The sequence below is a fragment of the Winogradskya humida genome (assembly GCF_016862215.1).
In the GTDB taxonomy this organism is placed as follows: Bacteria; Actinomycetota; Actinomycetes; order Mycobacteriales; family Micromonosporaceae; genus Actinoplanes; species Actinoplanes humidus.
In genome coordinates this window covers 1-47,893 of sequence record NZ_BOMN01000149.1, presented here as the reverse complement: position 1 = coordinate 47,893, position 47,893 = coordinate 1, and the positions used below count along the sequence as shown (strand labels likewise).

General features: G+C 67.5%; 64 protein-coding genes and 1 tRNA gene. 18 read left to right on the top strand and 47 right to left on the bottom strand.

Annotated elements, in window-relative coordinates; translation table 11 throughout:
• Positions 1-143 precede the first annotated feature (143 nt).
• On the bottom strand, positions 144-404 hold the full coding sequence (locus Ahu01nite_RS48850; protein WP_203843628.1) for a hypothetical protein: 261 nt from the start codon (positions 402-404) through the stop codon (positions 144-146).
• Between the two features lie 145 nt (positions 405-549).
• On the opposite strand from Ahu01nite_RS48850, the gene Ahu01nite_RS48845 reads away from it, so the two are divergent.
• The 7 genes from Ahu01nite_RS48845 to Ahu01nite_RS48815 all read left to right on the top strand — a co-directional run bounded on the left by Ahu01nite_RS48845 (position 550) and on the right by Ahu01nite_RS48815 (position 3,994).
• A complete protein-coding gene (locus tag Ahu01nite_RS48845) occupies positions 550-1,722 on the top strand; it encodes a hypothetical protein (protein ID WP_203843627.1) in 1,173 nt (390 codons plus the stop codon).
• A gap of 18 nt (positions 1,723-1,740) precedes the next feature.
• The gene (locus Ahu01nite_RS48840; protein WP_203843626.1) at positions 1,741-1,926 is read left to right on the top strand and encodes a hypothetical protein; all 186 of its coding nucleotides are present in this window, start codon (positions 1,741-1,743) and stop codon (positions 1,924-1,926) included.
• Positions 1,923-2,153, top strand: a complete 231-nt coding sequence (locus Ahu01nite_RS48835) for a hypothetical protein (protein WP_203843625.1) — start codon at positions 1,923-1,925, stop codon at positions 2,151-2,153. The genes Ahu01nite_RS48840 and Ahu01nite_RS48835 overlap by 4 nt, the downstream gene beginning before the upstream one ends.
• A gap of 83 nt (positions 2,154-2,236) precedes the next feature.
• Complete coding sequence (locus Ahu01nite_RS48830; protein ID WP_203843624.1) at positions 2,237-2,503, top strand: hypothetical protein; 267 nt, start codon at positions 2,237-2,239, stop codon at positions 2,501-2,503.
• 11 nt (positions 2,504-2,514) lie between these two features.
• Positions 2,515-3,024, top strand: coding sequence for a hypothetical protein (locus Ahu01nite_RS48825; protein ID WP_203843623.1), 510 nt, complete (start codon positions 2,515-2,517; stop codon positions 3,022-3,024).
• The gene (locus tag Ahu01nite_RS48820) at positions 3,024-3,752 is read left to right on the top strand and encodes a hypothetical protein (protein ID WP_203843622.1); all 729 of its coding nucleotides are present in this window, start codon (positions 3,024-3,026) and stop codon (positions 3,750-3,752) included. The genes Ahu01nite_RS48825 and Ahu01nite_RS48820 overlap by 1 nt, the downstream gene beginning before the upstream one ends.
• Positions 3,749-3,994, top strand: a complete 246-nt coding sequence (locus tag Ahu01nite_RS48815) for a hypothetical protein (protein WP_203843621.1) — start codon at positions 3,749-3,751, stop codon at positions 3,992-3,994. Before Ahu01nite_RS48820 ends, Ahu01nite_RS48815 begins: the two co-directional genes overlap by 4 nt.
• Before the next feature lie 149 nt (positions 3,995-4,143).
• Here Ahu01nite_RS48815 and Ahu01nite_RS51210 read toward each other — a convergent pair whose 3' ends face one another.
• Complete coding sequence (locus Ahu01nite_RS51210; RefSeq protein WP_239159773.1) at positions 4,144-4,452, bottom strand: hypothetical protein; 309 nt, start codon at positions 4,450-4,452, stop codon at positions 4,144-4,146.
• Between Ahu01nite_RS51210 and Ahu01nite_RS51205 the strand changes: the two genes are divergently transcribed.
• The 3 genes from Ahu01nite_RS51205 to Ahu01nite_RS48800 all read left to right on the top strand — a co-directional run bounded on the left by Ahu01nite_RS51205 (position 4,339) and on the right by Ahu01nite_RS48800 (position 6,723).
• Positions 4,339-5,259 carry an NsdA family TPR-like regulatory protein gene (locus Ahu01nite_RS51205; protein ID WP_498370818.1) on the top strand — a complete coding sequence of 307 codons (921 nt, stop codon included), beginning with the start codon at positions 4,339-4,341 and terminating at the stop codon, positions 5,257-5,259. The two genes, Ahu01nite_RS51210 and Ahu01nite_RS51205, sit on opposite strands and share 114 nt — an antisense overlap.
• Before the next feature lie 490 nt (positions 5,260-5,749).
• Positions 5,750-5,965 carry a hypothetical protein gene (locus Ahu01nite_RS48805; RefSeq protein WP_203843619.1) on the top strand — a complete coding sequence of 72 codons (216 nt, stop codon included), beginning with the start codon at positions 5,750-5,752 and terminating at the stop codon, positions 5,963-5,965.
• Between the two features lie 158 nt (positions 5,966-6,123).
• Entirely contained in the window at positions 6,124-6,723 is a 600-nt protein-coding gene (locus Ahu01nite_RS48800) for a hypothetical protein (protein WP_203843618.1), read from the top strand.
• Here the strand turns inward: Ahu01nite_RS48800 and Ahu01nite_RS48795 are convergent.
• Positions 6,716-7,180, bottom strand: coding sequence for a hypothetical protein (locus Ahu01nite_RS48795; protein WP_203843617.1), 465 nt, complete (start codon positions 7,178-7,180; stop codon positions 6,716-6,718). The two genes, Ahu01nite_RS48800 and Ahu01nite_RS48795, sit on opposite strands and share 8 nt — an antisense overlap.
• A gap of 94 nt (positions 7,181-7,274) precedes the next feature.
• Here Ahu01nite_RS48795 and Ahu01nite_RS48790 point away from each other — a divergent pair, with 94 nt between their 5' ends.
• Positions 7,275-7,823, top strand: a complete 549-nt coding sequence (locus tag Ahu01nite_RS48790) for an HD domain-containing protein (protein ID WP_203843616.1) — start codon at positions 7,275-7,277, stop codon at positions 7,821-7,823.
• A gap of 616 nt (positions 7,824-8,439) precedes the next feature.
• Positions 8,440-8,808 carry a hypothetical protein gene (locus Ahu01nite_RS48785; RefSeq protein WP_203843615.1) on the top strand — a complete coding sequence of 123 codons (369 nt, stop codon included), beginning with the start codon at positions 8,440-8,442 and terminating at the stop codon, positions 8,806-8,808.
• Between the two features lie 239 nt (positions 8,809-9,047).
• Here Ahu01nite_RS48785 and Ahu01nite_RS48780 read toward each other — a convergent pair whose 3' ends face one another.
• Together Ahu01nite_RS48780 and Ahu01nite_RS48775 are read right to left on the bottom strand one after the other, a co-directional pair.
• Positions 9,048-9,527, bottom strand: a complete 480-nt coding sequence (locus Ahu01nite_RS48780; protein ID WP_203843614.1) for a hypothetical protein — start codon at positions 9,525-9,527, stop codon at positions 9,048-9,050.
• Between the two features lie 81 nt (positions 9,528-9,608).
• Positions 9,609-9,815, bottom strand: a complete 207-nt coding sequence (locus tag Ahu01nite_RS48775) for a hypothetical protein (protein WP_203843613.1) — start codon at positions 9,813-9,815, stop codon at positions 9,609-9,611.
• Between the two features lie 474 nt (positions 9,816-10,289).
• Here Ahu01nite_RS48775 and Ahu01nite_RS48770 point away from each other — a divergent pair, with 474 nt between their 5' ends.
• Both Ahu01nite_RS48770 and Ahu01nite_RS48765 read left to right on the top strand, forming a co-directional pair.
• Complete coding sequence (locus Ahu01nite_RS48770) at positions 10,290-10,493, top strand: hypothetical protein (protein ID WP_203843612.1); 204 nt, start codon at positions 10,290-10,292, stop codon at positions 10,491-10,493.
• A 523-nt stretch (positions 10,494-11,016) separates the two neighbouring features.
• Positions 11,017-11,217: a hypothetical protein gene (locus Ahu01nite_RS48765; protein ID WP_203843611.1), complete on the top strand. Its 201-nt coding sequence runs from the start codon at positions 11,017-11,019 to the stop codon at positions 11,215-11,217.
• A 264-nt stretch (positions 11,218-11,481) separates the two neighbouring features.
• On the opposite strand, the gene Ahu01nite_RS48760 is transcribed toward Ahu01nite_RS48765, so the two are convergent.
• A complete protein-coding gene (locus tag Ahu01nite_RS48760) occupies positions 11,482-11,703 on the bottom strand; it encodes a holin (RefSeq protein WP_203843610.1) in 222 nt (73 codons plus the stop codon).
• Positions 11,704-11,742: 39 nt separating this feature from the next.
• On the opposite strand from Ahu01nite_RS48760, the gene Ahu01nite_RS48755 reads away from it, so the two are divergent.
• Positions 11,743-12,069, top strand: coding sequence for a hypothetical protein (locus Ahu01nite_RS48755; RefSeq protein ID WP_203843609.1), 327 nt, complete (start codon positions 11,743-11,745; stop codon positions 12,067-12,069).
• Between the two features lie 164 nt (positions 12,070-12,233).
• Positions 12,234-12,854, top strand: a complete 621-nt coding sequence (locus Ahu01nite_RS48750; protein ID WP_203843608.1) for a hypothetical protein — start codon at positions 12,234-12,236, stop codon at positions 12,852-12,854.
• Positions 12,855-12,894: 40 nt separating this feature from the next.
• On the opposite strand, the gene Ahu01nite_RS48745 is transcribed toward Ahu01nite_RS48750, so the two are convergent.
• Positions 12,895-13,617, bottom strand: a complete 723-nt coding sequence (locus tag Ahu01nite_RS48745) for a DNA-methyltransferase (RefSeq protein WP_203843607.1) — start codon at positions 13,615-13,617, stop codon at positions 12,895-12,897.
• A 202-nt stretch (positions 13,618-13,819) separates the two neighbouring features.
• Here Ahu01nite_RS48745 and Ahu01nite_RS48740 point away from each other — a divergent pair, with 202 nt between their 5' ends.
• Positions 13,820-14,029: a hypothetical protein gene (locus tag Ahu01nite_RS48740; RefSeq protein ID WP_203843606.1), complete on the top strand. Its 210-nt coding sequence runs from the start codon at positions 13,820-13,822 to the stop codon at positions 14,027-14,029.
• Between the two features lie 561 nt (positions 14,030-14,590).
• Here Ahu01nite_RS48740 and Ahu01nite_RS48735 read toward each other — a convergent pair.
• From Ahu01nite_RS48735 to Ahu01nite_RS48540, 39 genes are all read right to left on the bottom strand, one after another.
• A complete protein-coding gene (locus Ahu01nite_RS48735; protein WP_203843605.1) occupies positions 14,591-14,854 on the bottom strand; it encodes a hypothetical protein in 264 nt (87 codons plus the stop codon).
• Positions 14,851-15,126, bottom strand: a complete 276-nt coding sequence (locus tag Ahu01nite_RS48730) for a hypothetical protein (RefSeq protein ID WP_203843604.1) — start codon at positions 15,124-15,126, stop codon at positions 14,851-14,853. The genes Ahu01nite_RS48735 and Ahu01nite_RS48730 overlap by 4 nt, the downstream gene beginning before the upstream one ends.
• Positions 15,127-15,151: 25 nt before the next feature.
• Positions 15,152-16,117, bottom strand: coding sequence for a hypothetical protein (locus Ahu01nite_RS48725; RefSeq protein ID WP_203843603.1), 966 nt, complete (start codon positions 16,115-16,117; stop codon positions 15,152-15,154).
• A complete protein-coding gene (locus Ahu01nite_RS48720; protein WP_203843602.1) occupies positions 16,117-16,281 on the bottom strand; it encodes a hypothetical protein in 165 nt (54 codons plus the stop codon). The genes Ahu01nite_RS48725 and Ahu01nite_RS48720 overlap by 1 nt, the downstream gene beginning before the upstream one ends.
• A gap of 16 nt (positions 16,282-16,297) precedes the next feature.
• Positions 16,298-19,453, bottom strand: coding sequence for a hypothetical protein (locus Ahu01nite_RS48715; protein ID WP_203843601.1), 3,156 nt, complete (start codon positions 19,451-19,453; stop codon positions 16,298-16,300).
• Positions 19,453-20,178 carry a hypothetical protein gene (locus tag Ahu01nite_RS48710; protein WP_203843600.1) on the bottom strand — a complete coding sequence of 242 codons (726 nt, stop codon included), beginning with the start codon at positions 20,176-20,178 and terminating at the stop codon, positions 19,453-19,455. The genes Ahu01nite_RS48715 and Ahu01nite_RS48710 overlap by 1 nt, the downstream gene beginning before the upstream one ends.
• Entirely contained in the window at positions 20,160-21,257 is a 1,098-nt protein-coding gene (locus tag Ahu01nite_RS48705; protein ID WP_203843599.1) for a hypothetical protein, read from the bottom strand. Before Ahu01nite_RS48705 ends, Ahu01nite_RS48710 begins: the two co-directional genes overlap by 19 nt.
• A gap of 32 nt (positions 21,258-21,289) precedes the next feature.
• Complete coding sequence (locus Ahu01nite_RS48700; RefSeq protein WP_203843598.1) at positions 21,290-21,667, bottom strand: hypothetical protein; 378 nt, start codon at positions 21,665-21,667, stop codon at positions 21,290-21,292.
• Positions 21,664-24,948, bottom strand: coding sequence for a phage tail tape measure protein (locus tag Ahu01nite_RS48695; protein WP_203843597.1), 3,285 nt, complete (start codon positions 24,946-24,948; stop codon positions 21,664-21,666). The genes Ahu01nite_RS48700 and Ahu01nite_RS48695 overlap by 4 nt, the downstream gene beginning before the upstream one ends.
• Positions 24,945-25,286: an HK97 gp10 family phage protein gene (locus tag Ahu01nite_RS48690; protein ID WP_203843596.1), complete on the bottom strand. Its 342-nt coding sequence runs from the start codon at positions 25,284-25,286 to the stop codon at positions 24,945-24,947. Before Ahu01nite_RS48690 ends, Ahu01nite_RS48695 begins: the two co-directional genes overlap by 4 nt.
• 241 nt (positions 25,287-25,527) lie before the next feature.
• Entirely contained in the window at positions 25,528-26,031 is a 504-nt protein-coding gene (locus Ahu01nite_RS48685; protein ID WP_203843595.1) for a hypothetical protein, read from the bottom strand.
• A 111-nt stretch (positions 26,032-26,142) separates the two neighbouring features.
• On the bottom strand, positions 26,143-26,748 hold the full coding sequence (locus Ahu01nite_RS48680) for a hypothetical protein (protein ID WP_203843594.1): 606 nt from the start codon (positions 26,746-26,748) through the stop codon (positions 26,143-26,145).
• Complete coding sequence (locus Ahu01nite_RS48675) at positions 26,749-26,931, bottom strand: hypothetical protein (protein ID WP_203843593.1); 183 nt, start codon at positions 26,929-26,931, stop codon at positions 26,749-26,751.
• Entirely contained in the window at positions 26,928-27,311 is a 384-nt protein-coding gene (locus Ahu01nite_RS48670) for a hypothetical protein (protein WP_203843592.1), read from the bottom strand. Before Ahu01nite_RS48670 ends, Ahu01nite_RS48675 begins: the two co-directional genes overlap by 4 nt.
• 20 nt (positions 27,312-27,331) lie before the next feature.
• Positions 27,332-27,658: a phage head completion protein gene (locus tag Ahu01nite_RS48665; RefSeq protein WP_203843591.1), complete on the bottom strand. Its 327-nt coding sequence runs from the start codon at positions 27,656-27,658 to the stop codon at positions 27,332-27,334.
• Between the two features lie 13 nt (positions 27,659-27,671).
• Positions 27,672-28,067: a hypothetical protein gene (locus tag Ahu01nite_RS48660; RefSeq protein WP_203843590.1), complete on the bottom strand. Its 396-nt coding sequence runs from the start codon at positions 28,065-28,067 to the stop codon at positions 27,672-27,674.
• Positions 28,068-28,424 carry a hypothetical protein gene (locus Ahu01nite_RS48655; RefSeq protein WP_203843589.1) on the bottom strand — a complete coding sequence of 119 codons (357 nt, stop codon included), beginning with the start codon at positions 28,422-28,424 and terminating at the stop codon, positions 28,068-28,070.
• Complete coding sequence (locus Ahu01nite_RS48650; protein WP_203843588.1) at positions 28,417-29,319, bottom strand: major capsid protein; 903 nt, start codon at positions 29,317-29,319, stop codon at positions 28,417-28,419. The genes Ahu01nite_RS48655 and Ahu01nite_RS48650 overlap by 8 nt, the downstream gene beginning before the upstream one ends.
• A 12-nt stretch (positions 29,320-29,331) precedes the next feature.
• Entirely contained in the window at positions 29,332-29,709 is a 378-nt protein-coding gene (locus tag Ahu01nite_RS48645; RefSeq protein WP_203843587.1) for a capsid cement protein, read from the bottom strand.
• A gap of 3 nt (positions 29,710-29,712) precedes the next feature.
• Entirely contained in the window at positions 29,713-31,065 is a 1,353-nt protein-coding gene (locus tag Ahu01nite_RS48640; protein ID WP_203843586.1) for a head maturation protease, ClpP-related, read from the bottom strand.
• Positions 31,062-32,309, bottom strand: coding sequence for a phage portal protein family protein (locus Ahu01nite_RS48635; RefSeq protein WP_203843585.1), 1,248 nt, complete (start codon positions 32,307-32,309; stop codon positions 31,062-31,064). The genes Ahu01nite_RS48640 and Ahu01nite_RS48635 overlap by 4 nt, the downstream gene beginning before the upstream one ends.
• A gap of 13 nt (positions 32,310-32,322) precedes the next feature.
• On the bottom strand, positions 32,323-33,849 hold the full coding sequence (locus Ahu01nite_RS48630) for a hypothetical protein (RefSeq protein ID WP_203843584.1): 1,527 nt from the start codon (positions 33,847-33,849) through the stop codon (positions 32,323-32,325).
• Positions 33,827-34,240 carry a hypothetical protein gene (locus Ahu01nite_RS48625; RefSeq protein WP_203843583.1) on the bottom strand — a complete coding sequence of 138 codons (414 nt, stop codon included), beginning with the start codon at positions 34,238-34,240 and terminating at the stop codon, positions 33,827-33,829. The genes Ahu01nite_RS48630 and Ahu01nite_RS48625 overlap by 23 nt, the downstream gene beginning before the upstream one ends.
• Positions 34,241-34,338: 98 nt before the next feature.
• Positions 34,339-34,629 carry a hypothetical protein gene (locus tag Ahu01nite_RS48620; protein ID WP_203843582.1) on the bottom strand — a complete coding sequence of 97 codons (291 nt, stop codon included), beginning with the start codon at positions 34,627-34,629 and terminating at the stop codon, positions 34,339-34,341.
• A gap of 64 nt (positions 34,630-34,693) precedes the next feature.
• Positions 34,694-34,948 carry a hypothetical protein gene (locus tag Ahu01nite_RS48615; RefSeq protein WP_203843581.1) on the bottom strand — a complete coding sequence of 85 codons (255 nt, stop codon included), beginning with the start codon at positions 34,946-34,948 and terminating at the stop codon, positions 34,694-34,696.
• A 636-nt stretch (positions 34,949-35,584) separates the two neighbouring features.
• Positions 35,585-35,658, bottom strand: a tRNA-Met gene (locus tag Ahu01nite_RS48610).
• 114 nt (positions 35,659-35,772) lie between these two features.
• Positions 35,773-36,579, bottom strand: coding sequence for a hypothetical protein (locus Ahu01nite_RS48605; protein WP_203843580.1), 807 nt, complete (start codon positions 36,577-36,579; stop codon positions 35,773-35,775).
• 66 nt (positions 36,580-36,645) lie between these two features.
• On the bottom strand, positions 36,646-37,008 hold the full coding sequence (locus tag Ahu01nite_RS48600; RefSeq protein ID WP_203843579.1) for a hypothetical protein: 363 nt from the start codon (positions 37,006-37,008) through the stop codon (positions 36,646-36,648).
• On the bottom strand, positions 37,005-37,325 hold the full coding sequence (locus tag Ahu01nite_RS48595) for a hypothetical protein (RefSeq protein ID WP_203843578.1): 321 nt from the start codon (positions 37,323-37,325) through the stop codon (positions 37,005-37,007). The genes Ahu01nite_RS48600 and Ahu01nite_RS48595 overlap by 4 nt, the downstream gene beginning before the upstream one ends.
• The gene (locus tag Ahu01nite_RS48590) at positions 37,322-37,645 is read right to left on the bottom strand and encodes a hypothetical protein (RefSeq protein WP_203843577.1); all 324 of its coding nucleotides are present in this window, start codon (positions 37,643-37,645) and stop codon (positions 37,322-37,324) included. Before Ahu01nite_RS48590 ends, Ahu01nite_RS48595 begins: the two co-directional genes overlap by 4 nt.
• A 373-nt stretch (positions 37,646-38,018) precedes the next feature.
• Positions 38,019-40,736, bottom strand: a complete 2,718-nt coding sequence (locus tag Ahu01nite_RS51200; protein ID WP_239159771.1) for a bifunctional DNA primase/polymerase — start codon at positions 40,734-40,736, stop codon at positions 38,019-38,021.
• A gap of 109 nt (positions 40,737-40,845) precedes the next feature.
• Complete coding sequence (locus Ahu01nite_RS48575; protein ID WP_203843576.1) at positions 40,846-41,583, bottom strand: hypothetical protein; 738 nt, start codon at positions 41,581-41,583, stop codon at positions 40,846-40,848.
• A gap of 14 nt (positions 41,584-41,597) precedes the next feature.
• The gene (locus Ahu01nite_RS48570; protein WP_203843575.1) at positions 41,598-42,482 is read right to left on the bottom strand and encodes a hypothetical protein; all 885 of its coding nucleotides are present in this window, start codon (positions 42,480-42,482) and stop codon (positions 41,598-41,600) included.
• A complete protein-coding gene (locus Ahu01nite_RS48565) occupies positions 42,479-42,841 on the bottom strand; it encodes a hypothetical protein (RefSeq protein ID WP_203843574.1) in 363 nt (120 codons plus the stop codon). Before Ahu01nite_RS48565 ends, Ahu01nite_RS48570 begins: the two co-directional genes overlap by 4 nt.
• Positions 42,842-43,013: 172 nt before the next feature.
• Complete coding sequence (locus tag Ahu01nite_RS48560; protein ID WP_203843573.1) at positions 43,014-43,574, bottom strand: hypothetical protein; 561 nt, start codon at positions 43,572-43,574, stop codon at positions 43,014-43,016.
• On the bottom strand, positions 43,571-43,909 hold the full coding sequence (locus Ahu01nite_RS48555; RefSeq protein ID WP_203843572.1) for a hypothetical protein: 339 nt from the start codon (positions 43,907-43,909) through the stop codon (positions 43,571-43,573). The genes Ahu01nite_RS48560 and Ahu01nite_RS48555 overlap by 4 nt, the downstream gene beginning before the upstream one ends.
• The gene (locus Ahu01nite_RS48550; RefSeq protein WP_203843571.1) at positions 43,906-44,079 is read right to left on the bottom strand and encodes a hypothetical protein; all 174 of its coding nucleotides are present in this window, start codon (positions 44,077-44,079) and stop codon (positions 43,906-43,908) included. Before Ahu01nite_RS48550 ends, Ahu01nite_RS48555 begins: the two co-directional genes overlap by 4 nt.
• Positions 44,079-44,768 (bottom strand): hypothetical protein, encoded by a 690-nt coding sequence (locus tag Ahu01nite_RS48545; protein ID WP_203843570.1) that lies wholly within the window; start codon positions 44,766-44,768, stop codon positions 44,079-44,081. The genes Ahu01nite_RS48550 and Ahu01nite_RS48545 overlap by 1 nt, the downstream gene beginning before the upstream one ends.
• A gap of 70 nt (positions 44,769-44,838) precedes the next feature.
• Positions 44,839-45,327 (bottom strand): helix-turn-helix transcriptional regulator, encoded by a 489-nt coding sequence (locus tag Ahu01nite_RS48540; protein WP_203843569.1) that lies wholly within the window; start codon positions 45,325-45,327, stop codon positions 44,839-44,841.
• Positions 45,328-45,498: 171 nt separating this feature from the next.
• Here Ahu01nite_RS48540 and Ahu01nite_RS51620 point away from each other — a divergent pair, with 171 nt between their 5' ends.
• Positions 45,499-45,891: a helix-turn-helix transcriptional regulator gene (locus Ahu01nite_RS51620; protein ID WP_203843568.1), complete on the top strand. Its 393-nt coding sequence runs from the start codon at positions 45,499-45,501 to the stop codon at positions 45,889-45,891.
• A gap of 380 nt (positions 45,892-46,271) precedes the next feature.
• On the opposite strand, the gene Ahu01nite_RS48530 is transcribed toward Ahu01nite_RS51620, so the two are convergent.
• Positions 46,272-47,756 (bottom strand): tyrosine-type recombinase/integrase, encoded by a 1,485-nt coding sequence (locus tag Ahu01nite_RS48530; protein WP_203843567.1) that lies wholly within the window; start codon positions 47,754-47,756, stop codon positions 46,272-46,274.
• Positions 47,757-47,893 lie beyond the last annotated feature (137 nt).

Sequence of the window (47,893 nt, the reverse complement as noted above, 5' to 3'; positions counted from 1 at the left end):
GCAGGTCAGGGGCACATTATACCTAGGCTCTTGACAAGTAGCACTCTGTAGTTGGGGACAGATTGGGGACACTTTCCCGCCATCCCCACCACAGACACAGAAAGCCCCCGTCCTCGAGGACGGGGGCTCGCGTGTGTCCGGGGTCAGGCAAGCGCCCCACCTTCGGCATTGGGTGCCTCATTCAGATCTCCTGAGTTGTCGCGACTACGCCTCGCGAAGAGCGCATCCACGGATGCTGCCTTCATGCGCCGGTGCCCCCGCCGCCCTCCGGCTCGCTCAGACCGGTAGGACTCGATCTCGCCGTCATCGATGAGGCGCCTGATCGTGCTTTCGCTGTCGGGAAAGCCGGCCGCCCGGAATCGGGCGATCACCTCACCGAGGCTGAGCCAGGTCTCGTCAGGCACGCGGGGTCCTCCTGCCAGGTCTGCCAATCCTGTCAAGTCTCGCAGATGCCGCCTGCGCCGATGAGGGCGCGCGCCCGGGGCCAATCTCATCTTTCAATTCTGTCAGAACTTGCAAAACTGTCAAAGCTGCGCCAGCATGGTCGGCATGACATCGATCGACCCGGCCACCCCCGGCCACCCCGATCCGGCCACCGAGCACGCGGATGCGTGGGCCGGGATTCGAGGACGGTCGCAGGCCTTGACACAGCACGTTGACCGCGCGATCGAGCTGGCCGCCGAAGAGTGGGGCGGCAAGCGGCCAGGCCGCCTCACACGGTGGCGTGGCCAGCGCGCCGCATCCCGCGCCGATGCACGGGTGGCCGCCCGGCTCGCACAGCAGCGGCGCAACGAGCGGAAGGCGCCCCCGGCCGACCATCCGGCCGCCCCGGCCGCCAGCCGCCTGCGATTCATTCCACCGGCCGCAGCACTCGGCACCGCGTTCGTTCTCCAGGTCGTCGTGATGACCGACGTGGTCGGCGGGAAGGTGACAGCCTCGCTGGCAACTTCCCCCGTTCCGTACCTGGCCGAGCGCCCGTGGTTCGGCTACCTAGCCGGCGTGCTGCTCGGCCTGGCCGTCGCCTCGTGCGCGGAGGGCGGCGCGGCGTACCTCATGGATCTCTACGACAAGCACCTGCGCGCCAAGGACTCGACCGGCATGCTGCGGCTCGCCATGGTCGCCTACGTGGCCGCCTCCGCCGCCGTCATCCACTGGTGGACCGCAGCGCACGACTTTCCGAGCCTGATCGCCTGGGTGCTCGCCGCCATGACCGGCTCGGCGCTCTTCCTCTACTCCCGCGGCTCCCGCTGGCGCCACCGAGCGGCCATGCGCGAATCCGGCCACCTCGACCCGGCCATGCCGCGCTTGCCGCTCGCCGCAAAGCTGCTGCACCCGTACCGCTGGGCAGTAACGCTCTACCTCACCTCTTGGGAGCCGGCCAGCTCACCGGACGAGGCGCGGGCCCGATTCAAACAGTGGTCAGACTCCCGGACTGCGAAGCGGCTTGCTGACACGACCGCCAAGAAAAGGCGGCCGGCCGCCCCTCGACGGCCAGGCCGCCGGGCTCCCCGCATTCGCTACATCCGGCCGACCAGTTCGGCACCAGCCGGCCGATCCGGCCATGGGCCGACCGCCCTGGCCGATGCCGCGTTCCTCCGCAAGACCTACGGCGACACGCCCCCTGGCCGCAACCAGCTGTACCGCGAGCTCGGCGGCAACAAGGAGCGATGGACACAGGCACTGCGGGCCCACCGAGTTCGCGCTGACCAGCCGGCCGCCTGACGGCACGAGAGGAAACCGATGAAATCCGACCACCTCACCCCCGAGCAGCGGACGCTGCTGTCCGATCTGGAGTCCGCGGCTGAAGGCCGCGATGCCCGCGACGTCCTGCGCGATGAGTTCGATGCCCCGGCCGCTGACAAGGCCGCCGTCTCCGAGGTCCTCGGCGGGCCCGGCGCCGGCGCCGAGTTCTTGGAGGCGAAGTGAGCTACCTCAGCGAGACGACCCACCAGGTCGGGGGTCACGAAGTTGTGGTGCGCGAGCTCGCCGGCCCCGCGCAGGAGTTCCACGTAGAGCTGGACGGCGACAAATACGAAGTCTGGTTCATCGAAAGCAAAGGCTGGTTCACGGAGATCGGCGGCACCGAGGAGGGCCCTTGGCCAACCTCGGGCGACTTGATTAAGACCGTCTTTCTCACTCCGGACGGCTTTTAGATTCGCGCGGTGCCCGGTCAGGGGCTGGACACCAAGGACCGGGCACCGCCACTCCCGACAGGAGCTGCACCACCATGGCACAAATGAACGGCTGGGGCGGCTTGCAGCCCTGGCGACCTGTTCAATTCCGAATCTTCGACGGCACCCACGAGGTTCTGCGCCGCAAGGACCTGATGCGCGTCGTCAATATCGAGTCGCCCGCCTTGGATGGAATCCTCGCCGGCGTCCTGGCCGAGGCCGTCGAGATGGCGAGCGTCCTCGAGAACGAGCGCATGGACCACCCGCGCCTGGAGATGTGGTGCGCGCAGTCCGGCCGCAAACTGCGCGACTACTTTGGCGGCCTTGTCTGATGGAACACGAGATGACCCCCACAGGGGTTGCCGTGCTGCTGATGGTTGCGTACGCCGTGGACTACATCAGCATCGGCCCGAATTGGTTGCGCGACCGCGTCGCGTTCCTCATGGCCATCGCCTCCTGGCGGGAGGGCTTCAACGGCAGTCCGCTGGACCGATGGACGGTCCACCAGGTCACCAACGTCATAGACACGGGCCTGAATCAGGCCAAGGGCGCATACATCGCCGCGGCGAGCGCCAATGCCATCCTGGGCGTCCTGGTCGGAGCGCTGTTCGTATACGCGGTCGGCGCCCTGCTGCCTACCAAGCTCAGCGGACGGCTCGGCCGGGTCGCCACGATCAACTTCCCGCAGTCCGGCATTTGGCAGGTCAACTGGAGGCTCCAGCTGGTAGCCGCCCTGCTCGGCATGATGGCCGACCTGCCGGCCGGGAACGTCGGCAGCCTCACGATCGGCTGCGTCAACTTCCTCTGCGGCTTCTTCGCCCCCTTCCCCGCCTGGCTCCTCGGAGGTGCCTGATGAACCCCGCCATGTACGCGCTTGCCGAACGAGCGCCGGAGCCCTCTCCCGGATGGGGCAACTTCGTCGGCCTGGCCGTCGCCCTGGCCGTCGTCTACCTCGCCGTGACCACGCACCAGCGTTACCGGGCGCCGCACGATGACAGTCAGGACCGCCCCTCCCCTCCCCCGCTGGGCCGCCGCCCCGATCGCCGCCGGAAAGGAGTGTCAGAGCGGCACGCGTCCGTTGACACCTACCGTGACCAGCCACGACGACGAGCAGCCACCAGAGGCGACAGTCACCCCTTTCGCGATGACACCCGAGTTCGAGAGGGGCGACTGTCACCCGCTGAGCGTCCGGTGGTGCCGCTCGGGACCAGAATTCGCAACGTCATGCGCTACGGCGACCCGTACGCCCAGGGTGTAACCGAGACCAACTCGGCAGAGGCCGAGGAGTCCGCGTACGAGCCGGAGCCCCCTCCCACCCCGTCGGCCAGCCCGACCGCGCCTGTCCAGCCATACGTGGCGCCGACAGAGGAGATTGACTTCGCCCTAGACGACGGGGACCCGGCCGTCGAAAGCGAACCGGAGACGCTGCTCGAGTACGTCGACCGGCGCAACAGGGCGGATCACAGGCGGGCCGAGATCATTGCCGACGCGATCGCGCTCTACCGCGTCAGCGACAGCACCGTGGCCCGGGCGATCCGGAAAGCCCGCGCCGCACGCGGTGTGAGTGAGGAGCAGGAGTGAGCGAGGATCCGATGGAAGGTGAGCCCATTCGGCCGCGGCGGGCCGTCCAGCTGCGCCGGCCACTGCTGCGTTCGCCCTGGCGCCTGCTCGCTTCCGTCATCGCCGGGCTGCTCGGCCTGGTGGTCGTGCTGCAGCTGTGCCGGTGGGTATTTGCCCACCCGGTGGCGCTGCTCGCGGTTGCGGTGCTGACGTACGTCTTCCGTGGTGAGCTCCGCGCCGTAGTGCTGCGCTGGCGGCGCTAACCTTGGACCAGCGGGGCGACCAGTTGTAGCGGCTGGTCGCCCCCGCCCTGACCGCTACCAGGGAGCGCGTGATGACCACAGATTCGGAGACGTTCGGACAAGCCCTAACCCGGCTTCGAGGAGCGATATCACTGCGTGAGCTTTCTCGCCTAGCTCGAATTGACGCTGGTCATCTTTCCCGCGTTGCCCGTGGGCAACGCCCACCCAATGCCGATCTGGCCCGTGCTCTGGACCAGGCGCTCAAGACGGACGGACACCTGGCCGCTCTCGTTGCCACGCCACAACCGGAACGATTTGAAGTCGACGACTTCCGGCCGTGGGAGACTGCCGAGCTCCTCGGTCGGATTCGCGCCAGCGCCGTCGACTCCGGCACGATCGAATCCCTTGAGGCCACGGTGTTCGAGCTGTGCTGCGAGTACCCGATCCGAGACGCCGCCAGCCTGCGACGGGAAGCGCACGGCTGGCTTGGTGAGGTCGAACGGAAGCTACGCCAGCCCGTCGGGCTCGTGGCCCACGAGGGGCTCCTTCACGCCGCTGGCTGGCTGGCTCTGCTCACCGGGTGCCTCGAGTACGACATGGGTCAGCGCTCGGCGGCCGAGGCGACCCGCGTAGCCGCGCGACAGATCGGCAAAGAGGCCGGCAGCGCGGAGATCGTCGGCTGGACGTTCGAGATGTCGGCCTGGTTCGCTCTGACCCAGTCGCGGTACGCCGCCGTGATCGACGCCGCGAAGGCCGGCCTAGAGGCCGCACCAGGAGGGTCCGCGGCCGTGCAACTCATGGGTCAGGAAGCCAAGGCGTACGCCCGGGTGCGGGACAAAGATGCGGTACGGGATGCCCTGGAGCGTGGCCGGGCCCTGCTCGCCTCCATGCCTGCCCCGTCCCGCCCGGACCACCATTTCGTGGTCGATCCGGCGAAATGGGACTTTTACGCCATGGATGCCTACCGCCTCGCGGGAGACGACGAGCTGGCAGCCGAGCACGCGAGAACCGTGCTGAAGCTGGGCAGCAGTCCGGACGGCGATCTTTCCCCGATGCGGATGACGGAGGCTCGGTTGACCCTTGCCGCGGTCGCAGCCCGGGGAGGTGACCTCGAACACGCAGTCGCGACAGCGATCGACGCTCTCGGCGGCCAGCGCAAGTCGCTTCCCACCCTGCTGATGGTCGGCGGCGAGCTCGACACCGAGCTGCACACGCGCTATCCAGGTGAGTCCGCATCTGCCGACTTCCGCGAGGCGCTGCGATCGGTTGCCGCAACAAGAAGGTGAACGTTTGTGTTGCCAGCGTTGCCAATTCAGTAACTCCCTAGATGGCAACGGGCCACCTCTCCACATTGCGTGATTGCACCGTAACGATCGAGACAGAGGCGGCGGGGAGGCTTTCTCCTACGGCATCGACCCTGTCGCCTCCCCCGATCTGATGACGACGGTGGAGGCACTCAACCATGCGAGCGTGGACCTGGACCTGGAAGGCAAGGCGGGCAAAGCCCCGACCAGAGCGCGACAGGGACTACAGAGCGATCCTTGCCTCGGCGCGCGAGGGGGCAGATGAGCGCGGGGCACGTGATGCTGCATTCAGGCGAATCAGTTCACTCGCGGCAGTAACGCCCGATCCGGTCTCGGCTCACCGCGGGAACACCGCCTCATGGAACGCGCCGACTGCCCTGGTCCCCGCTCGCGATGTGCTGGCACCACCAGCGCCCTCAGTGCCCCTGTTAATTCGAGGAGCGCGGAAGCGTTCAGCCACGTCAAGGCCGTCATGACGGCGCTCCAGGTCGGCGAGCGGGTGACCGTCAGAGTCGCGGACACCGACCCGATCGAGGTGGTGCAGCACAAGCACGTGCTGGTCGCTGAGGCCAAGCCAAACGGCATGTACCTGGTGACGCACGCGCCGATCCCAGGTTCCCGCGAAGCTCCGCGAAACTATGGTCCTTTCGCCAGGGAGCGGCTGATTAAGGGCTGGGACACGCCGTGACCGCTGACACGGACCTTCCGCTGCTCGTTCACGCCGGGCCGTTGAGTCACCGGCTTTCCTTGCTTCGCCGCTTGTGAGCGGGGCGACCGCAGATTCCCGGTCGGTGCCAAAGTGCTGCCCGGGTGCAACATCTCCACCCCCATGAAGGGAGATCCATCATGGCTCTACCCAACCCGGTCGAGGTCGGCGTACGCGCTGCCGAGATCCTCGGCCAGATCGAGGGCACCGAGGAGTACGGCCGCCTGGAGCGCTCGTCGAAGGCCTACGACGACTGCTGGGCGACCTTCACCGGCTACCCGCTCATCTCGCAGTGGAACCTGCAACGCGACGTCGCCGACCTGTTCACCGAGGGCCTGCGCGTGCTCGCCCTCAAGACCGCGGTGTTCGAGCTGTCCGACGGTGACGAGCACGCCGCCGAGCTCGAAATCAGCGCGCCGGTCGACGAGATGGTCCACGCCATCCTGGCCCAGTACACGCTGTGCCAGACGATGACCGGCAAGCTCGGCATCCGGTTCGTGCACATGACCGATCAGGAACGCTTCGCCTACGAGCACGGCAACTACACCGACCAGTGCTACGCCGCCGCCGGCTGGGGCGAACAGAACCGTCGTTACTGGCTGGACAAGACCGAGATGCTCCGCCGCCTCGACATCCTGGGCCGCAAGTACGAGGGCCTGGGCATCGAGCGGATGGGCCGCGGCCACGAGATCGACTTCGAGGCCGACGCGGAGGAACGAGAACTCGCCACCGTCAGCTGACGTGGCCCGGGTGCTGGCGGACCAGCTCCACCGTCAGCACCCGTCGCATAGCCGTCACCGTGGCCTGCTCGCCGAACCGTTCACCCGCGACAGTCTCGGCGGCGGCCAGGGCGCGGTCCAATCGGTGCGGGCCGGCGGCTCGGACGACCGCGATGATCCACGCCTCAAGGTCATTCTGGTCGGCCGGTAGATCCAATGCATGACCGGTCGGTGCCGGTGGCTCTTCGGGAGTCGCCGGCACCGGCTCATTCTCAGAGCAGTAGTTGCCCGGCGGCAGCCCGACCCGGAATGGATGAACGCAGACCGCCACCCCCGAACTTGCGTTCGCGCGGTAGCCACGCTCGCGGTCGTACGGATTTTGCGGCCCCGGCCGATCCGACACATCGAACTGCCCAACGGCAAGAAGCTGAGCCGGACATACCACACAGGTCGCGTCTCGAAGCTCCTCGCGAGTCATGGGCACGGCAACGACCCTACCCTCCCAAATCTACAGAAAGTAGTCAGCTGTGAGTATGTTGTCGCGCCCCCGGCCCGAGCGGATCACCGTCGCTATGGACCTCGCCAAGAAGTGGTGCGAGGGGGAAGTCATCGACGGCGCTCCAGCCTTCCGTCATGCCGTCAACGTGGCGGCGACGATCGAGGAGCACCACCCGGAAGCAAGCGAAGATTTGATAGCCGCAGTGATTCTGCACGATGCACCCTATTTCGCACCTGCGGATATCGATCTCGATGCATTGCTTGCCGAACGGCTCAGTCCAGACGTCTTGCGGATCGTGCGTGCGATCGAACGCGAGCATGAGGCACTCAGCAAGGGCGAGGCGCCCAATTTGCCGATCGACGAACCTGACACCATCATCGCGAGCGCCGCCGACAAGCTTGTCAGCATCGACTCCATTACCGCCCGCGCCAATCTGTCCAGCAACCAGGCGGAATACTGGGCGCAGCGTCGGCCGTTTCTCAATCGAGTGCCGTACTTCCTGGCATTCGCTGCGCAGGCAGAGCCGCACCTACCGCCCGAATTAGCGCGCAAGCTCACCGTCGTGGTTAGACGGGCTGCGGATGTCACCGAGCAGCACCGCATCGCTGCATGCCGGTCGTAACCAACCCGCCGATGGTGTATCAGCATGACGGATTACTCACATCACAGGCAGGGCGCCGACTGAGCGCCTATCCCTAGGCCAAGCAGGATCCCGGCACTCCGTGAAATCGATCACGATAAACGCTGATCAACAGCGATCAACGGCTGCCAGTCGACTACTTACGTCACACTCTGATCAAAGGGGCGATCGGAGCGTGATAGCCCCGAGGGGGATGATCAGTGCCCAGGGAACATCTGCCCGTCCGGCCGAAGTGGACATGCTGGGCCGATGGCCTGGCGTGGCCGTGCGCGCGGGCTCAACTCGAACAGCGAAACGCGTACGGCGCAGATCTGCCTCGCCACATGGCCGCCCTGCTCGAGGTCGCGGCCGGCGATATGCCCAACGTTGAGCCGGTCGTGCTGGCCGAGCGGCTCGTCGCCTGGTCCTGGCCGCGGCAGCCTCAAGCACGACCGAGCACAGCTAAAAGGCCCCCCGCCACAAGGGCGGGGGCCTGTCATCGATGACCCGCGGCGGTGGCACCAATCGGGCCATGAACAGGTAATAGCTTGACGTCGTCAAGTCCCCCATCGAGGGACATCCATTCCCAGGGCGCAGCGGCGGCCTTTACGGTCACGGCGTGGACCACAACATTGCCGCCGTTGAGTATCAGCTGGCGACCGTCCTATTTCTGGCCTGGACGGTCGGCCACTCTCGTCTGCGAGCCCCCGTCGCTGCGCTGCGCTGGCTCTGGCCGGTCATGCATCACGTCCGACAGGAGCTCGCACCGTTCATCGCCCCGCTCATTGCCGGGCGTTACCTGGCTCGGGTGTACGCCGAGCTGGGCGGCCCACTGCTCAACGAGCCTGCGCTTATAGGGCTTGCGGTCATGGGCGGCGGATGGCTGCTCTACCGAAACGACCCCGAAGATGACGAGCGCTGGAAGCGGCGTAGACGGCGGCTACACCGTCGCGCCCCAGGATTTAGACGGTTGGCCTCAACCCTTTGAGATGGTCACAAGCCGGAAACCTGGACAACCCAGGTCGACCGCCAGCCCCTGATGAACGAGCGCCCCGCTACGGCTGATGCCGTGGCGGGGCGCTGCATGTTTGGAGGGTCCTGCGGAACGCGAATTTCCGCAGGGCCCCCCACGTACGTTATCGCGGGCGCCGGCCCTGCGTGGCTCGCCGGGCTGGCGAGGCCCCCGCACGGCGGCAGCAGTGCGGGGGCCTCCCCGCGAGAATACGGTTACTCCGGGGCTGCCGACTTACGTGGGCGCCCGGGGCCGGTCGGGCGGGTGCTGGCGTAGGCATCGATGTCGACTCCTGACCAGGCCTTGCCCCCGGCGAGCTCGACTTTCGGGGCTGGGAATCCTGGGGTTGCGGCCAGTTCCCGGAGCCTGCTCGTGGTGATCCCGAGCCGGGCGGCGGTTTCTTTCGCGCCGAGCAGCGGCAGCCGGTACGAGCGGCCCAGCGCGTTCTCGACGGTGAGCCTGATCGGGCCCTGCAGCTTGCCGTCACGCACCAGTTGCGCGACTGATGCCTGCTCGGCCCACCGCCGTGCGGCCGCCAGTGCCGGACCGAAGTCCTTTGCGGTGAGGTCGGCGGTCAGCTGCAGGGTGCCGGTGTCGGTGTTGTAGTAGATCCGTGGCGCATCGGCGGTCAGCGCCTCCAGGTCGTCGTCGGTCAGCTGGCCGACGTACTCGGCCTCCACTGTCCAGTCGGTCATGGGTCACCCTCTCGTGTGGCGAGGTGGAGCGTGTTGGGGGCCGGGGCCGGGGGCCGCTGGTGGCGACCCCCGGCGCTTCGGTCAGCTCCCCTGCAGGGGTGCTGCGTCGAAGCCTGCTTCGGTCAAGACCGCGACCGCGGTGACCAGGTCACCTGCGGTCCGCACCGTGAAGAACCAGTTGCGATCTTCCTTGCGGAAGTGCCACATGGCGGTGCGGGTCTGTCGAACCTGGAAGCCCTGCCGCCAGGCTTCCTCGGCTACCAAAGCGATTGCTTCTTCGACGCCCATTCGCTCCTCCTCTCTTCTGTTGTGCCTCAAGTCTATCAAAACCCGTCGCATACGCAAGGTTTTTAAGCAGGCAATCCCTGAGAGGTTTCGCCCGTAAACCCTGCGCATGCGTGGGTAAAAACCTTGCGCATGCGAGGGGATAAATGCTAAGATTTAGGTACAAGCAAGGCAGAGGGGAGGTGAAAGAGATGATCGAGATCCTGACCACCTGGATGGTGATCGCCACCAACGTGGCTGTCGCCCTGGTCACCTACAAGGCGACCAAGAGGGACAAGTGAGCCAGGGTCCGGACAGCGCGAATCTGCCCGGACCGCTCACCACCTTCACCCACCGCCCCGCCCCGGCAACCAGCCGGGGCGAGGCCCGGGAAACCAGGCAGGGTCAGGAACCGGGCGCCGGCACTCGGCCAGGCGACCCGCTCCACGCAAAAACAGGCCCCCGCCCACGAGGGGCGGGGACCGTACGGTGAAACGCATGACGATGCTGCAGGACGCGATCCGGGCTCGCCTCGAGGCGGCCCTGGATCACAAGGAAGGAATGCGGGGATGGTCGCCGGCGGCCGAGCGAGGCCTGGCCACCGGCGGCCCGGATCACCCGGTCATCCGGCTGTCGCTCGACGACGTCGTGCGCCTGGCCGCGCTGGCATGCGAGGAATGGGCGTCGAGCAACGAGCCATAGAGGTGATCTACCCACGGTCAAATGATGTGTCGCAACTCACTTTGGACGACACCTCATGGAACCCCGCAAATCTCGCCCAACCCCATGGAACACGGCGACCGATGGGTGCTAGAGAGCGGCCGCCAGCACCACAGGTGAGTGCCGTGCCCTCAACTGTCGGTGGGAGGCTCTATTGTGGTCCACGTGAACGCGGCTACGGCCGAGTTGCTGCGAGCCCGCCGAAAGTCGTACTGATCTTCGCTGGACACGCAGCAGCCCCCTGCTACCAACAGGGGGCTGTCGTTGCGTTCGCATCCCTAACCGCCTGCAGAGGAAAGGGGTTCAGCATCGTGCTGACCTGCGACCAGACGGCCGAGTATCACTCACGCGCCGTTCAGAACTGTACACCCAGCGCCCCGGAAATGTCCGACGCACCGGACACATCTGACCGGCCGTACGCCCTGAAACACACCCGCGATGTAGCTCGGATCGCCCACAATCGCACCACATTCGTCCGGGCATGCGACCTGGTGCGAGGTGCGATGTGAGCACGAACCGCTTGTTCGCACTGATCATCTCGCTCCTGATCGCCACCATGATCGGACTCATCTCCGGCCTCATCGTCGGCGTCCTCACGAACGACGCCACCGCCGGACTCATGACAGGTGGAGCTACCACCGTGGCGCTCTACGGAGTTGCAATCGCCGCCGTCGCGTTCCTGTTCAGCGGTACGTCCGGAACGTGACGGGCGCCCCTTCCCCGAGCAGGTTTCGGGGAAGGGGCAGCACCAGCCGGACCACAGAACGGAGATCTCGCCGAGGCGCGCGGCTTGCCACCGGAGAGCACCAGGTGTGACGGATGCCGACAGGCGGCCGTCGGCATCCAGCGGGACGCCAGCGGCGCGGTCCGCCTTGTCGGCCAGCTGGGAGCAAAAGGCCCGGCGACGACGTCGCGCGGCTGGCCGTGCTCGCCGTCGACGAACACGGCGGGCTGTCGGCAGATTAGCTCGTCAGCGGGTGACAGCGCTCGGATCGTCCTTCTCCCCCACCCCGGCGGTGACGATCGACGTCAGCACCGACAAAACGAGCGCGCCACACGCGACACCCAGGGCGAGCGGGACGTCCGCGTGCAGGACGTTGAACTGATCGAGCGGGATGAGACCGATCAAGGCCTGCGCGGCGGACTTGACCGCGCGCTCGCCGGCCTGCAGCCAGAACTTCTTGGTCAACATGGTGATGCTCCTGTCTCGTGATGGTCGTACGGTGTGCTGGTGGTGCGCTATCCCGATCTGCCGACCAAGCAGGCCCGGCTCGAATCCGCCGGGCTGTCCGGCGCGCTCGAGCGGCTCACGGTCGGCAAGGACAAGGACTGCTCCGACGAGGCGGCGCTCGCCGAGCTACGGGAGATCACGACGGATCGGCATGTGGTCGGACACGTGCTCGGCTCGTTCGTGGTCCAGCTGGAACGGAACTTCGGCTACGACTGGACGCGGGCTGTTCGGCTGCTGCGCGAGCTCGGCGCGGACGAGGACCAGGCCGCGCGGGTGGCGGCGTGGCAGCGGGAGCGATACGCGCGAAACGGCGGCCTGCTTCCGTAGGCTGCCTAAAACCTGACCGCTGAGGTCACCCGATCGGTGCGCCCTCCGCCCATCCACAGTGGTGCCGTAGACACCTCGCATGACAAGGTGTCTCGGTGAGATGGGCTGAGCTAGTGCTGTCGTACCTCAAAGTTGCCATTTGGCCGCTTATCATTCTGTATTGCGTGAGCTTCTTCCGGAAACCTATTCGTGATTTTCTTTCGCGAGTAACAGTTGCTGAAGCTGCAGGCGTACGCATTGAAGCTCAGGCCCGGAAAGCTGCGCTCGGCGCTGCGGAGATTGAGGTCGCTAACGAGGCTCAACAGGAAGAATCGAAGGACCAGGAGGAGACCCAAAACACCGGCGACCCGACTGAACCTGCTAGCGAGGCAGAGGAAGCGCCGCGGCGGCCAGCACCGCTGGACAATCTTTACATCCCTTGGGAACTAGGCAAACAAGCCGAAGCGTTGGCCCTTTACTGCCTTCGTTCCTATGCCGCGCTCGAAGCTAAATGTCAGACCTGGGTGCAGGATCTAGGCAGAACTCATGCCCATCCCCCTGGATTGATTGAATCCGACCCTATTCAATACGTAGTTTCCGTCCTAGTCAGAGAGGAATTCATCAATAGCAAGGTTGCGAAACTTTCTGAAACCGTTCAATCTCTAATCAGGACCATTCAATGGGGAGGAAGCTTCTCCCCAGCCGCCGCTTTAGAAACTGAATATTCCATTTCGCAGTTGACAGTTGCACTTGAGCGCGGAATCACAAGATATCGTAAGACATTCGCGCGGGAACTTGAAAAATAGGTAGATTGACCAATACCTGGGTCCGTAGGCCGACGCATGTTTAGGCCGAAGCAGCACTTAGCCGCTGACGGGCGAGGTCGGCGTAGTGTCCGTTTGACTCGATGCCGAAGAAAGACCGGCCGGTCTGCAGCGCGGCAAGCCCAGTTGACCCAGACCCGGCGAACGGGTCGAGAACCCGACCGCCCGGTACGCAGACCTGCACCAGGTCGACGAGCAGCTCGTGCGGCTTCTGCGTGATGTGCACCCGCTTCGCGCCGCGTGGCTGGCTCGCGGAATAGAGACCCGGTAGGTAGACCGGATTGCGGGTGCCGTCGATCGAGCCCTTGGATCCCCAAAGCAGGTATTCGCACTCGGCACGGAACCCGCCGAGCTTGGGCCGGTTGACCGGCTTGTGCCACGGGATGATGCCGCGCCACAGCCAGCCGCCGGCCTGCAGGGCGTCCGAGGTTGCGGGCAGCTGCCGCCAGTCGGTGAAGACCAGCAGCGACGCCCCGGACCGGGCCGCGGTGAGGCAGTGGGCGAGGATCAGGCCGAGCCACGCCGTGTAGGAGCGCTGGTCGCGGTTGTCGCCGACGAAGTCCGCGAGCGCGTGCTGGGCGTCGCCGGAGACGTATTTGTCGCGGGCGCTGGTCTTGGTGCGGTCGGATTGGGTGCGGCCGCCAGAGTTGTACGGCGGGTCGGTGAGGACCAGGTCGACGGACTCGGGCTCGATGGTGGGCAGGACGGCCAGGGCGTCGCCCTGGTCCAGGCTCCAGCGGGTCATGGCTCTCCAAGGTCCGGCTTGTGGCCGGGTTGTGAGGTGAGCCGGGCGACGCTGCCCGGGATGACGCGGCGCGGTCCGGGTGCCCTGTAGGACGTGCGGACAGCGACGTCGAATTACAAGGTGGTAGTTCCCATCCGTTCCTTACACCTGACCTGACCTGCGGCGTAGCGTCGCCAGGATGGGGCCAGAGATCGAGTCAGTGATGGCTACGTCCGACGGGTGGCGTGTCGAGATCGTGCGTCGTGGCCGCTCCCGCTGGTACCGGATCGTGCACGGCGACGCCGTCTTCGACTGGCTCACCATTGCCACCGTGCAGCGCATCCTCGAGGAGGCCGGCGTCGACATGGCCAACCTTGCGGCCGTCGACGAGCCGACCCGGGCGCAGCGAGATCGTCAGACCGGCGCTGCCTGAGGAGTTGTTCCTCGCCCTCAAGCTGCATGATCACGCGCTGCGTCCGAGCCGATCAGAAGTCCATCCCTGCGAAACGCCCGGCGTCCAGCAGTGTGACGTGGATAACTTCTGGGACCGTTACAACAGGTCAGAGCTCCAGAGCGTTCTTTGTCGCAATGATACTGACCTGCGTCGCATGGATACCTTTTACTAGCTATGTCCGATGCCACCACGCAGTGTCAACACAGAGTCAACTGTTGTCACTGTCGTTCCGAGGGTTTTCCGGCATACCGTTGTGATCAAGCCGAAAAAACGGCAACGCCCGGGGTGCAACCCGGGCGCCGCCTTCGGACAGATCACTAGTTGCCTGGGAGCACCTATGAAACAGCCCGTTAGACCGAGAGTACCGCGCTGGCTCGATCGGAAACTGAGGGTACCGCGCCAGCTCGACCGAGAGATCGTGCTGGCGTGCATTTACGTGCTACCCCAAACGCTGATCGGGGTCGCCGCCCTCATTCAGGCGATCGGCGGGTAATCCGAACCCCCGCCCTGGCAACACAGCCAGGGCGGGGGGCTACCCGTTTATTGCGGTGCCAAGCACCCCAACTCCCTGCGAAGCTCGGCCAGACTTCCCGCCAGGCGCTCACCGGTGGGCGTCGAGGGCGGCTCGCTCCGGTAGTCGTCGTCCATCGTGACGACGATCGAGCACAGCTGGCGTAGCGAGGTGTTGGTGAGGTGCACCGAGATCACCACTGCGCCGATACCCATGGCCAGTGACGAGGCGAGCATCGCGGCCCACCAGTACCAGCCGGGCGCCGCTCGGGTCGACTTGTCCTGCACTGTCACCGGTCAGCCCCCGATCCGCTGGACGACGGCGATGGTGAGGGCTGCGGCTGATCCGGCGGCGGAGGCGGCGACGGTGATCCACCGATACGCGAGGCCAGCAGCTGACTGATGCCCGGGACCCCGACCAGGGCCCCGCCGAGCAGCAGCAGGGTCAGGTTGAAGTCCTGAGGCGGAACGATGACGGCCTGGTGCAGGATCAGTGCCCAGCCGCCGAGGTACGAGATAGCGTCCTTGACCACGGTCCAGGCGCCCGGCTTCTGGCGTGTGCTCATACATGCGTCAGCCCCTTCGCGGGGATCACGCGGCCTTGGCGGTGAGAAGGTCGCCGATCGCCGCGGCCCGGTCGTGCCCGTAGATCCCGACGAGCAGCTCGGCCGCCGCGGCGTCGGACCCGGCGCCGCCGAGCTGGTCGAGGACGGCCTCCGCGGTCGCGGTGACGGTGGCCTTCTGCGCGGCCGCGATGGCGTCGAGGATGGCCTTGCGGTCCCCGTCGTCCGCAACGACGTTCGACGCGATCGCGGCGACGGCCTTGGTGATCGCGTCGACCCGGCCGGGGGTCGCGCGCAGGATCTCGGCGAACGAGCCGGCCCGCGGCTTCGCGACCGTGGCGCCCTTGCCGTCGCCCACCCAGTCGTCGCGCTCCGCGTGCAGGTCGCGCAGGAAATCGCCGACGACCCGGTTCGGGTACGACTTGCTGCCGTACCGGTAGCCGATCACGGCCTTTCCGATCGCGGCCTGCCCGCGGGCGGCTTCCAGCTGCTTGACGACCTCGGTCGCGACCTCGGATGCGGTGGGCATGTCGTCCTCCTCTGCGGCGACCAAGCCCCACGGGCTCTGGTCGTTCTCCTGGGCGGTGGTGTAGCGCGCGCTGAAATGCGCGTGCTCGGTGTGTGGCGAAACGCCGGTGTAGTCCCGCCAGGTCCAGCCCCACGAGGCGGACGCGATCCGGCGGTTGTAGATGACGTTCTGCAGGCGGTTGTCTCGCCCGGCGCGGTGGTTGTCGACGATGATGTCGACGCACCGCTGCATGTCCCAGCCGGTCTTTTTCAGGTCGGTGTCGACGTCGATCGCGTGCACCTCGTTGATGCGGTCGGAGTCCTCCGACGGGGTGTTGCCGGTCTCGTCGGGGTTGTGATCCGACGACCCGGCCGCGTGCGAGGTGTCGCCGATCGACCCGTCGGACGCCTTGTCGCGGGACGGGGCGAGCTTGTTGAACTCGTTACGCAGACTGACCAGGCAGGGAACCAGGATCCAGGTCGCCATCAGGTCTTCTCCTCTGCAGGTGCGGTCCCCGCGGGCATGACCGGCGGGCGGGGCGGGTCCGGGGGCTCGTACGGGGGCAAGGTCGGGGTTTCGCCGATGATCGGCATCTGCCCCTCCTCTTCGATCGGGTCGCCCGGCAGAACCGGGTCATCCGGAGCGGTCACGGGATACCTCCTTTGGTCAGGTCCAGGGACTGTCGATGCGGGCACCGTTCGTGCCGAACGCCCGCGCGAGGTAGCGGTAGTCGACGCCGGACACCGCGGTCTTGTCCTCGATGACCGGCTGCTGCGGTAGGCCGGTCGCGATCCGGATCACCGAGCTCGGGTCGCCGGCGATCGCGCGGTAGACGTCGACAGACGCGGTCGCGGGCTGCCCGGTGGTCGGGGCCAGGCGCATATCGTCGATATGGGCGCGCTGGGCCGGTGCGGGGGTGTCGGCCAGGCCGGCATGGATGCTCGCGAGCGCCGCGCCGGCAGGGGCGTTGCCGGTGACGGTGATGAACTGCCACTCGTCCTGGCTGGCGGGCAGGGCCGTCGCCGTGGTCGACAGGTAGACGTCGGAGGCGTCGAACCAGTTGATCCCGATGAGCACCGGCGGTGTGCCGGGCCCGGGCCGGATCCACGCCTCCGCGGTCATTGACTGCCCGGGCACCACGGGGATGCGCTGGCCCGGCGGGATTTCGATCCGCGGGGAGGCGCCGACACCGTCGGGGGTGAGCAGCACCGACCAGCTGCCGCTGTGCGCCTGGGCGGTGGTGCGGGTGATGGTGGCGTTCGTCCCGACCCATCCCGCCAGGGTCGTCTCGAACCCTGGGTTCGGCAGGGTCTGGCCCGACGGTGAGGGGGTGGTGACGGCGATCCGGTTCAGGCCGAGTTCGGGCAGCGCGGTCACCTGCAGGGTGGGTTGCGGGGGCTCGATGTAGTCGACCACGATCCGGGCCGATTCGATGTCGGACGGCAGGCCCTGCACGTTGCGGGTCTGCAGCTCCAGCACGTACGCCGAGTTGTTGGGCAGCGAGTACGGCACCACGGTCTGGCGGATGGCGGAGTCTTGGGTCCAGCCGCTGTCGTAGACCAGGTCGGTGACTCCGCGGGTCCACTGCCGGAACCGGACGGCGACCGGCAGGGCGTTGGTGTTGCCGGTGTCGAGCCAGGCCTGCACGGCGATCCCGCCGGGGGCCGGCTCCCCACCGAGCGCCTCCGCGGTGGCGATCAGGTCCCAGGTGGTCGGTTCCGGGCCCGCCGCGTCCCACAGTTTCGCCTCGTAGCTGCCGGTGTAGCGCACGCGCAGCCCGTACCAGCGCGTCGTCGCATGCCCGCCTGTCGGGAAGATCGTCGCGCCGCCGACCAGGGTCAGCACGTTGTTGACCGAGCGGGCGAGGTTGAGCACGACCTGCCCCGTCGGGGTGACGGTGACCGAAGCGCCCACGAAGGTGGGTCCGGTGTTCCAGGCCATCATCAGCTCGACCCGGACCGGTGCCCCGGCGGGCATGACCGGCACCTGGAACTCGAGGGCGAGTTCGCGGCTGGCCCACTGCGGGTCGGCGCGGATCCTCCGGAGGCTGCCGACCGCGTCGACGCTGATCGTCAGGACCCCTGCCGCGACGGTGTACGCGGCGACCGGGGTGGTGGCGGTGTAGCCCTGTCCCATCCGGCCTGGCTGGACGCCGGCGCGCTGGAAGTCGTCGAAGGTCGCGAACAGGCGTTCGGTGTGCGCGGTCTGCTCGGCGACCGTCCAGGTGGCGTTGAGGGCTTCGGCGGTCCACACGGTGCCGTCGACCGGCTGCGTCAGAACCGGTTCTGCGGGCGCGGAGGGGATGACGATGATCGGCTGGCTGTAGGCCGACCCGCTGTCGTTGCCGTCCCACACCCGGGCCCGGTAGGCGTGCGGGCTGTCGGCGAACGCGCCCCACCCGGCGGCGAGCTCAACATAGTTGCTGCCGGTGGCATTTTTGATCTCGACGTTCTGCCAGCTGCGGTCGGACTCGCGCCAGTACTGCACTACCCCGGTGCCGACCTGCCGCGACAACGCGTACCCGGTCTGCACGTCCTGCGGATCCGGATCGGAAAACGTGAAGTTCAGCTGCAGCGCGTCGCCCACGTTCACGGCGGACCCGCTGGCCGGCGTCGGGTACGTCCAGTCCGGGGTGTCCGGCGGATACGCGAGGGTCTGCTGGACATGCACCAGCGAGTACGGCGACGACCCGGCCGGCTCCCACAACAGGTCGTAGCGCAAGTTGCCCCAGCTGCCGCGCCGCACCCCGTACGAGCGGTAGTCCTGCAGCGGCGTCGTCGAGAACAACGCCCAGTCCGTCCAGCCTTCGCCGGTCTGGTCGATGTAATACAGCAGGTTCGAGCTGGTCCCCACCGCCCAGATCCGCGGCAGCCGGGTCATCCAGTCGTACGAGATCGCCTTCGACCGGATGTTGCCCGCCGGGTGCACCGGCGTCGACCGGGTCGACGACCAGGCGTTCGACGAATCACGGACCACCAGCGACACCGCATCCGGGGAAGCCGCCAGCACCCCGGCGACCACCAGGCGCTCGGAGGTCCACCGCGCGGCGATCGAGTCCTGCGGAACCTGGGTGTTGTCGATCGGCGCGGCGGCCGCGGGCCCGGTCCACCGGCTCCCGGACCATATGAGGTGCGCCGCCAGGACCCGGGTGCGACCCATCACGACCCACAGGTGCGGTGACGGCGCGGTGTGCCCGTCCTCGCCGTGCTGAACCTCGACGACCGGGGTCTGCCGGCCCGATCCGGACCACGTCCATTTACGGGTGCCCGCGAAGACCTCCGCCGTGGCGCGCGGCGATGACGACGGGAACGCCTGCCCGGTGGTGATCCGGAAGGCGTGCAGCTCGACGCCTTGGGTCGCGCCCTGGGTGAACGCCGCGGCGATCGCCACGATGCACGCCTGGCCGGCCTTGATCGCGACCAGGTCCGACCCGGTGTAGACCTGCCCGGCCGCCCCGGTGATGGCCTCGCACACCATCAGCTCGCCACCCCACGCGTTGGGGTTCGATTCGAGGTTGACGCGGCGGTACATGATCCGGTCCCGGCCGCCTTCATACACCCGGTACGTGAGATGCCCGTAGCCGAAAACGTCGACGAACCAGCCGCCGAGCTCCTGGATGCCGGCCCGGGTAAGAGCCATGCCGGGCTGCGCGGCCCACGCGCCGGCGCCGCTGTTGGCTGAGCGCCAGATGTTGAGCTGCGTACCGAGCAGCGTCACTGCGAACAGGCTCGTGCCACCGGACTTGACCTTGGTATCGATGAAGCTTTGGCCCGGAAAGTCCAGGGCGGTCGCGTCGGTGGTGGTCGTGATCGTGCCGGCCATCAGGTCGCCTGCCTTCTGATCTCGTCGACCTCGACCGTCCAGCAGTCGTTCGTGTCGATCGTGAGGGTTCCGCTGCCCGAGTTGCGTCGCCAGCCGAGGACCACGGAGTAGTCGCCGGGCGGCATCCCGACCTGGCGCACCATCCCGACCAGCTGCCGGTGGTCGTTGGCCGCGTTGAACAAATACGGCGCCGCGAGCAGGTTGACGTAGCCGGAGTCATAGGCGGTGCCGTCCTGCCACGCGGTCCCGGTGATCCGCGCGCCGATCTCGACCTTGGTGGTGGCCACCGTGGAGAACAGGGAGATGACAACCCCGATTCGAACCGCCGAGGTGGCGTGGAGCTTGGCGAAGCTGGTGCTGGGGATACCGCCGATGTCCGCGTACGCGCCGTCGGCTTTGGTGACCGAACCGGTCACACCGCCGCGCCGGTTGGCCTCGCCCATGCCGCCCATCGACAGCACGCCCACGACGGACCAAACGGCGCCGGTACGCAGCAGGGCTACCTTCTGCCCGCGACGGGTATCCAGCACGCCGGAGATCCGGACCGGTACCTCAACCTCGGAACCGTCAAAGATCGCCGTACCGTTCAGACCGGATGCGTCGCGGTAGACGAGGATTCCCTGAGCGGAGTCCTGCCCGCGGAACAGAGGGGCGAGCTTGCGCACCTGCTCCTGGATGACGGCGATCAGGCCCGTCGAGAAGCCGATCACTGGATCATCGTCCACGTCTGCTGCATCGACCGGCCGGCCAGCGGCAGCTCCCATGCCGACACCAGCGCGTGAAACGGCGGGCCGATCTCGGGATCAGTGACGTCGACGCGGTCCATGTGCCAGTGCAAGGGGTTGAGACCGGTCGGCGCGGTAACGGTGGTCGTGATTGCCATGTCTGCATCGATCTGCGACTGCGCCGCGGCGACGAGCGCGTCCTGGCTGTCGACGTCCAAGCCGACCGACGGTGCCGGGATCACGCGATCGCGGGCCTCGACGGACGTCGGACCGACCGTCTGGTTGACGTAGCGGTAGAGCCCGTTGCCTGGGGTGGGCTGGGCATCGTCGGGCATATTCGAGCGGTAGAAGGTCCAGGCGTTCGGGGCATCGAAGAAGTCCGCCTCGATCTCACGGTCGGGCAGCAGCATGCTCGTGTCCGGCAGCGTGTCGTAAACCCACTCCGCCGGCCGGTCGATCGGACGGTGGTATTGCTCGATCCGCAGACGGCCGTCCCAATCAGTCCATATGCCCTGGTATCCGATGCTGCCCAGCAGGTCGTTAATCACTCCGAGCCAGGTCGGGTCATCAATCAGCGCCCACGCCTTGCCCGGCGTCGGTACGACTCGGTCCGCGGCCCCCTGGTCGACGACGTACTGCGTGTATCCGAGGCCCTGCAGAATGCCGATGATGTGCTCGAGTACCGGTGCACCCGCTGGCACCGCATAGGCTTCTCCGATGCGGGCGGTGAGACCATGCAAATAGTCGTAGCCCTGCACGCGGTATAGCCCGGGCCGGCGGCCGAGGCTCCGCCTCGGGGTGTTAAGAAAGTAGGCGCCGAGCCGGAACACGCCGCGGATGTTGCCCGATGCCAAGGTGAGGTAGGGGCGCACAATGCCGCGGCCCCAGGCGAGCTCGCGCGCGATGTCGAGTTCGGCTGTGGCGTGCAGGACGGCGTATGAGTCGCGGCGGATAGTTCCGCCCTCCAGCTCGGTGATCTCGTCGAGCACCTGCAGGTCGCGGTCGATGAGTTCCAAGCCGCGACCGACCCTGACCGATGGAGCATCCCGGACCAGCCAGCGCACCAGCTGGTCGGTCATGTACGACCTCGGTTCGGCGGCGGGTGGCTGCATCACACGCCCGCCACGATCGATTCCAGATGCAGAGTGATCTGCACGTTGTAGAGGCTGGGCGTCTTGTGCGCCTGCGGAACGACGGCGAAGTAAATGCCGTACATAGCCTGGCCGCGGTGGTTGCGATAAAGGACGGTCTCGCTTTTCCAGGATCGAAGGAGCGTGATGTCGGCGAGCTTGACGTCGACGAAGGTGACGGGCCACTCGCCGGCCTCGCCCTCGATGCTGTACCCGCGTTGGCGGCCGCCAGCATGGTTGACGACGTCGCCGTCCTCGGTGTAAGTAGGGTTCGCCGAGCTGTCATCGGTGTACGAGGAAAACAGCTGGCCCGTAGCGATATTGAGCAGCCAGCCACGAGTGAGCTTCAGAACGGTCATCCTGCGCGCCCCACCCTCCGCGCTGTGGACATGGCGGTACCCAGGGCGTCGCCGACGTCGCTGCCAACCTCGCCGATAGATCGGTCGATGACGGCCAAGGCGTCGCGAATCTGCTGGAGCAGGTCGAGCATGTCGCCGTTGGCGCGCACGAGCGGCTCGGGGCGGCCAGTGGCGTTGTTGACGACGTTGATGCCCGGGGCAAGCGTGCCGCCGGCGTCGAACACCGGAACGCGCCCGGCGCCGACGAGACCACCGTCGGCGAATCGAGCGGCACCGTGGTTCGCGAAGTCGCCGACGCGGCGGGCGGCTTTACCAACGATGACACCACGCGAGCCACGGGACTCGAACGGCATTCCGGCGATGACGCCGGCCATGTGCCCGACGCTCGCCGAGGCAGGCGCCTGTCCCGGGTGCGACCAGCCGGCCATCAGCGGCCCGGACGTGCGGCCCGTGTCGAACCACGGTCCGGGCAAAGACGCGGTGGAGAACGTGTGTGCGTACGGGCTGCGGCCCTTAAGGATGTTCCAGGCCGCGGACACGATGCCGGAGCAGTCGTAGCCGTTCGGTCCGGCGGAGGACCAAACATACGGCTTGCCGGCCTGCGACTGAATGAACGCGCGGGCCTCTCCTGCGCGACCGGCTTCCCCGCCGCCGCTCATGAATCCGATCGCGCCGTTGAGAACGCGGCGTGCCGCCCCTGCCAGGAAGTCGCGAACCATGCCGCCGCCGGGGATGCGCGCCAGCGCCGCCTCGAATGGTTCCTTAATCAGCTTCTTCGGGTCGCTGAGCGCACCCCAGACGTCCTTGACCCAGCCGACCAGGCCGCCGTCGGCGAACGCGTAGCCTTCGCTGCCATCGCCCGGCTCGCCGGTCAGGGGTCGGCCGAGGTAGCGGGCGATCTTCGCCGGGCCGCCCTTCATGCCGTCGTTGACCCAGCGCAGCAACGGCAAGGCGCGGGAGGTGTCACGGCTGTTGACGATGAACTCGCCTGTTGCGATGTGCAGTGGCCCGCCGGGGCCAGCGGCGATCCGGTTGTCGACGAAGCTGGGTGCGCCAGGGATCCGGCCGCCCTTGGCGAAACCGGGGATCTCGGGGATCCGGTCCTTCACTCCGACAGCTCCGGCGACCTTGTTGATGCCGCGGACCAGCGGGTTGATCACGGAGTTGACCACAAACTCGACCGGGACCTTCGCTGCGGCTTCCACTTTCGCCCAGGCGCCCTTGATGGCGTCGACGCCCTTGCCGAAGGCTGGCGCCACCGTCTTGGTCAGAAAGCCACCGAAGGTGGAAAACATCGGCCGAAGCACGTTGCGCCAGACGGCAGAAAAGGCGGATCCGACCGCGGAGAACGCCGCCTGCACTCCGTTGAAAGCTGGCACGACGACGTTGCGCCACCAGGCCGAGATGACCGAGCCGATGGCCGAAAAGACCGGCTTAACGACGTTGTCGTAGAGGTATCGAACTACGGGGAAGATCACGTTCTGCAGGTAGTTCTGCCAGGCCTTAAGGGCGATCTGGATCACCACCCAGGCGGCCTTGGCCGCCCAACCGATGCCGGAGAACGCCGGGCCGACGACGTTCTTCCAGAGCCAGGTCGCCACCGGGGCGATGACGTTCTGGAAGTACCAGACCATGGCCGTAACGGCAGGCCGAATGACCTTCTCCCAGGCCCACTGCGCGGCGGTTTGGATGCCTTGCCAGGCGCCTTGCACGATGTTCCGGAAGGTCTCGGACTTCTGGTAGGCGATGACGACGGCGGCACCGAGCGCCAGTATGCCGGCGATGACGAGACCGATCGGGTTGGCGGCCATTGCGGCGTTGAGCAGCCACTGTCCTGCAGCCCAGATCTTTGTTGCGCCAGAGGCGATGCGCTGGGCGACCGTCCATGCGGTGGTGGCCACGGCCGCGGCCCGGGTGACGACCTCGTAGCCCTTGATCACGGCGTATGTGACGCCGATAGTCACGGCCAGCGCCTGGGTGACTGTGGCGTGCTCGCGGAACCATCCGACGACCGATCCAACCGCGGGGACCAGCGTGCCGGTGACGTATGAACCAAAGGACTGCAGGGCGGGCAGCAGAACATTGTGGCCGATGTCGCCGGCGGTCTGCATGCTCGCCTGGAGTTTTTCGCGGTTGGCGGTCGCGAACTGCTCGACGGCCGGGATTGCCTGGCCGCTAATCACGCCGACGAACGCACCCTGGATGCTGCGGCCCCAAGACGTGATCTTGGCGCTGTCCGACTGGTCGACGAGGCGCTGTGTCCCATCAGCGACGTCGCCGATGCCCTTGGTGGCCTTTGCGACGTCGAGGTTTCGGAAGGCGTCGCCGAGGTCCTCCCATTTGGTGCCGAAAAGGTCGACGCCAGCGGTGTTCCGCTTGATCGGATCCTGGATGTTGTTGAGCTTGGAGACGATCGTGCCGAACGCTGAGGTTGCGGCCGGGCCGCCCTTGGCGATCGCCGCGGCGGTGCTCTCCGCGTTGAGGCCGAGCAGCTTGTAGCCCGCGACGGTGGTCTTCGACCCGTCGATTGCCCGGAGGCTGAACTCCTTGATCGCGTCGGCGGCGAGGTCGCTGTTGCGGGCGCCCCCGGCAAGCAGCTGGTTGATCAGGGCGAGGCTTTGTCCACCGTCGAGGCCGAGTTTGGCGAACTGGACGCTGTACTCAGTGAAGGTGTCGAGCAGGTCCTGGCCCTTGTTGGCGCCGGACTGGAAACCCTTGGTGAGGATGTCAAGGGCGGCCTTGGCGTTGGGGGCGATGCCTGACTTGAGCATCGATGAGATGGCGCTGGTGGTGCTCATGACGTCTTCGCCGAAAACGCGAGAGATGTCGAGCGCGCCAGCCGAGATTTCTTTCAGGACAGGCACGCTGGCGTTGCGCAACGACGGAAGGTTCTGCACGACAGAGGCGATCGCGTCGTTGACCTCGCTCATCGACTCGCCGTAGCCCTTGGCGAACAGCTGGCCCGACGCGGTGCCGATGCGACCGCTCTCAGCCTTGCTGAGGTCGAGCTGGGCGCGCAGCTTGTCGTTCGCCTTGCCGACATTGAGAGCACCCGTTAGGCCAGCACTGACGCTGGCGCCAATGCCTGCGCCGAGGCCGATCGCGCCGAGCCCTGTGCTGAGTCCGGCTTTGATCTTCTCCTGGGCGCCTGCAGAGAACTGGCTCCCGAAGCGCTTGCCGTCCTTGGAAGCGTCGATGCGCTTGAGCCGCTTGGTCAGCTCGGAGCCGAACGAGTCCAGCTGCGGCATGACCGTGACATACGCGGTCCGCAGGACGCTCATGCCGCGCCTCCGTCTTCAACACCCGGGCCGGCACCGTTCTTGATCGCGGCCGGGACCAGGTGCGGGGCAGGGGCGTTCTCCTCGTTTCCGGCCTCGACGAGCCACCCGTACCAGGCGGCTGGCCCCCATCCGACTCGGAAGTAGACGACCCGCGTCTCCCGGTCGTAGGCCCGCTCGACCTGAAGATTCCGGCGTAGGGTGCCGGTGTTCTTCTTTGCCAGACGGCGGGCGTCACGCCGGATCGCGTTGGCGACCTGGCGCACCGCCTTGGCAACCTCAGGCACCTGGGAGAACGCGGCGAGGACCTCGGGGCGGATCGGCTTGTTGTCTGCGAGCACGGCAGTGCCACCTCCTGCCGTCATCTCGGGATCTCGCCGCGCCTCAGCGCAGCGAGGCGGGCCTGCCTCCGGGCATCAGCCCGGGTATCGAATTCGAACGCCGGCCGGTTGAGGTACTCCTCAAGCCGCACGTGGCCGCAGGCCGGCACGCAGCCGCGGCCGGTGCACTTCTCGTCGTGCTCCTGCTGTCTGGCGAGATGGACGTAGATGAGGTTGCAGGCCTGTCGAATCGACAGGCCTTTCAGCCACCCAGCACCTGGGCCACTGGCACCATGCCGGGCCAGGCCTGGGGTTCCGAGGATGATCCATTCGAACTCGGCAAAGTGGTCGACGGCCCAGCGAAGGAGCCAGCAGGCTCCTCGGTAGGGCGGCCGGCCTGCCCCTCGAACAACGCCATCGCAAGCCTCATCAGCTCGTCGATGTCACACACCTTGGCGACGGCCAGCTTGTAGAACTCGACAAACTGGCTTTCGTCTGCAGGTGTTGCGGCGGTCTGAGGGCGATCGTCGGCGGGCTGGGTCTCAACTTCCGGGCGGGTGAGGCTGCAACGCATGGCCTCCCACATCGCGCCCAGGCCCTCCTGGTCGTCGATCTTGCCGGTGGTGGCGGCGCCGAGCTGCACCATCAGCATGGGCGGGATGATGCCGACGACCTCGAACTTCTTGTCGAAGAAGTTGAAGGTGTCCTTCTCGGCGGCCGGGTCCAGTTCGCGGGCCGCGGCGCCGAAGCTTCCGAGGTTGGTCATTACTCTCCTGGCGGTTGGACGCCCGGCCCTGGCCACCGCCAGGCGGACCAGGTCCGGGCATGAAAAAGCCCCGCGAGCCGATCGGCTCCGGGGTGGCGGATGACGCGAGTGTCAGGCAGCTGGTGCGTACTGCGCGAGCGATCCGGCGGTCCACCGCTTGTACGGCGTCGTCAGGACTGCAGGGTCAGGAAGCTGAACGGCGAACTCTGCGGGTAGCCCGGCCTTGGTCGCGGTGTCCGCACGGGCAGTCTCGACGCTGCCGGTGTTGAAGACCTGGGGCCAGAGCAGGCCCTCCTCGTCGTCACGGCTCTGAAAGCCGAGCATGACGTTAGTCTCCTGGCCCATCAGCGGCGGGATGTACTCGGAGAGCTTGGTCCCAGCCGAGCCGGTCACGGTGATGGTGCCGCCGTTCATGGCGAGCTTCCAGTTCACGTCCGAGATCTGGTTCATCTCGAAATTGACGCTGCCGGCCTTGCCGGTGATCTCGACCCGGATCGGGTACGGCGACTCGGCAACGCGAATCTCCTCGGTGTCGGTGGACTCCGAGTAGGTGAGCCCGGCGTCGGTACCGCCGACGGGCAGCCACAGCGCGCCCCAGGTCATCACCAGCTTGCTGTTGACCACGGACACCGTGGGGAACGGAGTGCCGAGCGGTGCCCAGCGGATGACGCCCGGGCCGGTCTTGATCTGGCCGGGCTGGAGCGGTGCGGTGGCCATCTACTTCGTCTCCTTCTGAGCGGTCGCCTGCTGGGCCGCCTTCGTGTTCGAGGAGGCGACGTAGTCCTCCCAGCCGTGCTGACTGACGAGTTCAGCCGGGACCGCCTCGCCCTCGCGAAATGCGAAGACGTTGCGGCCCGGGTCTCCGAACGGGATGTCGCGGGTGGCGACGAAGTGGCTCATGAGCCCTCCGGGTATGCGAGAAGCGAGACTTGCGAGAGGTAACGGGCCCGGCCGGTGGTCTCATCCGGGGACCACATCAGCGAAAGCGCGACGGTGACGCTCCGGACATGGCCGCCAGTAACGGGGCCGACCAGATCATGGATGGCGGCCTCGACGGTTCGGGCAAGCTTGCTGGCGGCGCCCTGGTCGCCGCCCCAGGACTCGATTTGGAACTCCGGCTGCGACTCCCACGGCATCGGCTGCGTACCGCCGAGCCCGGTGATGCGCAGCGCCGGATCGGTGCCGGCGGCGAGCTTCGTACCGACGCGGCCGCGGTGCAGCGGGATGAGTGCGGCGTGACCGGTGAGAAAGGTGACGAGCGTGGCGTCGAGGTCGGGCATGAGCGCTTCCAAACGTCACCTCACCCCTGGGTCACCTTGAGAAGGACGGCCTCGACGTGGTGCAGGCGGCCGCGGCGCTTCCATCGCTCGACGTCGCCGTCGACCTCGAATGTGGTGCCGTCCCACGTGACCCGGTCCGTTGCCTCAAGGTCCGCCGTTGGCGGCAGGAAAACGCGCCACCGGGTGGTCGTGCGCTGCTGGTCGTGGACGTCTTCGGTGCTCGACGCCGGGCCGACACCGGCCGGGTACTCGACCGCGACAGCCTGGTCCCAGTCACGTTCCTGGTTGCCGTATCCGTCGCCCACGAGCGGAGCTCGCAGCCGGGTGACACGGTCGCGAAGGATCACCGGCGACCTCCCATCACCAGTACGGCCGGGACAGCTCGGGCTGGTACCAGTCCGGCCCCGGGAGCGGAGCCGGGAAGGCTCCGACAGGCCCGCCGCGGCCGCCAGCCACATTGGCGTACGCGGCCCGGGCGGCACCAAGGATCTCGGCGCGGCGCTGCCGGTCCCATGCCGCCGAGGTCCCCCCGACCGTGTCGGAGGCGAGGCCCTCGGGGTTGTTGTAGAAAAGCCCGGCGAGTTCCAGCGCCCAGCCAAATAGGTCGTCCGGTGTCGGGTCGGGCCACTCGGCCAGTTCGGTGGCAGCCCTGAGCCAGCCCGACGCGACCCGGCGCGCGATTAGCACGGACGGCTCGTTGAGCGGTCCCTGCTGAAGGGCATCCTGCAGCTGGTCGGGCTCGAACAGATCCGCCACCTATGCCGCGCCGTACTTCTCGCGCAGTTGCTCGCGAGTCAGGCCGTCTTCGTCAACCGGCGCGAGCTCGGCCTCGGTGGCGCCCTTCGTGGCGGCGTACGCGGCCCACCTCTCGCGGGAATCGCGGCCGCTCGGCTTCTCGGCCATCGACGGCTCCTCGACGGTCGGCTCCGGCATCTCGGCCGCCGGCACGACCGACAGCTCCTCAGGCTCAAAGGTGAACGCGCCCAGGCGCTCGCCGCGCTCGATGTCGTCGGGCTCCGGAATGTCGACCGTCTCGCCGCGCATCGCAACCCTGTCGCGGCCGTTGGCGTCGGTGTACGGGAACGCCGACAAGAAGATCGTTTTCTCAGCCATTGAGCCCGGTCACCTTCTTGATTGAGTACGGGTTGGTGACGTACATGATCGGGACGACCGACGACTGCACCCAGTCGCTCTGGATGGACTTGTCCTCCCAGGTCTCCGTCTCCAGACCCTGCTCGACGTCTAGGGCGCCGACCTCACCGCGGGCGACGGCATACGCAGTGCCGTTCGCGACCTGCGGCGACGGGTAGAGCTCTTCGATGCCGGCCGCCTCGAGCATGTCGGGCAGCGCGTTGCCGTACGCGGTGATCAACTGGAACTTCTGCACCGGGTTGACGATCCAGAGGTTGTAGTTCACCCCCAGCTCGTCCTGCTCGGCGAGGAGCTGGGCCATTGCAAAGTCGGCCGCGGGCCACCCGCTGTTGTTCGTCTGGCCCGAGCCGGAAGTCACTACCGCACCCCAGTTGTGGCCGACGAACGTGCCGGCTCCGCCGAGCCCGGAGATGGCGGCCTCCAGGGTGGCCACCGCATTAGTGTTCACCTTGCGAACGATGGTGTTGGCCAGCTGGGTGACCTGGTTGTTGAAGCGCACGACGTTGTTGCGGCGCCGGGCCTCACGGGTGATGGGGAACTTGCCACCCCACTTCTCCGCAAGGGCGATCTTCGGCACGGTGGTCTGCGAGCCGACGATCGGGAACTCGGAACCGGGCGCAACGCGCTCGACGTCGCGGTCGGTGTAGAGCTCGTTGGTGGTGGCCTGGTCGTAGATGACCGAGCCGGTCGCGGAGCCGCCGGTGGCGAAGATCCGGTCGATGATGAAGCGCCGGAGCGTGATGTCCATGATGCGTCGGGTGACGCGCTTGGGCTGCTCGAGCGCCATGTCGACGGTGAGAGAGTTGCCGCTGACCGTGGGGTTGGCCAGCGGATATGTGACCTGCTGTGCGGGCATCTGTCAGGCTCCTCAGTACAGCGCGATCTGCGCGTCCGTGCCGCTGGTCGCGGCTGTGATGGCGACGCCAACCGCGATGCCGGATGCCAGGGTGATGGCCTGGCCGGCGGTGCCGACCTCGACCTGGGCTCCGGCCGCGATGGCGGCGCCGGCGGTCACCGGGACGATGAAGCCGGGGCCACGCAGGAGGCCGGGCTTCTCGCCGATGGCTGCGTCCTGCACGGCCACCGCGAACGCCTTGCTCGCTGCGGCCGCCGGGGCGACGCTGATCGTGCCGTCGCTCTGCCGGTTGCCGCTGATCGCGACGAACCGCTTGCCGATCACCGCGGCGGTGGCGTGGCCGTTGAGGCGGCGCCCGGGCTCGAAGAACGGGATGCACTCGTTGGCCATGGATCAGCCCTTCACGCTCGGCGCGGGGATACCCGCGAACCAGTAGTCATCGCTGGCGGCCGGATCAGGCGCCCCGTCGTTCTTGGTCGCGTAGCCGATCTCGGCCAGCGGCACGAGTCCGGGCTTGAGATTGGCCAGGGTCGACTCGGAGCCCGGGTCGACCTTGAGCTGCTCGAGCCAGTGCTCGCGCCGAGCGCGTGGGATGCGGCCGTCGTCAATCGCTGCCTGGACCAGTCCGGCGCGGCGCTCCGCCAGCTGCTGGGCGCGAGCCTCGCGGCCGTCGCGGGCATCCGCGACCAGCTGCTCGTGCTGGGCCTCGTCGACCACGACGGTGCCGGGCGGGGTCTGCGGGGCGGCCGGCTCGTTGAGGCGCTGGCCGAGCGCGGCCACGATGGCGCTCTCGTCCGCGTTGTCGGCGAGGCCGAGCTGCGACCGCATGGTGGTGAGCTGCTCGGGACTGAACGCCACGGCGGTGCTCCCTTCCTGCGTGTTCGGTTGCCGGCGCGCGGACGCGGCCGGGGTCTGTCGTGCCGGGATGCGCGGCGCGGGTGCCTGCTCGCGGCCGGCGTACATATAGGCACTGAGGTCGTGCCGGTCGGCGGCCGACAGGGAGTCCCACATGTCCCAGAAGCCGCCCGAGCGGCCTGGGGTGATGTGCGTGTCGGACGAGTAGCCGGACTCGGACAGCTCGCCGATCCGGTCGGCCAGGCCCGCCTCGACGGCCTCCTCGGCGGTGTACCAGGACTCGGCGCGCATGATGTCGCGCCATTCCTCCGTGGTGCCGCCGGCGCGGGCGGCGTAGACCGCGGCGTAGGCGTTGCTGGTGGAATCGAGGGAGTCGGCGTATTTGCGCACGTCGGCGGCGTTGCCGCTGGCGAAGCCCCAGGGATCGTGCACCATCATCTGACTGCCGGGCCGCATGACGACCTCGTCGGCGAACATTGCCGCAGCGCTGGCCGCCGAGGCGCACATGCCGTCGACGCTGGCGATCACGTGCGCGCGGTGGCCGCGGATGATGTTGCCGATGGCCATGCCGTCCTGGGCGGCGCCGCCCTGCGAGTTGATGTGCAGGGTGATGTGGTCGACATCCAGAGACGCGACGTCGCGGACGAAGCTGTCTGCCGAGACGCCGAACCAGCCGCCGATCGTGCCGTAGAGGTAGACGTCGGCGCGGCTTCCCCCGGCGTCTTCGCCCTGGCTGGGGTCCTCGCTCTCGGCCAGGGCGAAGACCGGTCCGATGTGGTACCACTCCGGCGGCTGATCGCGCGGTGCGCCGAAGACGCCGGAGCCGCGGGCGAACATACCGGGGTCACCCGGCGCCGGTGGGGCGACGGGGCGGCGAGTGCGAGTGGTCACGGTTCCTCCGTCGAAGCGGTCTCGCCCGGACGCTGGTCCTTCGACGGGAGGCCGTACTGCTGGCGCAGCGTCTCCTCGAGGGTGCGGTCGGGCCGGATAATCCCCGCGTCCACGAGGACCTTGATAGCGGCGGCAGTCGCGGCCTGGCGCGAGCCGATCTCGTCGAAGACGACGCGCGGCGCCGGCTCGGTCTCGCCGTAGTTGACGTCGACGATGTCCTCGACGATGTGCTGCGTGGCCACGTCGGCGATCTGTTGGGCAAGGGTCTGCAGCGACAGGGTGAAGAAGTCGGCGAAAGTGGTGCCCAGTGCCCACGAGCCCGTCTGGCTGCCAAGGTTCAGGAAGTGGGCGAGGACGGCGCGACCGATCTGCTCGTCGTGGTAGCGGATCGACGGCAGCGCCTGCGGCAGGGTGCCCTCGACGCCCGCGAGGCGGATCTTCGCGCCGTACGGTGTCGCCGCGCCCGCCTGCTCGCCGGACCGCCAGCGCCGTGCCATGTCGAGGCCCTTGGACAGGTCCTCTTCGTCCTCGGCTCCCTCATATACGGGGACGCCCAGGCCGTTGCGCTCGATGGTCTGTGCGTCGACGCGCAGCAGCCGGTCTTTGATCAGCCAGTGCTTGTAGGCCGGACGGAGCAGGCTGCGGCCGACCCAATTGCCGCCCTCCTTGTCGTGCACGTAGGCAACGAGGCGGGTCACGGGGATGATCTGCTGCGGGAGCCCGATCTTGTGGCTGTGCTGCAGGATGCCGATTAGGCCTCCGTCATCGGCGACGTCGACGCGCTCGATGGTGCGCGGCATGCGCGGCGCGAGCTTGCGCAGCCGGGCACGGCTGTCGGTGTCAAGGCGATAGACCTGCTCGAAGTACATGTGACCGAACGGCAGCATCAGCAGGGCTTGGCGTAGGTGGTCGGCCCAGGAAAAGCGGTCGCGGGTGCGCAGCGGTGGAGTGACCGGCAGGGAGTCGCCGACCACCGGCAGGCCGAGGTCCTCGGCGACCAGGCGGACGACGTCCTCGCGGGCGCCGGCCGGGTCGATGCGCCATGGCGTGCGGCGCACAGGCAGCGTGACCGCGCGGAGCACGGAGGCGACCTGCGAGTCCTGTGAGCGCATCGCGTCAAAGACGGCGACCGAGCGGGGCCACTGAAGCTCCGGCGTCGGCTCGTCATCGAGCTGGGTCCACCAGCCGGGACCCGCAGTCGCCTGCGCATAGCCAATCTCGGAGAGTGGAGCGGGCGTGGCCAACCTCGACCTCCGATCAGAATCCGGCCGTGGCCAGGTCGTTGGTCTCGGACGCCACGCCGAGCGGGACGTCGGCGTTCACGGGCGGGGGCGGCTTCGGCTTCTCCGGCGGCACCACGGAAAGGCCCCAGAACGCACCAGTCGCGCCGACCAGGGTCGTGATGTCGACGTCCGACCGGCGCCGGGACCACGCCCACAGCCCGTCGCCGATGTCGCGCCGGGCCGCGCTGCGGATGGCGCGGGCGAGCACCGGGTCGCCAAGGTGGCGCAGACCGTGGTTCTCCACCGCGGCCGAGAACGCCTCGCAGGCCTGGCCCAGATCGCGCGTCGACATCTGTCGGGGCTCGATCTTGGCGGTGATCAGGTCCGGCAGTAGGGCGCCAGCCGGGCCGCCCGGGTCGATGACCCAGTCGAGCGGCCGGTGCTTGAGCAGCTGCACCGCGCGGCCGGGAAGCCAAGCGGTGCCGGGGCGGTGGTCGACCACCTCGAGGTGGATCAACCCGTCTGGCCGGAGCATGGCCGCAACGATCGCCGCGGACTTCGACTTCGGCGCGGCGTCGATCATGAAAACCGGCCGTGAGATCGGGGCCGACGCCACGTCCGCGCACAGGCCCCAGGCCTCCAGCGGCAGACCCGCCTCGTCCTCCGGGTCGTCCCACCAGACCATGAACTCGCGGCCGAACTCCTCCGGCGGCATGGACTGGCGCATCGACCGGACCGTCTCCACGGTGACCCGCCCGTGGAGCGCCGGCATGATGCGGCCCCAGCGCTCCTCGTCGTCGAACGCGCAGCCCCGAGCCGTCTTCGCATGGTCGCAGTCCGAATCGCGGCAGCCCTTGTGCGCGTCCAGGTCGCCGTACTCGACGTACACCTGCCGCGGCGACAGAGCAGCGCGGCCGCGATCCTTCGCCTCGTGCAGGACCAGCGAGTCTGCCTTGCCGGCCGACGAGGCCTTGACCACCTGGGGGTCGGGCACGGCGGCGAGGGTCGGCAGCAGCGCGCCCATGTGCGTGGGCTGCAGCGCGAACGCCTCGTCGAGCACGATCTTGTTGCCGGTCAGGCCACGGCCGGACGACTTCGTGCGGGCCTTGTACTTCACCCGCTGGCCATTCGTCAGCTCGATGGCCCAGCGGCCGTTGCCCTCGCTGATACCGGGCCGCTCGCCGCGGCTCGGGGCCAGGCGCTTCGACAGGGACGGCGCCGACTCAATGAGATCCGCCAGCTCGCGGAAGGCCTCGGCCGTCGTGTCGAGCTCGTGCGCCGAGTGAACGATCAGCCGTTCCTCGGTCACGAAAAGCCAGCCGAGCTCCATCTGCTTGATCACGCCGGTCTTGAACTGCTGCCTCGGACCGATAATGTCGATCTCGAAAGCCGCGGACTTGCCGTCGGGGCCGATCGCGAACGTCAGGTCGAGGATTAGCTCCTGGACCGGGTCCGGCGGGAAGCCTGCGAGCGCGCAGATGTCGGCGACCTCGGGCCCGTACGTCTCGACGTAGTCCGGGTGGCTCAGCCAGGTCGGATCAACGCGCCGTCGCGCGAGCACGCTTCTCCTCGCGACGCTTGCCGACCTGATCGACAGGATCGGCCTGCTTCTCGGCGGCACCCAGCGCGGACATTAGGCGCGAGTGCTCCTTGCTCAGGGTTGCCAGCGCCGAGCCGGTCTCCGTGCCAGCCGACATGCGGCGCGCCACAATCAGCACCTGCAGCCCGAGCATCGTGTCCACCTGGCCCAGCCGGTCCAACTCGCGCCGGGTGGCGACCTCGAAGTCTGAACCGGCCGGCGCGGCCGGAACGCGGTCGTCGGCCGTGGCTGGCTGAGGTGCGACTTCCTGCTGAGGCGCACGACTGGCCCGCTTCCGGCACGCCGGCGAGTGGAACCTGGCGGTCGAACGCTGCGCCTGGAACACCACGCCACAGGGGCACTTGACGTCCATAGAAGCCCCCTTACCGTGACCGCGATCGGCCGGGGAGAGAAACTCTGACTGGCGCGGGGGTCATCTGGTCGGCGGTCTCAGATTTTTCTGAGGCCGCCTCACCAGGCACGCGAGTGCCGAATCGCGCCGCGCTGAGCGTTCGTCACAGCAGCGCCGCGCCGTCCGCCTTCCGCGCGGTTGCAACGGGGGTGCTCCGGACCGGTCCATGCCGTGCGGTCGGGCGTGTGGCCGAGATCCCAGTCGCCACCTGGTGCGATCCATCGGCTGTCCTCGACGCAGTCAACAGCGTGGCAATCAACGAACCCGGCCTTGACCTTCGGCACCCAGCGCTCGCGCTCGGCCTGGTGGTCGGCGCCGTAGCCGCGGGAGGTGGTACTTGCCTTGGCCACGCCTGCCTCCGAACATGCAGACGCCCACCGCGCCGAGCTGGCGGGTGGGCGTGTGGGGGGCGGGTCAGCGAGGCAGGCGGAAGAGGAAGTAGCCCTCGGGTTTGCCCTGCTTGTCGTTACCGAAGGACATGTCGTGCATAACCCAGCCTGCATCCTCGACGGCTTCGATCTGCTCGGCGAAGCCGGCGAGGCTGCCGGAGAGCTGCTGCTGGGTCATGCCAACGTTGATTCTCACGACGTGCACGCGCCGGCCGTCCTCGATGGCCTTACGGGCTTCCTTCGCGAGGGCTTCGGCCTTGGCGTCTTTGATCCATCCCATGCTCGGCACTGTACGAGACACATAGTTTCGCGGACCATCCGCCGACTGGCCGCGGGAAGGTGCGCCATCGACAGTTCGCGAAAGGACTAATACCCCGCCTGAAGAGCCGCGTTTTTCGGCCGATGGGACACAATGGCTAACGCACGGGGCCAGTTCAAAGGCCAGAAGAAACGCCGCGTTCGGCGTAAGGAACATGGACGGCCCGCGTTGGCGCGCGAGCCGTCCTGGTTGCTGCACCGCAGTCATCACGTCGGGCAGACATGCGAGAGGAACAGCGATGGGAACGTTACCGGAAGAAGACTATCCAGTATCCGTCCAGGGCAGAACGTCCACCCGGAAGGGCGGACACGGGCAGCAGAGGTCCGTGAGAACTAACCGGCATAGCGCCAAGGATGTGCTCGTAGCTGGTGGAGGCTTTCTTGGGGTGATCTCGGGGGCGCTACTTGGTGCGGGCCAGGCGGGCATCAATGACGGCACAACCAGATGGGGGCTTGCAGCCCTTGTTTGGGTTGCAACTGTCGTCCTGCTCATCGCATACCTCAGCGGCCGCGACTGACGGGAAGTTAAGCGTGGCCGGGTCGACACTTCTCACGTCGACCCGGCCGCACTGTTCCCCCTCGACCCCCGAGCGGTGAGTGGCGCCGGCGGGAGTTGAATCCGCGGCCTCCTGGTTATGAGCCAGGCGAGTTACCGAGCTGCTCTACGGCGCGCCGGATACGACGAAGCCCCGCTGGCGGGGAGGCTCAGCGGGGCTTCGTCGTACGTGTGCTCATCGGACATTGATCCAACGATGACATTTAGGGTGTCTCATCGGCGAATCTTCGTCAAGCGGCCATGCGGCGTGTCACAGGATTTCGTACGGCTGCTGCGGCCTGGACGTCGAGGGCATCGCCGACGCGGTACGTCGGCCGGTCGGCCCTGGTGCCCTTCGCGACGAGCTGGCCGCTGGCGATCCACCGGTACAAAGACGAGCGGCCGACGGTCAGGCCGCCGCGTGCGAAGATGTCCCGCAGCTCGTCGGTGGTCACGAGCACGTCCTGCAGCGCATCCAGCATCCAGGCGCGGGCGACAGAGTAGTCGTGCTCGGTCCCGCATCCCCGGCATCGGCCGTACGCCGCGTCGCGTGGTGCGGTCACGTCCTCCATGCAGGTGCCGCCGTCGACCAGCTCGGCACCACACGGACCGAGGTACACGCGCTCGGCCGGCCGATCGACGATCCGGGACGCGACGCGGGCAAGGGGTAGCAGGGCGTCGTGGTACTCCCTCCAGAACGCCCGACCTCGGGCCCGAGCCGCACCGACAGCCAGGTAGTGGGCCAGGGTGCTACCGGTGATCACCTCGGGTAACGGCGCGCCGGTCTCGTCGAGAATGACGCGAGCCCAGGTCACCAACTCGCCTTGGATGGCACGGCCGCGGTCGCTGGCGTCTAGGCGGTACGGCAGCGCGGCCTCCGCGCCGTCCGGACGGGGGCCGTCGCCAGCGCTGATGCGGTCAAGCTTGGCCAGGGTGATGCTGATTTCGGGGATCAGCAGAGCGAGCTGGCGCAGCGCGTCGGCGACCCGCTGACCGCAGATCGGGCAGCCGAACTCGTTTCCTGTCACCGGCCGCGTGCAGGTGGTGCAGTTGATCAACGCGCATCCTTCGGGACGTCGGCCGACGGATGGCGGCCGGTGATTGGGTCGTCGGTGGCGAGCGGGTTACCCACGGTCGGCCCCCAGCCGGTTGCCATGGCCCGCCTGAAGCAGCAGGCGGGCGAACGTCTCGCCGGTCATGGTGACGTAGCCCTCAGCCGGCGAGGCCTTGCCCGCGCGGTGGTGCCAGACCACCCCGAAGTCGGCTCCGTCGTTGGCCGTTTCGAGCGCCGCCTCGTCGACCCAGGACGCGAGGGTCATCGCCCGGCAGTTCTTTGCCTCGATGACGACACCGGGGATGCCGGCAATGTCGCCGCGGTCCTGGGTGCCATAGAGCGCCCGGCGCTCGACGTGCGGGAAGCCGTTCTCGGCGAGGTAGCCCACGATCCTGGTCTCCCAGGCCGTGCCCTTGGCCTTGCTGGCGCTCATCGGGCAGCTGCCGATCCGAGCTGCATCAGAGTCGCCTGGAGCCGCTCGCCGTCGCTGCGCCGGAAGGTCCGGAACTCGTCGGCGTGGTCAACGTCGCACGTGCAGTCGTCGCCGTCGCAACACACCGCGACGGGCGCCGGGACGAGCAGGACGTGCCCGCCGATGCACTGCACACTCCACTCGCTAACGTTGGCCTCGGTCGACGCAATCGGGCCAAGGTCATCGTCGTAGAGGCTGGCGCCGAGCTCCATGCGCAGGAACATCGGCTCGCCGCAGTCCGGCAACGGACAGGCCAGCTCCTTGAAGGTTTTGGTCATCGGGATCCCCCTGGTGCGGGCAGCAGGCTCAGCTGCTGCGGTTGTGGCGGGCATCGGTGCTCGGCGAGCACCGGGCTGGCGAGTGCCGGATCCGTGCGGCGAATGGCATCGCGCTGGACGAGTCCGGTGCGCCGCAGGGTGAAGGTCTGGATGCCAGCGGCGGCCGCAGCAGCCTCCTGGGTGCCAGAGATCGGCACGACATCGACTCGGGCAGCGATTCCCTCTGCCAGGCCGTAGAGGATCGACCGGCGACATCGGGGGCACGTCTGGACGTACGGCGCGGTGGTTTCCAGGTGGACGAACCCGCGGACGGGCTTCATCGGACGCTCCGGAGGGCCGCCGGGTTTGCTGCGGGTTTGGATTCCGGGACTCCGACGCAAACCCGGGGCCAAACCCGGCGCTCGTTTTCACAGGCCAGAAGGGGTGCCGGTCGGGTCACCGGGTTTACCGGGTTTGAGTCCGAGGCTTTACGCGCGTGTGTACGTACGCGAGACGACGCACCTGAGGACACCTCTACGAAACCTTCTACACGCACACGCGTAAGAACTGCATTCCAAACCCGGTAAACCCGGTGACCCTGTGTGTAGGTGTAGTGAGCTGCGAAAATGTCCACCGGGTTTGGCGCCGGGTTTGACTCGGCGCCGGATTTACAAACCCGGTGCAAACCCGGTGACGGCTGAATGGCGGCCGGGTTCATCCCTGCTCGCCTTCGTGGTGCTCGACCCAATACACCTGGCAGTTGAGACTCCTGCTGTGCTCCGCGTGCAGGACGTACTCGCCGTGGAACCGGCCGACCTGTCCCCGCAGGTACCGCCCGAGCCCCTTCGCCGTGGGCAGCACGCCCTCCTCGTCGGACAGGAACCGCCCGTCCCAGCGATCGGTAGAGATAGCGTCGGCCCATTCGACGTCGGCCGACTGCCGGACTTCGCGGGCAACCTTGTGTGCGCTGCCGAACAGGTCGTGCCAGCGCTCCAGGAAGACCGCCCACTCGTTGTCTTCCTCGTCGAGCTCGCGGACCTCGTTGGCATTGTCGAGGAACCCGGGGATGCCGTGGTGGCTCAGCAAGCCGCCGGTGGCCGACGCCCAGATGGTGAACTGGCGCATGGTGTGCTTGTCGCGCGGGGCCCCGGCAGCGATCCAGTCCATGACCAGAACGAGCAGGTTCCAGAGCAGCTCGACGCGGTTGGCCGGGTCCTTCACCCATTGGTCAAGGTGCGGGATGCCGAACCGGTCGTTGTCGCGCAGTTCGGGCCGCGGCATCTTCGGGTCCAGCCGCACGAGCACCGTCCGGGTGGCCATGTCGCCGCCGAGCCTCAGGTTGTTGCCGGTGGCGAGCCAGAGCCGGTCGTTGGGCGCCGTGAACGTGCGGTTGGTCCCCAGGATCCGGTCGGACCACGTCGGGGTCGTCATGAGCATCGCCAGGGTCGGAGAATCGATCTGGCTGCCCTCTTTGACGTTGTCGTAGACGATCGTCGCAGCCGGCTGGTCGAGCAGACCGGTGATGGCCTTGCGGAGCTCGTTCTCGTTCTTGTTCCAGGGCTGGATCTTCTGCCCGTACAGCAGGCCAATGCCCTCGCTCAGGATCGTCTTGCCGGACGACTGCGTGGTGGCGCTGATCAGGCCGAACGGCGTCAACGTGCGCAGGTACGGCCGCAGGATCTGCGCGAGGAGCAGACCGATGTAATTGGCCCGGTCGGCTTCGGAAACCCATGGGAAGTCGCCGAGGAACTTGGCGATCAGGAAATGCTTCGCCTCGGCGACCTGCTCGGCGCTCGGCCGGGCCGGAACGTGAGGCAGGTCGACCTTGGACGCTAGGTAGAGGCCCGTGGCCGGGTCGTAGCCGGAGTCCTGCAGCAGGGTGCCGTCGGGTCGCAGGACGGGCGATCCGACGATGCCGTGCAGCTCGGGCACCGTGGGCCAGTGCCGCCGGGTGAGCACGGAGGAGAAGACCCGCTGGGTCGGCACGGTCTCCTCGACGAAGCTGCCGCGCAGCTTCGTGTACTTCTGCTCCCACAAGAACGTGTGCTCAGCGAATAGGCGGGCGAGGGCGTCCGGCTCGATCGTGCTAGCGATGACGGGCAGCGGCGGCCGATTCTCCGGGCCAAGCCCGGCCATGCTGACGTCGCCAGACACCTGCGTGATGAGCCGCAGCTCGCCGTTGGTGACGTAGATGTCCGGCAGGGCGCCCTGGTCGATGACATTCCCGAGGTCGCGGATGGCCTTGGCATCGTTCTCGATTTCGATGCGCAGCTTCTCGTCGGCCGGCGACTGCTCGAGCTCGCGGGCCGCGGTCCCCTCAACCGGCGGCTGCGGCGTGGCGGCCGGGCCCGGGGCGGCAGGCACGGCTGCTGACTTCGACCGGATCGGCGCGGGCCGCTGCTCGCCGAAGCCGCTCCGGCGAAGCTCGCGCGCTGCCGCCTTCGAGTCGCCGCCGTGGTGCAGAACCGAGTACGCCTGAAACTTGGTGATGCTGACCTCGGTGTCGAACTCCGTAGAGCTGGAGAAGACGTAGAGCCGGTCCCGTGCGGCATCCCTGCCAGTGGTGGCCGAGATGCCCGGGTCCTCCTTGCCGGGCCGCCGCCAGTACGTGGTGCTGCCCTGCGTGAAGGCAACCTTCCACCCGGCGCCGCCGAGCAGCAGCTCGTCGTCCCAGGGCGTCTTGGACTCGAAGTCGTCACCGGGCCGAACGCCGTCGCCGACGACCGTCAGCGGCCGGGTGGGCGTCGGGGCGGCTTCACGAACAGGCATCTGGTCGAGGCATCGGAACAGCCGGTGCAGCTGCTCGCGCTCAACCAGCGTGATGGTCGGCACCCGGCCGATGACACCGTGCACCAGCTCCCACGGGCGCCCACTCGGATGCGTCGGGCCGCCGGACGGCGCGATGACGACGAAGCCGCCCTCCCCCCGGGTCTCGGCCAGGACGCGCGGGAAGACCCGGCCAGCGTTCTTGGCGAGGATCTGGCGCTCGTTGTCGGTCAGCTCGTCGGCCCGGGCCGGCCGGTTGGCGAGCTTGGTGTTGCCGGGAACCTGGCCCCCGTCGATCCGGTAGAGGAAGTGCAGGCCGCCGGACGGCGAGCGTTCGGCGTAGCCGTCAGGTCCGGCGATGCGCAGCCACAGCTCGCTGAGGCCGGACTCATCGATCAGCTCCTGCAGCTGCTTGAGTGCGCCCTCGTCAACGGCGCGTCCTTCGAGCTCGAGGAGTTCGAGGCCGCCGGAAATCGCGCCGCAGAGCAGGCCCAGCCCGGGCCGCCCGCCGCGGTACCAGGCGTCGACCTGGTCGCGGGTAGGCAATTCCGTCTGGTACGCCCGCCAGCTGGCGACGTCGGGTGCCTTGCTGCCGTCGATCTTGGCCGGTAGCACGGCGTACCCAGCATCGGCCCAAGCCAGTGCGGCGGTACGGACGTCGATCATGTTTTGGAGCTCCGGCTCGTCAGGTGGTGCGTGAGCGGTGGAAAGTTCTCGGCCGAGAGGGCCGTGCACCTACCCCCGCCAGGGCAGATGCGCGACGCTCAAGGCCGGATCAGAACGGGGGCTCGTCGGTGAACTGGCCGGGCGGCAGCTGCTGGCCGCTCGGCAGGTTTGCGGTGACGGCGCTCATCGGCGCGGCCGGGGCGGCGGATGGCGGCGGGCCCGCGGGCGCGGCAGGGACGCCCGGGGCCGGCGGCTGGTAGCGCGCCTCGTAAATCTTCTTGTCCTTGCCGCGACCCCGGCCGTTCGGCTCGTCGCGCACATAACGCACGTGCAGAACACCGCCGACCTCGAGGCGCTGCGCCCCGGTCGAGCGCACAGCATCCTGGACGGCCTTCTTCATCTGGGTCTTGAGATAGAAGGCCCGGATGCCGTCGTCTTCGTCGCCGGCGGGCTGTGCCTGGACGGGGACGACGATCTGCCACATGGGGTTGCCGTCGTCGTAGAAGCGCAGCTGGCCCGACTCGAAGTCGCGCTGCTGCACAGTCGACGGCGCCTCGATGATCAGCCCGCCGACGACCGTGCCGTACTGGCCGTCGGGGAACTTCGCTCCCTTGTAGCCGCCGGACATCAGTTCGTCAGGCGAAGGCGGCGGCGGGGCGGGCCGCTGCGGCGCAGGGGCGGCCGGAGGCGCGGCCTGCTGCGCGGGCGGCGCCCAGCCCTGCGGCTGTCCGCCCCAGCTCTGCGGCTGCGCGGACTGTCCCCATCCGCCCTGTTGTTGGGCCGGGGGCTGCTGGCCCCAGCCGCCCTGCTGCTGCGGCTGCTGGCCCCACTGGTCGGGGTACGTCATCCTGGTCTTTCCTCTCAGAGAATCCCCGCGCCGAAGGCCTCGGCGCGGCGTTCGGTGGCTGCGACGTCGCCCGCGCAGCTGGCCCAGCCGGACGGCCGGCCCGCCTGACGGAAGCGGCAGAATTTGCAGGCGTCGCTCGACGGCGAGGCCTTGATCGCGGTGATCTGGTCCGGATGATTCGCCAGGTCCAGCTCCGCGACGGCCGTGACGATGTCGTAGTAGCGACCCAGCGCCCAGAGCGCGATCCGCTCGTCGTACGGCTCCGTCCACTCGTTCGAGTCGTCGTACTGCCACGACCGGGCGAGCAGCACCAGGCGGACGAAGCGCACCGGGCGGCCCTTGTTCGCGTGGCCCAGGCCGTAGAGGTGCGCCTGCACGCGGTACTCCTGGCTGACCTGCTCCCTCGGCGGCTTGCCCATCCGCTTCGCGGCCCCGAGCTTCTTCAGCGCCGTGTTCCCGACGTGCTTCCAGTCGACGACCATGTCGTGATCGATGTCGAAGGCGTCGCCGTTGCCCGCAACCTCGGGCAGGTCGATGCCGCCGTCAGCACCCGGCGCCGCCTCGGAGACGGTGAGCCTGTCCTCGGCTAGCCAGCGTTCGCGGCCAAGCTGGGCGTTCCAGAAGGCGACGACGTCCTCCATGGACGCGTGGACCGCAGTGCCCTGGAATGGCGCCCAGGTCGGCTCGGTCACCGGCGCCTGCGGGGCCCCGGCGAGTTTGCGGGCGATCTGCTGCGCGCACGGCGTGCCCAGCTCGCTCGGACCGAGCGCCTTCTGCATGGACCGCGGCCGCGATGTCTCGAAGTCCATAAGGACCTGGCGCAGCTCGCCGACGGTGGATGCAGGCTCGGCTGCCCCTCCGGCGAGCGACGCCATAACCTCACTAACACCCATTGTCATGAGCCAACCCTGTCATGAGACGACTTGTCATCCGCAAAGGGGCGACGGTCGATGGCCTCGACCCAGGCGACCGCAACGGCGGCGACCTGAAGCAACTCGGCGCGCAGCCTCACCGGGTCTCGCTCGGCTACCGCTTCGCGGTACTCCTCTTCAAGCACAAAGCGCCAGGTCAGCAGGCCTCGCTGGGCGGCGTCTTTGCAGAGCGTGCGTGCGCTGTCCGCCATGGCTCGTGATGTCGGCTGGCCGGTGCCGTCGAGGTGGTTCTGCTGCCCGAACTTGGCGTCCTGCCGGGCGCGTTCGTCAGCGACCTCATAGAGAACAGCGTCGGTGCGCCAGTCGTACGGCTGGGTGATGTTCATGCGGCCTTCCTCGAGGGGAGCGGGAGGACGAGAGCGAGCTCCGGTACCGCTGCGGGCGCCGGGCTCACGGGAACTTCGCAGCCGGGATGGCGGTCAAAGCCGCCGGCGGCGGCAGCGGGGTGCATCGCGGTGCCGCACCGAGCTGCGCAGGCGAGCAGACGAATACGCTTCTTCACGCGGCTACCACCAGCGCGTCGAAGAGCGTCATTGACGGACGGGCGCGGTTCCAGACGACCTGAGCCAGAAGTTCGCACCGCCGCTCGATGTTCGCCTTTCGTCGCTCGCGCGCCTGCCGCTCGTCGTCCGGCTCGCGCTGACCGGTCGTCAATTCCCGGCTCCAGGCAGCAATGCCCGCACCGGCCGCCTCTTTGCGTTGAGCAAGAGCGGTCCGGATCTCGTCGACCAGAGTCGGGGCGAAGCGGCCCGGGTCGCCGACGAGCTTCACGATGTCGGCTTGGCGGATGGTGAGAATCTCGGTGCCCCGTGAGCCGTGAAGGGTGAAGACCCGCCGGGTGACGGCATACATGCGCCACCGCTTGCCGTCGCTGAGGGTGCCGCCCCGGTCGTCCGTGTCGACGATGACTCCGCGGTCCCAAGCCGATGCGATGTGGACGGCATGCCAGGCCTGTTGGACGCCAGCGGCCCAGATGACGTGCTGATCGACCAGGCCCGGGGCACAGCCGAGCAGGATGTCCTGAGCTTCAGAGAACGGGCGCGCGCGGAGGACATTCATGACATACCGCCTGCCGCGTCTGCCAAGGCGGCGAGCTGCTCGGCGATCTCCTCGCCAACGCGGCGGTACCGCTCGACGAGCGCGGCCAGCCGCACGTTCTCCTCGTGCAGAACGTCGTATTCGGTCTTGATGCCGGAGGCGGAGACTTCGAGCATGCCGTTCGCGGCGTGAAGCTCGACGTCGAGCCGCTTGACCGCGGAGATCAGCGCAGGCACGTCCCGGTTGAAGTGCTCGCGGACGTCGAGCGGCAGGGAGCCTTCGAAGTTCGCGACCAGGCCGGTGTAAGCCAGCTCAGCGCGTTCGAGGATCTCGCCCAGATCCAAATTGTGACTCATCGCTGACCCGCCTTCTCGAAGGCGCGGATGTCGCGGCGAAGCTGGACGACGGCCCGGCGGGACGCACGGCTGCGGCGCAAACGGCCGATCAGCGAGGCGGCGCCATGGATCGCGGGGATGGAGCAGAGCAGCAGCGCCCAGATGGCGAGGATGATGCCGAAGATCTGCATCAGGCACCGGCCTTTGCGGCGAGCTGCGCCTCAAGTTCGGCCACGCGGGCCCGCAGCACGTCCGGGTTTTCCTCGGCGGGCGCCGGGATGTCGGCGTCGATCTTCAGCTGGATGCCAGCGGTCTCGTGCTCTACACAGTGGTCCCAGTAGCCGGCCGTCCCCTTCTTCGGCTCACCGGCCTTGCCGATCAAGAGGGTGCCGAGCTGGTCGACCGCGGAGACGGCGTCGGCGGTGAGCTTGCGGTGGGAGCCGCCCATGCCGAATGACAGCCAGGTCCAGACGGGCATCTTGCCGGTGTAGACGGCGAGCTTGTCGGCCAGCTCGTGAAAGGCGGCAGCCATCTCCGTGCTGCGGTTGAAGTCGCCCTGGTTGGCCTCGGCCATGTTCAGGCCGGCCGCCATCGCCTGGGCCAGCTTGAGCCGGATCTCGACGTGGTCGGTCTCGCCCTGCTCGTCGACGACGTCCAGGGTCTCCTCGTGAGCGACGTCCTCGGTGAAGCGGCTGGCTGGCATCCGGTACAGGACCGCGATGCTGTCCTGCGTCGGCGCAGCGCTGTCACGGACGATGCTGATGGTCACCTGGGTCTCGGGGCCGTACTCGTCGAGCGCAGCCTTGGCGCTGTCGACGACGTAGCGGTCCTCGTCGGTGAGCAAGGCCAGCCAGGGGCCGAGCCGGTTCGGGTTCTGCATGGGATACTCCTTCGGTCTGGCGGTCCCGGTGCTGGCAAGCGAAATCGGGGCCGCTTGGCTTTTTGGCTGTTCAGGCAACCTTTGTGGACGCCTTACGACGCGGCATCTGCCGACGAGCGGCGGCCTCGCGCATGCGGTCCAGCGACGATGGCGCCAAGTCGGGGGTCTTGGCCTTCACGGCCCGCGCAGCGAGGAATGCCTCCAGCTGCGGGCGGGTGAAGTAGAGGCTCCCGAAGAGCCTGGTGTGCTCGAACTTCAGGTCGTAGGCGGCGTTTTTAAGGCTGGCGAGGTTGAGCCGATACCGCACGGCCAAGTCCTCGAACAGGAAGAGTTCGGGCAGGTCGGAAGCGGTGCCCATGTCTCCGTCCTTTTGGTCGGGGCCGGCCGCCTTGGTGCGAATGAAGGCGGCGAGATCGGCCCTGCGGATGCGGAGGCTGCGCGGCCCCGAAGACGGGGCGGTCTTGATGTCCCCGGCCTGGACGGCTCGATTGACGGTCGAACGCGAGACTCCGAGGTGTTCGGCGATTCCCGGGACCGTTAACAGGACATCAGCAGACACGTCGGCCTCTCCTCCATGTCGGGTGTTGTCGGTTGTTGCTGTTCAGTGTTGCGCTTAGCAACCTACAACAACCGACAACAGGTGACAACACCCGACACCGCGTGACGGATTTGTGCCAACGAGCGAGCAGCGCCTGTCGCTGGAATCCGGCTACGTGCTACAACAACCAACATGGGTGAGAGGCGGCGCGGCGTCGCATACAGGTTGTGGCTAGAGGTCGAGAAGCGTCGTGCCGCACAGCAGATGAGCAAAGTTGACCTGGCTAAATTCACAGGTCTAAATAGGACAACGATCGACGGTCTGGAGACCTCTAGGCGCAGACCATCATCGAGGGTGGTGCATGCCTATGCGGATCTTTTCGGCATCCCACGCGACGAGGCTGAGGAACTTGCCGGCATCGTGCCACCGCAGCAGGACATGGATGTCCGCTCGGCAATCTCAGAGTCCACGGTCTACACCGACGCCCAGAAAAAGATCCTTCTCAGCGTCATCGAGGAGTTTGAGCAGGCCAGCGCGCAGCGGATAGAACAAGTGTTCGAAAACACGGAAGAATCCGCTCGGTAAGGGCTTGATCCACTGAGGGTGGTCCCGATACCGTCGGCGCGCGTCGATACGACGCGGTTACGACGGGGAGGACCGCACCTTGTACAAGCCGCTCATCTGGATCGCCGTCACCGCCTGGGGCGCAGTCACCGCAGTTTTAGCGGGCGAAATGGTCCAGAACAACCGCGAGCACCTCTTTGTGTACCTGGTGACTGTCGCCGCGACGCTGACCGGCCTAGCCGCTCTCCACCGCCTCGAATCCACCGTCATCGCACCCGTCCGCGAGGCGTTCATGCACGGCTACCAGTGGGCCGTACAGCAGTACACGCAGATGTCGAAAGCGGCGGAACCAGGCACCGACCTTGCCCAGATTCTGCGGCCCCCGGTCGGCGCCTGGACCTCTACGCCGAAAGAGCCGCAACCGGTGGCTGTCGGGGGCGAGGAGCGGGCGAAGTCTCAGCACCGAGCTCGTCGGCCGAGGCCTTGGGAGCGCGAGAACTGACGCGCGGACGACGCGAGGGGGCCGCGGATGTCGCGCGGCCCCGCGCCTTCGCGATAGCCGAGGCCGCGGACTTCTGCCCCGACGGCATCAAGCCGGCGTAGACCTTGTCGGTCACCGAGTTGGTCGCGTGGCCTACGTAGCGCGACACATACGTCGATGCCACATTCGGGTCCTCTAGCATCCAGGCTACGCAGGTATGCCGCAGATCGTGTGGTGTGGGTCGGCGGTGCAGCACCTCAGAGCAGTCGCAGTTCGACACGGCGTCCCGGGGCGCGGCGATGTGCCAGGAACAGCGGTTCCAGCCAGGCTTGAGCTTGTGCCCGCAAGCAGTGCCCTTTTGAGTCAGGCCACCGTTATCCCCGCAGTTGCCGGTCGCGTCGGCAACCTGCTTCCCCTGCGCTTCCGGCGGGTGCCGAGGACAGCGCATCGCATGGACGATGCCCGCGTTCCATCGAATCTCGAACCAGTCGTAATCGAGCCGGCCACCCTTGGGCCCGGTGAAGATCAGATCGTCCGGCGCCCTCCCCTCGCTGAGTTTGAGAAGCAGTTCCCAGAGCGCCCAGTCGATGGTGTTCCTTCTTCGCTGCCTTCCCTTGGTTGCGCCGAGGTACCACTCCCGTTTGCCGTCTGGGCCTTTCCGCAGCTTCCATGCCCGGCGCACCCATAGCTGCGGCTCAGGATTGCGACGGGTCGGGGGGATGAGATCCCGTGGCTGAAACGCTGTTCCCTCGTTGAATCGAACCCCAGAAGCGACAAGAACCTCTACGAAGTCCTGGATGCTGCCAGACACGCTGCCGTGGACCAGCTGGTACTCATCAGGGGTGAGGTAGACGTGGTCCTCGTCGCCCTGGTCGTCGTCGGCAATCTGGTCCCAGACGAAGTCGGTGCCGTCGCAGGGGTTCGTGTCGAGGTACCCGTTCTTCACACCAAAGCGGAAGGTCTGGTTGATAACCGAGTAGTGACGGGTGATCGTCTTGTTACTCAGGCCCGCAGCGCGCATCCCATTGACGAAGCCAGAAACGTCTGCTGGCGCAAAGGGTTTGACCCTCTTACCACCGAAGGCAGGCAGGATCCGGAATCCGAGCATCCCCTGATAACCATCTCGGGTGCGTGGCGAGATGCGGGTCTTCGAGGGGAGCCACAGCTCCGCCAGCTCGGAGAAGGTAATGCCCTCATCCTCGAGGCTCAGGTCGCCCCACAGCATCTGCTCGAGCTCTGAGCGCGTGAGGTTTCCCCTATGAGCATCGACGACACTCGCTACCTTCTCAGCAGTCTCGAGGTCATGGCACTCGATCGGCTGCTTGCGTCCGTGGGAGGGGTGCCCAGGGCGCTTCAGCCGCCAGACGACCCGGACTCCGGAACTACGCTCCTCGATGCTCGCCATGGAGACAATAATAGTTGTCCCCATGGGGACAGTCGACCTTTGTTAGCGCTGGTCATGGCTGGCTGACGGTTGCTGTGCGCAACATTAAAACGGGGCAAAATCACGTATATACAGGTAGGCGCAGGGGTAGCCGATAG

What these genes read in the sequence shown, in the direction of transcription:
- Ahu01nite_RS48845 (WP_203843627.1), top strand. Translation starts at nt 550, where the DNA reads ATGACATCGATCGACCCGGCCACCCCCGGCCACCCCGATCCGGCCACC.
- Ahu01nite_RS48840 (WP_203843626.1), top strand. Translation starts at nt 1,741, where the DNA reads ATGAAATCCGACCACCTCACCCCCGAGCAGCGGACGCTGCTGTCCGAT.
- Ahu01nite_RS48830 (WP_203843624.1), top strand. Translation starts at nt 2,237, where the DNA reads ATGAACGGCTGGGGCGGCTTGCAGCCCTGGCGACCTGTTCAATTCCGA.
- Ahu01nite_RS48825 (WP_203843623.1), top strand. Translation starts at nt 2,515, where the DNA reads ATGACCCCCACAGGGGTTGCCGTGCTGCTGATGGTTGCGTACGCCGTG.
- Ahu01nite_RS48820 (WP_203843622.1), top strand. Translation starts at nt 3,024, where the DNA reads ATGAACCCCGCCATGTACGCGCTTGCCGAACGAGCGCCGGAGCCCTCT.
- Ahu01nite_RS48805 (WP_203843619.1), top strand. Translation starts at nt 5,750, where the DNA reads ATGACGGCGCTCCAGGTCGGCGAGCGGGTGACCGTCAGAGTCGCGGAC.
- Ahu01nite_RS48800 (WP_203843618.1), top strand. Translation starts at nt 6,124, where the DNA reads ATGGCTCTACCCAACCCGGTCGAGGTCGGCGTACGCGCTGCCGAGATC.
- Ahu01nite_RS48795 (WP_203843617.1), bottom strand. Translation starts at nt 7,180, where the DNA reads ATGACTCGCGAGGAGCTTCGAGACGCGACCTGTGTGGTATGTCCGGCT.
- Ahu01nite_RS48790 (WP_203843616.1), top strand. Translation starts at nt 7,275, where the DNA reads ATGGACCTCGCCAAGAAGTGGTGCGAGGGGGAAGTCATCGACGGCGCT.
- Ahu01nite_RS48780 (WP_203843614.1), bottom strand. Translation starts at nt 9,527, where the DNA reads ATGACCGACTGGACAGTGGAGGCCGAGTACGTCGGCCAGCTGACCGAC.
- Ahu01nite_RS48775 (WP_203843613.1), bottom strand. Translation starts at nt 9,815, where the DNA reads ATGGGCGTCGAAGAAGCAATCGCTTTGGTAGCCGAGGAAGCCTGGCGG.
- Ahu01nite_RS48770 (WP_203843612.1), top strand. Translation starts at nt 10,290, where the DNA reads ATGACGATGCTGCAGGACGCGATCCGGGCTCGCCTCGAGGCGGCCCTG.
- Ahu01nite_RS48760 (WP_203843610.1), bottom strand. Translation starts at nt 11,703, where the DNA reads ATGTTGACCAAGAAGTTCTGGCTGCAGGCCGGCGAGCGCGCGGTCAAG.
- Ahu01nite_RS48745 (WP_203843607.1), bottom strand. Translation starts at nt 13,617, where the DNA reads ATGACCCGCTGGAGCCTGGACCAGGGCGACGCCCTGGCCGTCCTGCCC.
- Ahu01nite_RS48740 (WP_203843606.1), top strand. Translation starts at nt 13,820, where the DNA reads ATGGCTACGTCCGACGGGTGGCGTGTCGAGATCGTGCGTCGTGGCCGC.
- Ahu01nite_RS48730 (WP_203843604.1), bottom strand. Translation starts at nt 15,126, where the DNA reads ATGAGCACACGCCAGAAGCCGGGCGCCTGGACCGTGGTCAAGGACGCT.
- Ahu01nite_RS48725 (WP_203843603.1), bottom strand. Translation starts at nt 16,117, where the DNA reads ATGGCGACCTGGATCCTGGTTCCCTGCCTGGTCAGTCTGCGTAACGAG.
- Ahu01nite_RS48715 (WP_203843601.1), bottom strand. Translation starts at nt 19,453, where the DNA reads ATGGCCGGCACGATCACGACCACCACCGACGCGACCGCCCTGGACTTT.
- Ahu01nite_RS48705 (WP_203843599.1), bottom strand. Translation starts at nt 21,257, where the DNA reads ATGACCGACCAGCTGGTGCGCTGGCTGGTCCGGGATGCTCCATCGGTC.
- Ahu01nite_RS48700 (WP_203843598.1), bottom strand. Translation starts at nt 21,667, where the DNA reads ATGACCGTTCTGAAGCTCACTCGTGGCTGGCTGCTCAATATCGCTACG.
- Ahu01nite_RS48695 (WP_203843597.1), bottom strand. Translation starts at nt 24,948, where the DNA reads ATGAGCGTCCTGCGGACCGCGTATGTCACGGTCATGCCGCAGCTGGAC.
- Ahu01nite_RS48685 (WP_203843595.1), bottom strand. Translation starts at nt 26,031, where the DNA reads ATGACCAACCTCGGAAGCTTCGGCGCCGCGGCCCGCGAACTGGACCCG.
- Ahu01nite_RS48680 (WP_203843594.1), bottom strand. Translation starts at nt 26,748, where the DNA reads ATGGCCACCGCACCGCTCCAGCCCGGCCAGATCAAGACCGGCCCGGGC.
- Ahu01nite_RS48675 (WP_203843593.1), bottom strand. Translation starts at nt 26,931, where the DNA reads ATGAGCCACTTCGTCGCCACCCGCGACATCCCGTTCGGAGACCCGGGC.
- Ahu01nite_RS48670 (WP_203843592.1), bottom strand. Translation starts at nt 27,311, where the DNA reads ATGCCCGACCTCGACGCCACGCTCGTCACCTTTCTCACCGGTCACGCC.
- Ahu01nite_RS48655 (WP_203843589.1), bottom strand. Translation starts at nt 28,424, where the DNA reads ATGGCTGAGAAAACGATCTTCTTGTCGGCGTTCCCGTACACCGACGCC.
- Ahu01nite_RS48650 (WP_203843588.1), bottom strand. Translation starts at nt 29,319, where the DNA reads ATGCCCGCACAGCAGGTCACATATCCGCTGGCCAACCCCACGGTCAGC.
- Ahu01nite_RS48645 (WP_203843587.1), bottom strand. Translation starts at nt 29,709, where the DNA reads ATGGCCAACGAGTGCATCCCGTTCTTCGAGCCCGGGCGCCGCCTCAAC.
- Ahu01nite_RS48625 (WP_203843583.1), bottom strand. Translation starts at nt 34,240, where the DNA reads ATGGACGTCAAGTGCCCCTGTGGCGTGGTGTTCCAGGCGCAGCGTTCG.
- Ahu01nite_RS48615 (WP_203843581.1), bottom strand. Translation starts at nt 34,948, where the DNA reads ATGGGATGGATCAAAGACGCCAAGGCCGAAGCCCTCGCGAAGGAAGCC.
- Ahu01nite_RS48600 (WP_203843579.1), bottom strand. Translation starts at nt 37,008, where the DNA reads ATGAGCGCCAGCAAGGCCAAGGGCACGGCCTGGGAGACCAGGATCGTG.
- Ahu01nite_RS48595 (WP_203843578.1), bottom strand. Translation starts at nt 37,325, where the DNA reads ATGACCAAAACCTTCAAGGAGCTGGCCTGTCCGTTGCCGGACTGCGGC.
- Ahu01nite_RS48590 (WP_203843577.1), bottom strand. Translation starts at nt 37,645, where the DNA reads ATGAAGCCCGTCCGCGGGTTCGTCCACCTGGAAACCACCGCGCCGTAC.
- Ahu01nite_RS51200 (WP_239159771.1), bottom strand. Translation starts at nt 40,736, where the DNA reads ATGATCGACGTCCGTACCGCCGCACTGGCTTGGGCCGATGCTGGGTAC.
- Ahu01nite_RS48575 (WP_203843576.1), bottom strand. Translation starts at nt 41,583, where the DNA reads ATGACGTACCCCGACCAGTGGGGCCAGCAGCCGCAGCAGCAGGGCGGC.
- Ahu01nite_RS48570 (WP_203843575.1), bottom strand. Translation starts at nt 42,482, where the DNA reads ATGACAATGGGTGTTAGTGAGGTTATGGCGTCGCTCGCCGGAGGGGCA.
- Ahu01nite_RS48565 (WP_203843574.1), bottom strand. Translation starts at nt 42,841, where the DNA reads ATGAACATCACCCAGCCGTACGACTGGCGCACCGACGCTGTTCTCTAT.
- Ahu01nite_RS48560 (WP_203843573.1), bottom strand. Translation starts at nt 43,574, where the DNA reads ATGAATGTCCTCCGCGCGCGCCCGTTCTCTGAAGCTCAGGACATCCTG.
- Ahu01nite_RS48555 (WP_203843572.1), bottom strand. Translation starts at nt 43,909, where the DNA reads ATGAGTCACAATTTGGATCTGGGCGAGATCCTCGAACGCGCTGAGCTG.
- Ahu01nite_RS48550 (WP_203843571.1), bottom strand. Translation starts at nt 44,079, where the DNA reads ATGCAGATCTTCGGCATCATCCTCGCCATCTGGGCGCTGCTGCTCTGC.
- Ahu01nite_RS48545 (WP_203843570.1), bottom strand. Translation starts at nt 44,768, where the DNA reads ATGCAGAACCCGAACCGGCTCGGCCCCTGGCTGGCCTTGCTCACCGAC.
- Ahu01nite_RS51620 (WP_203843568.1), top strand. Translation starts at nt 45,499, where the DNA reads ATGGGTGAGAGGCGGCGCGGCGTCGCATACAGGTTGTGGCTAGAGGTC.
- Ahu01nite_RS48530 (WP_203843567.1), bottom strand. Translation starts at nt 47,756, where the DNA reads ATGGCGAGCATCGAGGAGCGTAGTTCCGGAGTCCGGGTCGTCTGGCGG.